This is a genomic window from Litchfieldella rifensis, from assembly GCF_042646605.1.
Classification (GTDB): Bacteria; Pseudomonadota; Gammaproteobacteria; order Pseudomonadales; family Halomonadaceae; genus Litchfieldella; species Litchfieldella rifensis.
Genome location: NZ_JBHRUG010000012.1, coordinates 56,493 through 113,183, shown reverse-complemented (window position 1 = coordinate 113,183; position 56,691 = coordinate 56,493). Strand labels below are relative to the sequence as shown.

General features: G+C 61.4%; 52 protein-coding genes and 1 pseudogene (2 of these 53 running past the window's edge). 16 read left to right on the top strand and 37 right to left on the bottom strand.

Going from position 1 to position 56,691, the window contains the following annotated elements; translation table 11 throughout:
• On the top strand, positions 1-323 hold the 3' portion of the coding sequence (locus ACFOEV_RS05405) for a phosphoadenosine phosphosulfate reductase domain-containing protein (RefSeq protein ID WP_386772116.1). 301 nt of this gene lie to the left of the window's left edge; 323 of the gene's 624 nt are visible here — the last part of the coding sequence; its start codon lies beyond the left edge, outside the window; it ends in the stop codon at positions 321-323.
• A gap of 100 nt (positions 324-423) precedes the next feature.
• Here ACFOEV_RS05405 and cysB read toward each other — a convergent pair whose 3' ends face one another.
• Positions 424-1,395 (bottom strand): HTH-type transcriptional regulator CysB, encoded by a 972-nt coding sequence (gene cysB, locus ACFOEV_RS05400; RefSeq protein WP_386772115.1) that lies wholly within the window; start codon positions 1,393-1,395, stop codon positions 424-426.
• 370 nt (positions 1,396-1,765) lie between these two features.
• On the opposite strand from cysB, the gene trxA reads away from it, so the two are divergent.
• On the top strand, positions 1,766-2,089 hold the full coding sequence (gene trxA, locus ACFOEV_RS05395) for a thioredoxin (protein ID WP_386772114.1): 324 nt from the start codon (positions 1,766-1,768) through the stop codon (positions 2,087-2,089).
• 27 nt (positions 2,090-2,116) lie between these two features.
• On the opposite strand, the gene ACFOEV_RS05390 is transcribed toward trxA, so the two are convergent.
• The gene (locus tag ACFOEV_RS05390; protein ID WP_386772113.1) at positions 2,117-3,241 is read right to left on the bottom strand and encodes an AI-2E family transporter; all 1,125 of its coding nucleotides are present in this window, start codon (positions 3,239-3,241) and stop codon (positions 2,117-2,119) included.
• Between the two features lie 288 nt (positions 3,242-3,529).
• Here ACFOEV_RS05390 and ACFOEV_RS05385 point away from each other — a divergent pair, with 288 nt between their 5' ends.
• Positions 3,530-4,315 carry an SIMPL domain-containing protein gene (locus ACFOEV_RS05385; RefSeq protein ID WP_386772112.1) on the top strand — a complete coding sequence of 262 codons (786 nt, stop codon included), beginning with the start codon at positions 3,530-3,532 and terminating at the stop codon, positions 4,313-4,315.
• 105 nt (positions 4,316-4,420) lie between these two features.
• Here ACFOEV_RS05385 and serS read toward each other — a convergent pair whose 3' ends face one another.
• Entirely contained in the window at positions 4,421-5,698 is a 1,278-nt protein-coding gene (gene serS / locus ACFOEV_RS05380; protein WP_386772111.1) for a serine--tRNA ligase, read from the bottom strand.
• A 214-nt stretch (positions 5,699-5,912) separates the two neighbouring features.
• Here serS and ACFOEV_RS05375 point away from each other — a divergent pair, with 214 nt between their 5' ends.
• Both ACFOEV_RS05375 and ACFOEV_RS05370 read left to right on the top strand, forming a co-directional pair.
• Positions 5,913-9,104: an FAD-binding and (Fe-S)-binding domain-containing protein gene (locus tag ACFOEV_RS05375; protein WP_386772110.1), complete on the top strand. Its 3,192-nt coding sequence runs from the start codon at positions 5,913-5,915 to the stop codon at positions 9,102-9,104.
• Positions 9,105-9,239: 135 nt separating this feature from the next.
• A complete protein-coding gene (locus ACFOEV_RS05370; RefSeq protein ID WP_386772109.1) occupies positions 9,240-9,440 on the top strand; it encodes a DUF2905 domain-containing protein in 201 nt (66 codons plus the stop codon).
• 58 nt (positions 9,441-9,498) lie between these two features.
• Here the strand turns inward: ACFOEV_RS05370 and trpC are convergent, their stop codons facing one another.
• The 3 genes from trpC to ACFOEV_RS05355 are packed head-to-tail and all read right to left on the bottom strand — an operon-like array spanning position 9,499 to position 11,967.
• Positions 9,499-10,308, bottom strand: coding sequence for an indole-3-glycerol phosphate synthase TrpC (gene trpC, locus ACFOEV_RS05365; RefSeq protein ID WP_386772108.1), 810 nt, complete (start codon positions 10,306-10,308; stop codon positions 9,499-9,501).
• A gap of 33 nt (positions 10,309-10,341) precedes the next feature.
• Positions 10,342-11,361: an anthranilate phosphoribosyltransferase gene (gene trpD, locus ACFOEV_RS05360; RefSeq protein WP_386772107.1), complete on the bottom strand. Its 1,020-nt coding sequence runs from the start codon at positions 11,359-11,361 to the stop codon at positions 10,342-10,344.
• Between the two features lie 12 nt (positions 11,362-11,373).
• A complete protein-coding gene (locus ACFOEV_RS05355; RefSeq protein WP_386772106.1) occupies positions 11,374-11,967 on the bottom strand; it encodes an anthranilate synthase component II in 594 nt (197 codons plus the stop codon).
• A gap of 433 nt (positions 11,968-12,400) precedes the next feature.
• On the opposite strand from ACFOEV_RS05355, the gene ACFOEV_RS05350 reads away from it, so the two are divergent.
• Positions 12,401-12,652 (top strand): hypothetical protein, encoded by a 252-nt coding sequence (locus ACFOEV_RS05350; protein ID WP_386772105.1) that lies wholly within the window; start codon positions 12,401-12,403, stop codon positions 12,650-12,652.
• A 318-nt stretch (positions 12,653-12,970) separates the two neighbouring features.
• On the opposite strand, the gene trpE is transcribed toward ACFOEV_RS05350, so the two are convergent.
• A complete protein-coding gene (trpE, locus tag ACFOEV_RS05345; RefSeq protein ID WP_386772124.1) occupies positions 12,971-14,458 on the bottom strand; it encodes an anthranilate synthase component I in 1,488 nt (495 codons plus the stop codon).
• Between the two features lie 259 nt (positions 14,459-14,717).
• A complete protein-coding gene (locus tag ACFOEV_RS05340) occupies positions 14,718-15,383 on the bottom strand; it encodes a phosphoglycolate phosphatase (protein ID WP_386772104.1) in 666 nt (221 codons plus the stop codon).
• 305 nt (positions 15,384-15,688) lie between these two features.
• Here ACFOEV_RS05340 and ACFOEV_RS05335 point away from each other — a divergent pair, with 305 nt between their 5' ends.
• Positions 15,689-16,987, top strand: a complete 1,299-nt coding sequence (locus tag ACFOEV_RS05335; RefSeq protein WP_386772103.1) for an NAD(P)/FAD-dependent oxidoreductase — start codon at positions 15,689-15,691, stop codon at positions 16,985-16,987.
• Between the two features lie 49 nt (positions 16,988-17,036).
• Here ACFOEV_RS05335 and ACFOEV_RS05330 read toward each other — a convergent pair whose 3' ends face one another.
• From ACFOEV_RS05330 to rpe, 4 genes are all read right to left on the bottom strand, one after another.
• Entirely contained in the window at positions 17,037-18,308 is a 1,272-nt protein-coding gene (locus tag ACFOEV_RS05330; RefSeq protein ID WP_386772102.1) for a PQQ-dependent sugar dehydrogenase, read from the bottom strand.
• 124 nt (positions 18,309-18,432) lie between these two features.
• On the bottom strand, positions 18,433-19,299 hold the full coding sequence (locus ACFOEV_RS05325; protein ID WP_386772101.1) for a mechanosensitive ion channel family protein: 867 nt from the start codon (positions 19,297-19,299) through the stop codon (positions 18,433-18,435).
• 111 nt (positions 19,300-19,410) lie between these two features.
• Positions 19,411-19,710: a GIY-YIG nuclease family protein gene (locus tag ACFOEV_RS05320; RefSeq protein WP_386772100.1), complete on the bottom strand. Its 300-nt coding sequence runs from the start codon at positions 19,708-19,710 to the stop codon at positions 19,411-19,413.
• Positions 19,711-19,714: 4 nt separating this feature from the next.
• Positions 19,715-20,413, bottom strand: a complete 699-nt coding sequence (rpe, locus tag ACFOEV_RS05315) for a ribulose-phosphate 3-epimerase (RefSeq protein ID WP_386772099.1) — start codon at positions 20,411-20,413, stop codon at positions 19,715-19,717.
• 209 nt (positions 20,414-20,622) lie between these two features.
• On the opposite strand from rpe, the gene ggt reads away from it, so the two are divergent.
• Both ggt and ACFOEV_RS05305 read left to right on the top strand, forming a co-directional pair.
• Positions 20,623-22,293 (top strand): gamma-glutamyltransferase, encoded by a 1,671-nt coding sequence (gene ggt, locus ACFOEV_RS05310; RefSeq protein WP_386772123.1) that lies wholly within the window; start codon positions 20,623-20,625, stop codon positions 22,291-22,293.
• 57 nt (positions 22,294-22,350) lie between these two features.
• Entirely contained in the window at positions 22,351-23,553 is a 1,203-nt protein-coding gene (locus ACFOEV_RS05305) for an MFS transporter (RefSeq protein WP_386772098.1), read from the top strand.
• A 188-nt stretch (positions 23,554-23,741) separates the two neighbouring features.
• Here the strand turns inward: ACFOEV_RS05305 and ACFOEV_RS05300 are convergent, their stop codons facing one another.
• The 8 genes from ACFOEV_RS05300 to ACFOEV_RS05265 all read right to left on the bottom strand — a co-directional run bounded on the left by ACFOEV_RS05300 (position 23,742) and on the right by ACFOEV_RS05265 (position 33,202).
• Positions 23,742-25,163: an aminotransferase gene (locus ACFOEV_RS05300; RefSeq protein ID WP_386772097.1), complete on the bottom strand. Its 1,422-nt coding sequence runs from the start codon at positions 25,161-25,163 to the stop codon at positions 23,742-23,744.
• Between the two features lie 75 nt (positions 25,164-25,238).
• Positions 25,239-26,678 (bottom strand): APC family permease, encoded by a 1,440-nt coding sequence (locus ACFOEV_RS05295; protein ID WP_386772096.1) that lies wholly within the window; start codon positions 26,676-26,678, stop codon positions 25,239-25,241.
• Positions 26,679-26,723: 45 nt separating this feature from the next.
• A complete protein-coding gene (locus ACFOEV_RS05290) occupies positions 26,724-28,211 on the bottom strand; it encodes an aldehyde dehydrogenase (protein WP_386772095.1) in 1,488 nt (495 codons plus the stop codon).
• Positions 28,212-28,436: 225 nt separating this feature from the next.
• The gene (locus ACFOEV_RS05285) at positions 28,437-29,402 is read right to left on the bottom strand and encodes a LysR family transcriptional regulator (RefSeq protein ID WP_386772094.1); all 966 of its coding nucleotides are present in this window, start codon (positions 29,400-29,402) and stop codon (positions 28,437-28,439) included.
• 80 nt (positions 29,403-29,482) lie between these two features.
• Entirely contained in the window at positions 29,483-30,679 is a 1,197-nt protein-coding gene (gene argE, locus ACFOEV_RS05280; protein ID WP_386772093.1) for an acetylornithine deacetylase, read from the bottom strand.
• Positions 30,680-30,756: 77 nt separating this feature from the next.
• Complete coding sequence (locus ACFOEV_RS05275; RefSeq protein ID WP_386772092.1) at positions 30,757-31,431, bottom strand: DUF1028 domain-containing protein; 675 nt, start codon at positions 31,429-31,431, stop codon at positions 30,757-30,759.
• Positions 31,428-31,829 (bottom strand): RidA family protein, encoded by a 402-nt coding sequence (locus tag ACFOEV_RS05270; RefSeq protein WP_449280235.1) that lies wholly within the window; start codon positions 31,827-31,829, stop codon positions 31,428-31,430. The genes ACFOEV_RS05275 and ACFOEV_RS05270 overlap by 4 nt, the downstream gene beginning before the upstream one ends.
• A gap of 23 nt (positions 31,830-31,852) precedes the next feature.
• A complete protein-coding gene (locus ACFOEV_RS05265; RefSeq protein ID WP_386772090.1) occupies positions 31,853-33,202 on the bottom strand; it encodes a flavin-containing monooxygenase in 1,350 nt (449 codons plus the stop codon).
• A 344-nt stretch (positions 33,203-33,546) separates the two neighbouring features.
• Between ACFOEV_RS05265 and ACFOEV_RS05260 the strand changes: the two genes are divergently transcribed.
• Positions 33,547-34,134, top strand: a complete 588-nt coding sequence (locus ACFOEV_RS05260; RefSeq protein ID WP_386772089.1) for a YajG family lipoprotein — start codon at positions 33,547-33,549, stop codon at positions 34,132-34,134.
• A 41-nt stretch (positions 34,135-34,175) separates the two neighbouring features.
• Here the strand turns inward: ACFOEV_RS05260 and ACFOEV_RS05255 are convergent, their stop codons facing one another.
• The 3 genes from ACFOEV_RS05255 to ACFOEV_RS05245 form a co-directional block, all read right to left on the bottom strand.
• A complete protein-coding gene (locus ACFOEV_RS05255; RefSeq protein WP_386772088.1) occupies positions 34,176-34,835 on the bottom strand; it encodes a thiopurine S-methyltransferase in 660 nt (219 codons plus the stop codon).
• A gap of 8 nt (positions 34,836-34,843) precedes the next feature.
• Positions 34,844-35,467, bottom strand: coding sequence for a TIGR04211 family SH3 domain-containing protein (locus tag ACFOEV_RS05250; RefSeq protein ID WP_386772087.1), 624 nt, complete (start codon positions 35,465-35,467; stop codon positions 34,844-34,846).
• Between the two features lie 209 nt (positions 35,468-35,676).
• Positions 35,677-36,006, bottom strand: coding sequence for a DUF1820 family protein (locus ACFOEV_RS05245; protein ID WP_386772086.1), 330 nt, complete (start codon positions 36,004-36,006; stop codon positions 35,677-35,679).
• A gap of 305 nt (positions 36,007-36,311) precedes the next feature.
• Here ACFOEV_RS05245 and miaB point away from each other — a divergent pair, with 305 nt between their 5' ends.
• The 5 genes from miaB (at position 36,312) to lnt (ending at position 41,819) form a co-directional block, all read left to right on the top strand.
• Entirely contained in the window at positions 36,312-37,655 is a 1,344-nt protein-coding gene (gene miaB, locus ACFOEV_RS05240) for a tRNA (N6-isopentenyl adenosine(37)-C2)-methylthiotransferase MiaB (protein WP_386772085.1), read from the top strand.
• A gap of 133 nt (positions 37,656-37,788) precedes the next feature.
• Positions 37,789-38,892, top strand: coding sequence for a PhoH family protein (locus ACFOEV_RS05235; RefSeq protein WP_386772084.1), 1,104 nt, complete (start codon positions 37,789-37,791; stop codon positions 38,890-38,892).
• On the top strand, positions 38,885-39,418 hold the full coding sequence (gene ybeY, locus ACFOEV_RS05230) for an rRNA maturation RNase YbeY (RefSeq protein ID WP_386772083.1): 534 nt from the start codon (positions 38,885-38,887) through the stop codon (positions 39,416-39,418). Before ACFOEV_RS05235 ends, ybeY begins: the two co-directional genes overlap by 8 nt.
• Positions 39,415-40,296 carry an HlyC/CorC family transporter gene (locus tag ACFOEV_RS05225; RefSeq protein ID WP_386772082.1) on the top strand — a complete coding sequence of 294 codons (882 nt, stop codon included), beginning with the start codon at positions 39,415-39,417 and terminating at the stop codon, positions 40,294-40,296. The genes ybeY and ACFOEV_RS05225 overlap by 4 nt, the downstream gene beginning before the upstream one ends.
• Positions 40,297-40,334: 38 nt before the next feature.
• Positions 40,335-41,819: an apolipoprotein N-acyltransferase gene (gene lnt, locus ACFOEV_RS05220; RefSeq protein ID WP_386772081.1), complete on the top strand. Its 1,485-nt coding sequence runs from the start codon at positions 40,335-40,337 to the stop codon at positions 41,817-41,819.
• A gap of 105 nt (positions 41,820-41,924) precedes the next feature.
• Here the strand turns inward: lnt and phaC are convergent, their stop codons facing one another.
• The 5 genes and pseudogenes from phaC to prmB all read right to left on the bottom strand — a co-directional run bounded on the left by phaC (position 41,925) and on the right by prmB (position 47,213).
• The gene (phaC, locus tag ACFOEV_RS05215; protein ID WP_386772080.1) at positions 41,925-43,823 is read right to left on the bottom strand and encodes a class I poly(R)-hydroxyalkanoic acid synthase; all 1,899 of its coding nucleotides are present in this window, start codon (positions 43,821-43,823) and stop codon (positions 41,925-41,927) included.
• 309 nt (positions 43,824-44,132) lie between these two features.
• Positions 44,133-44,528: pseudogene (locus tag ACFOEV_RS05210) on the bottom strand (phasin family protein); the annotation flags it as partial.
• A 170-nt stretch (positions 44,529-44,698) separates the two neighbouring features.
• On the bottom strand, positions 44,699-45,079 hold the full coding sequence (locus ACFOEV_RS05205; protein WP_386772079.1) for a hypothetical protein: 381 nt from the start codon (positions 45,077-45,079) through the stop codon (positions 44,699-44,701).
• A 62-nt stretch (positions 45,080-45,141) separates the two neighbouring features.
• Positions 45,142-46,227 carry a chorismate synthase gene (aroC, locus tag ACFOEV_RS05200; RefSeq protein ID WP_386772078.1) on the bottom strand — a complete coding sequence of 362 codons (1,086 nt, stop codon included), beginning with the start codon at positions 46,225-46,227 and terminating at the stop codon, positions 45,142-45,144.
• Positions 46,228-46,259: 32 nt separating this feature from the next.
• Positions 46,260-47,213, bottom strand: coding sequence for a 50S ribosomal protein L3 N(5)-glutamine methyltransferase (prmB, locus tag ACFOEV_RS05195; RefSeq protein WP_386772077.1), 954 nt, complete (start codon positions 47,211-47,213; stop codon positions 46,260-46,262).
• Positions 47,214-47,537: 324 nt separating this feature from the next.
• Here prmB and ACFOEV_RS05190 point away from each other — a divergent pair, with 324 nt between their 5' ends.
• Positions 47,538-48,137, top strand: a complete 600-nt coding sequence (locus tag ACFOEV_RS05190) for a Smr/MutS family protein (protein WP_386772076.1) — start codon at positions 47,538-47,540, stop codon at positions 48,135-48,137.
• Here ACFOEV_RS05190 and ACFOEV_RS05185 read toward each other — a convergent pair.
• From ACFOEV_RS05185 to ACFOEV_RS05145, 9 genes are all read right to left on the bottom strand, one after another.
• The gene (locus ACFOEV_RS05185; protein ID WP_386772075.1) at positions 48,117-49,202 is read right to left on the bottom strand and encodes a patatin-like phospholipase family protein; all 1,086 of its coding nucleotides are present in this window, start codon (positions 49,200-49,202) and stop codon (positions 48,117-48,119) included. The two genes, ACFOEV_RS05190 and ACFOEV_RS05185, sit on opposite strands and share 21 nt — an antisense overlap.
• Entirely contained in the window at positions 49,195-50,058 is an 864-nt protein-coding gene (locus ACFOEV_RS05180; RefSeq protein ID WP_386772074.1) for an alpha/beta hydrolase, read from the bottom strand. The genes ACFOEV_RS05185 and ACFOEV_RS05180 overlap by 8 nt, the downstream gene beginning before the upstream one ends.
• Positions 50,055-50,864, bottom strand: coding sequence for an alpha/beta fold hydrolase (locus ACFOEV_RS05175; RefSeq protein ID WP_386772073.1), 810 nt, complete (start codon positions 50,862-50,864; stop codon positions 50,055-50,057). The genes ACFOEV_RS05180 and ACFOEV_RS05175 overlap by 4 nt, the downstream gene beginning before the upstream one ends.
• Positions 50,865-51,234: 370 nt before the next feature.
• Positions 51,235-51,975, bottom strand: a complete 741-nt coding sequence (locus ACFOEV_RS05170) for a FadR/GntR family transcriptional regulator (RefSeq protein WP_386772072.1) — start codon at positions 51,973-51,975, stop codon at positions 51,235-51,237.
• A 97-nt stretch (positions 51,976-52,072) separates the two neighbouring features.
• A complete protein-coding gene (locus tag ACFOEV_RS05165; RefSeq protein ID WP_386772071.1) occupies positions 52,073-52,873 on the bottom strand; it encodes an NAD-dependent epimerase/dehydratase family protein in 801 nt (266 codons plus the stop codon).
• Between the two features lie 62 nt (positions 52,874-52,935).
• Positions 52,936-53,799, bottom strand: a complete 864-nt coding sequence (locus tag ACFOEV_RS05160; protein ID WP_386772070.1) for an amidohydrolase family protein — start codon at positions 53,797-53,799, stop codon at positions 52,936-52,938.
• 3 nt (positions 53,800-53,802) lie between these two features.
• Positions 53,803-54,939, bottom strand: a complete 1,137-nt coding sequence (locus ACFOEV_RS05155; RefSeq protein WP_386772069.1) for a mandelate racemase/muconate lactonizing enzyme family protein — start codon at positions 54,937-54,939, stop codon at positions 53,803-53,805.
• A gap of 47 nt (positions 54,940-54,986) precedes the next feature.
• Entirely contained in the window at positions 54,987-56,267 is a 1,281-nt protein-coding gene (locus tag ACFOEV_RS05150) for a TRAP transporter large permease (protein ID WP_386772068.1), read from the bottom strand.
• A gap of 2 nt (positions 56,268-56,269) precedes the next feature.
• A protein-coding gene (locus ACFOEV_RS05145; protein ID WP_386772067.1) for a TRAP transporter small permease crosses the window boundary here: on the bottom strand, positions 56,270-56,691 show its 3' portion. 172 nt of this gene lie beyond the right edge of the window; the window shows 422 of its 594 coding nt (coding positions 173-594); its start codon lies beyond the right edge, outside the window; the stop codon is at positions 56,270-56,272.

Sequence of the window (56,691 nt, the reverse complement as noted above, 5' to 3'; positions counted from 1 at the left end):
GGCCAGTCCCTGACATCGACGATCCTCACCACGCAGCCTTTACCGAGGAGGTCAAGCTCGAGCCCTTCCAACGGGCCTTGCGCGAGATGGCTCCAGAGGCCTGGTTCACCGCCCTGCGCGCAGAGGACACCGCTGAACGCGCGCAGATGCAACCGGTGTCCGTCAATGCCAATGGCCTGATCAAGATCGCCCCGGTATTGCGCTGGACTGCCAAGGATATGTACCAATATCTGCAAGCACACGATCTGCCCAACAATTTCGACTACTTCGATCCCACCAAGGTGGAAGACAAGCGCGAATGCGGGTTACACCTGCAGCACTGAGCCGGTGACTGAAGTCCCGCCGACGATCATGCCGGCGGGACTTTATTCTGCTGCAATGCGTCAGGAGCCTGCCGGGTTGCCCTCGCGACAACCGCGGCTTCTAGCGAATCGGCAGCTCGATCCCCTCAAACAGCTCCTGTTCATGTCTCGGGCCGGCGGCAAGCGCCGCTTCGACGGTATCCCGATCCAGGTGCGCGGCGAAGCCCTTGACGAAGTCGTACATGTAGCTGCGCATGAACGTGCCGCGCCGAATGCCGATCTTGGTGGTGGAACTCTCGAACAGATGCCCGGCATCCAATGCCACCAGATCGGTATCGGTTTCCGGGTCCACCGCCATGTGCGCGACGATCCCCACGCCAAGTCCCAGCCGCACGTAGGTCTTGATCACGTCGGCATCGGCAGCGGTCAGCACCACGTTGGGAGTTAAATCACGGGCCCGAAAGGCATCGTCGAGCTGGGAACGACCAGTGAACCCGAACACATAGGTCACCAGTGGATATTCGGCCAACGTCTCGAGTGTCAGTGTCTCGATCTTGGCCAGGGGGTGGTCTTCGGGTACCAGGATACAACGGTTCCAGCGATAGCAAGGCAGCAGCACCAGATCGTTGAACAGCTCCAGAGACTCGGTACAGATAGCAAAATCGGCTTGCCCCTCGCTGACCATCTGGGCAATCTGCTTGGGCGTGCCCTGCTGCATATGCAAGGCCACATCGGGGTACTTGCGCGTGAACTCGCGAATCACCGGGGGCAGCGCATAGCGTGCCTGGGTGTGGGTCGTGGCGATGGACAGGCTACCGCGGCGCTCGTCGCTATGCTCCTGGGCCACTTGCTTGATGTTTTCCGTCATGCGCAGCACCTGCCCCGCCAAGTCGATGATCGCTTGCCCGGCGGGGGTGACCCGAGTTAGGTGTTTGCCACTGCGTGCAAAGATTTCCACCCCAAGCTCGTCCTCGAGAAGGCGGATCTGCTTGGAGATTCCAGGTTGAGAGGTGTACAGGCTCTGGGCTGTCGCCGATACATTGAGATTATGTCGTGTGACCTCCCAGATATAACGGAGCTGTTGAAGCTTCATACCCGATCCGACTCCCTATAGACTTTACTGGTGGGCTATGCGGTTTCGCACTACACGCGAGGCTACCTGAATGCGCTGCCATGGCAGCAGATGTTGCGGTCTTTACCTGGCCGACACCGGATGCCTAATACCAGCAAGCAATAAATGATAATTACATGATTACTTTATAGCATATAGAGAAACCACCTGGTAAGCGATGCGAGGTACCCATCAGATCACCATTGTCTTCGCCCCATCATGCGCCCATGATAGGAGACGGCTATCGCCGTCTTGTCCTCTCGGCATTTGCCAGCACGGCGGCCTGCCGCTAACATCGCTTGCTAAGCTAGTTATCGCGACGCTCACAAGCGCATAGCAATTGGAGAACCCCATGGCCAACAATGTCGATGTCACTACCGCTAACTTCGAGCAGGAAGTCCTCAAGGCTGACAAGCCCGTTCTGCTGAAGTTCTGGGCACCTTGGTGCGGCCCCTGCAAGATGATGGCACCGGTGGTAGATGAAGTCGCCGAGGAGCGCTCGGATAGCCTCAAAATCGTCAGCGTCAATGTTGATGACGCGCCGGAAATCGCCGCCGAGCATGGCGTACGCGGTGTTCCGACCGTCATGCTGTTCAAGTCGGGCGCCAAGGTCGCCTCCTTGGTGGGCGCACAGTCCAAGTCTCAGCTCGCACAATTCATCGAACAGAACGCCTAATCGGTACGGCAACATCAAATTTCATTGTCATTTGTCGCCCCGGCTCAAGTCGGGGCGATGTCGTTTCAAGGCAGCACGATCGGGAGAGGAAGGATCATCGTAACCATGTTGCTCTCCAGGCCCCAACAGATGGGCAATCCATCGGGTATCGGGGTGACTCTCGAGAGCGATTTTCAGCGTCATGGTCAATAGCACTGACAGCAGCATTCCTACCGTACCCAGGATCCAGCCCCACACCACCAGCGACAAAAAAGCCACGAAAGTCGATAGTCCCAGGGCGCGCCCCATCGCCCTGGGTTCGACCAGGTTGCCCATCACGAAATTGATGGCCAGATACGCCGAAGCCAGCACGACGATCTTCAGCAAACCGGCATCAGGAGAGACCAGCAGCAACAGTATCGGCGGGATCGCCGCCAGTACCGATCCGATGTTGGGAATGAAATTAAGCCCGAAAGCGAGGGTGGCCCACAGCAAAGGAAAATCCACCTTCACTAGTGCACAGGCTACCCATACCAAAGCGCCGGTGACCAGGCTGATCACGGTCTTGACCGCGAGATAACGCTTGAGAGTCACGCTGAATTCGCTGAAGCGCCTCAGGCTGGGATCGGGATCACGCAGGGCTCCGGAGATCTTGTCGCGGAAATTCAGCGTCTCGAACAGCATGAAGATCACCAGCAAGGCAACGATCACACTCTGCAGCAGCAGGTTACCCAATTGTCCAAGAAATTGCGGCACGAACTGGGTGGCATTGGCAGGATCCCACCATTCGGTGAACTGCTGGGGACGAATCGAGACGCCGATCTCCGCCAGCCTGTTGAGCAGATTCAGGTAATACTCGTGGATCTCCTGTTCCAGGTCCGGTAACGCCTCGACAAAGGTACTGAAGCTGCTGACCAGCAGCAGACCCAGCAACATCAGAAAGGCACCGATCACCAGCAGGGTGATCCACACCGCCAGGCGTGGACCGACCCCGAGGCGCTGCAGGAAATGGACCGGCGCGGTACATACCACCGCAATGAACAATGACAGCAGCAATGGCACCAGCAGGCTGGCTCCTGCTTTCATGCCGGCAACGATCACCACCAGAGCCGCCAGTCCCAACGTCAGATTGAGGGGAAGAATTCGCCGGACTTCGTTGTTATCGTCGTTCATGTCGCCATCCTGGCCAGAGAGATGCTTTCTTATCATGGCTCCCGCACGGCCGACAAACAAATGTCTACGCTGCCGAGCCGGCATCGAATCAGGATCTGCCATTCACACCCCGACTCACCACTGGCTCGAGCGGTACTCCCCCGCCAACAGATAGCATCATCAAACGTGCAACAACCAGGGAAAACCCCACTGCGCAAGATAACATGGGAACCGTTGCAGGACGTCGGGCTCGAAGGCACGACGATGGCGCGCTGATGCGCCCTCTCCTATAGTCAGCAAGGAGGCATCATGGCCCTTTCACGCAACTTGTCTCAACTGCTTCTTGGCACGCTACTACTCGGTACTTTTATGGCTTCTGGCGCGCAAGCGCATGAGAACCAGGCGCGAGACTCGCGGCTGCAGGTGCAGGCCCAAACCACTCTCGAAGTGGCACCGGACAAGGCCACCCTCAGCGCTCGGCTATGGGAGCGCACCCCGACCATTGCGGCCCGCGATGACAGGCAGACCGATCCCGAGGCCTTGCGCGAGGCCCGCGACCGCCTCGAGGAACGCACCGGCGAGCTGATTCGCACACTCGAGAAAAACGGACTGGAAAGTGACGCCATCCAGGCCGGCTCACTGAATGTCCGCCCCGACCATGTACCTGGCCAGCGTCACGGCAACGGCGAACAGGAAGTGCTGGTACGCACCCAGTTGGAGCGTCCCATCAGCCTCACCATCGATAACCTCGAGCGATTACCGGCCATTCTCGATGCCCTGACCCAGGCCGGTGTCAACTCCCTGGACGGCGTACAGTACGACCTCAGCGACCGGGACGCCGCCATCGACCGGGCCCTGACCCAGGCGCTCGACAAGGCGCGCCACAAGGCCGAGCTGATGGCCGACACCCTGGGTGTCTCACTGGGCAAGGTCCTGAACGTGCAGGAAACCCAGGCACCTATCTTCACCCCGCGCATGATGGTCATGCGCGCCGATGCCATGGAAAGCCAAGCCGCGGCCCCGGAATACCGCCCTGGCAAGATCAGCATCGACGCCGGCGTCGAGGTCAGTTGGGAAATCGAATCACAGCCGTAAGCCGTAAGCCGTAAGCCGTAAGCCGTAGGCTAGAGCATGCCGGACCTGTATTCAGTACAAGCCTGGCATGTTTTTTCTTATCGCTTACAGCTTATAGCTCAAGGCTTAGGTGTTGATGGTCTCGATCCCGCCCATGTAGGAGCGCAGCGCCTCCGGCACGCCGATCGAACCATCGGCATTCTGGTAGTTCTCGAGCACCGCCAGTAAACAGCGGCCCACCGCCAGGCCGGAGCCATTGAGGGTATGCAGCAGTTGCGGCTTCTTGTGCTCGGGATGACGGAAGCGCGCCTGCATGCGCCGCGCCTGGAAGTCCTCGCAGTTGGAAATCGACGATATCTCGCGGTAGGTAGCCTGGCTGGGCAGCCAGACTTCCAGGTCATAGGTCTTGGCCGCGCCGAAGCCCATATCGCCAGTACACAGGGTCACTACGCGGTACGGCAGCTCCAGTGCCTGCAGGATCGCCTCGGCATGGCCGCGCATCTCTTCCAGGGTCTTGTAGCTCGTCTCGGGCGCGACCAACTGCACCATCTCGACCTTGTCGAACTGATGCTGGCGGATCATGCCCCGGGTGTCGCGGCCGTGGGATCCGGCCTCGCTGCGAAAGCAGGGGGTATGGGCGGTGAGCTTTACCGGCAGCACCTTGTGTTCGAGGATGGCATCGCGAGCGAAGTTGGTCAGCGGCACCTCGGCGGTGGGAATCAGGTAATAATCCTGCTCACCTTCGAGGCGGAACAGGTCTTCGCCGAACTTGGGCAACTGGCCGGTACCGGTCAGTGAGTCGGCGTTGACCATGTAAGGGACGTAGCACTCTTCGTAACCGTGCTCGAGGGTCTGCTTGTCGAGCATGAACTGAGCCAGTGCTCGATGCAGGCGAGCAATGCCCCCCCGCATCACCGCGAAGCGCGACCCGGTCAGCTTGGCGGCCATTTCGAGATCGAGTTGCCCCAGCTTGGCCCCGAGGTCGACATGATCCTTGACCTCGAAATCGAATTCACGTGGCGTTCCCCAACGATGCAACTCGACATTGTCGTCCTCGCTCTCGCCTTCCGGCACACTGTCATGTGGCAGATTGGGCAGGCTCGCCGCCAAGGCATCCCATTCGACCTGGACATCGACGAGCTTCTGCTTGGCGGCATCCAGGCGATCGCCCAAGTCACTGACCTCGGCCAGCAGCGGAGCGATATCTTCGCCATTCGCCTTGGCCTTGCCGATCGCCTTGGAACGCGTGTTACGTTCGTTCTGCAGCCGTTCGGTTTCGGTCTGCAGCTCACGACGCCGGGATTCCAGCGCCTCGAGTTGCGCGGTGTCGAGCGTGAAGCCTCGCTTGGCCAGTCGTTGGGCGACCTGATCGAGGTCGCTACGCAGCAGTTTCGGATCGAGCATGGAATCCTGTCCGTCGCAGTCAAAAAATAGGGATTCGAGTCAGCAGGCGCTTATTGTAGGGAAAAGCCGCCCCTTTCACCACGCCGCGGCCGACGAAGCGCCTTGGGATGCGCGACCTGCCCGGCTCGGGTACAGTAGTGACCATAACCTTCTCCCGCCCCCAGGCCCGAACGTTCCGGCCGACGGCGGCGACCAACGGCTTGATATCGACTCCATGATCGCACGACTGGATACCTTCGAGCGTCTCGACGCTCATTACCTGCGTTTCCTCGACGCCTTGCAGCAGGCCGGCTTCACCGGCGACATCGCGCCGGACTATGCCAATCGCACGGTGCAGGCCACCGATAATTCCATCTACCAGCGCCTGCCCCAGGCGGTGCTCTATCCGCGCAACGCCGAGGATCTCCAGCGCATCGCCCGGCTGGCAGCGCAGGAAGCGTTTTGTCAAGTGATACTCGCCCCGCGCGGCGGTGGCACCGGCACCAACGGCCAGTCGTTGACCGATGGTCTGGTGGTGGACGTCTCCAAGCACATGAATCGCATTCTCGACATCGATGTCGAGAACCGCCGGGTACGCGCCCAGGCCGGGGTGGTCAAGGACCAGTTGAACGCGGCGCTCAAGCCCCACGGCCTGTTCTTCGCGCCGGAGCTGTCGACCTCCAATCGCGCCACCATCGGCGGCATGATCGCCACCGATGCCAGCGGCCAGGGCAGTTGCGAGTACGGCAAGACCCGCGATCATGTGCTCGAGCTCGACACGGTGCTGCTCGGTGGCCAGCGACTGGAAAGCCGCCCCGTCAGCGACGACGAGCTGGACTCCTTGTGCGCTCGCGAGGGCATCGTCGGCGAGATACATCGCACCGCCCGGGAGGTGATCGATACCCAGCGCGAGCAGATCGAAGCTACATTTCCCAAGCTCAACCGCTGCCTGACCGGTTACGACCTGGCGCACCTGCGTGCCGAGGACGGCCGGCTGGATATCAACAGCTTGTTGTGTGGCGCAGAGGGCTCATTGGGCTTTCTCAACGAGGCGGTGCTCAACGTGCTGCCGATTCCCAGGCACTCGACGCTGGTCAACGTGCGCTACGCAAGCTTCATGGAGGCCCTGCGCGACGCCAAGGCGTTGATGGCGAGCGACTCACACCCCACCTCAATCGAGACGGTGGACGACAAGGTGCTGACCCTGGCGATGGAAGATTTCGTGTGGGACAGCGTCGCCGAGTTCTTCCCCGCCGAAACCGGCGCTGCGCCAGCAGAGAGCGGAGAAACCGCCACCGCGACACGGGCTGCCCTCAAGATCCGCGGCATCAACCTGGTCGAATTCAACGCCGACGATCCCACCGAGCTCGAGGCCCGGATCACCGCCTTCACCCGCCACCTGGAAGCCGATACCAGCGTCAAGCGCCTGGGCTATACCCTGGCCGAGGGCCGCGAACAGATTGGCCGCGTCTACGCCATGCGCAAGCGCGCCGTCGGCCTGCTCGGCAATGCCAAGGGCGAGAAACGGCCGATCCCGTTCGTCGAGGACACCGCGGTGCCGCCCGAGCACCTCGCCGACTATATCGCCGAGTTCCGTGCCGCGCTCGACGCGCGCGGCCTCGCCTACGGCATGTTCGGTCACGTCGATGCCGGGGTGCTGCACGTGCGCCCGGCGATCGACATGAAGGACCCGGCCCAGGAAGCACTGATCCGCGAGATCTCCGACGAGGTCGCCGCCCTGACCCGCAAGTACCACGGCCTGCTGTGGGGCGAGCACGGCAAGGGGGTGCGCTCGGAATACGCCCCCCAGTTCTTCGGCGAACTCTACTCCAGCCTGCAGCGCGTGAAGGCCGCCTTCGACCCGCACAACCAGTTGAACCCGGGCAAGATCGCCACCCCGCTTTCTATCCCGCCCGAAGCTGCGGGAAAAGCGTCTGATACTCCGCCCGAACCCGCCGAGGAGCAGGCGGTCAAGTGGGTCGACCCAGGGCTGTTGACCATCGATGGCGTGCCGACCCGCGGCCAGGCCGACCGCCAGATCGACGAGCGCGTCTGGCAGGCCCATGCCAGCGCGGTGTACTGCAACGGCAACGGCGCCTGCTACAACTACGACCCCGATGACGCCATGTGCCCGTCGTGGAAGGCTACCCGTGAGCGCATCCACTCCCCCAAGGGGCGCGCCAGCCTGATGCGCGAATGGCTACGCCTGCAGGGCCAGACCGGCATCGACGTGGTCGAGGAGTCGCGCAAGAAGAAGGCCGAGGGCAGCTGGGGCTTTGTCAGGGATCTGCCGCTGCGGTTGTGGCACTCGTTCCAACAGCGCCGTGGTCAGGATGACTTCTCGCATGAGGTCTACAACGCCATGGCTGGGTGCCTGGCCTGCAAGTCCTGCGCCGGACAGTGCCCAATCAAGGTCAACGTACCGGAATTCCGTTCACAGTTCCTCGAGGTCTACCACGGTCGCTACCAGCGCCCGCCGCGCGACTACCTGATCGGGGGGCTGGAATTCTTCGTTTCCTATTTGGCCCTGGTGGCACCGCTCTACAACGCCGCACTCGACAACCGACTCGTGGCGCGCCTGCTCGCCAGGCCCATCGGCATGGTCGACAGCCCGCGGCTGTCGCGCGCCAGCCTCAAGAAACAACTGCGCGCCTGGGGCGTCGCCGAGGCCACCCCGACATCGCTCGGCCGGTTAACCGAGCGCCAGAAGGCGCGCAGCGTAGTGTTGGTCCAGGACGCCTTCACCAGCCACTTCGAAGCCAAGGTGGTGATGGATATCGTCGACCTGCTCTCGCGGCTCGACATCCGCGTGTTCGTGGCGCCCTTCGCGGCCAACGGCAAGCCCCTCAACGTGCAGGGCTTCCTCGGCGCCTTCGAGCGTACCGCCGCCAAGCAGGCCAAACGCCTCAAGGCGCTGGCCGAGTTCGGCGTGCCGCTGGTGGGCATCGACCCGGCCATGACCCTGACCTACCGCCAGGAGTACGTGGCGGCGCTGGGCGCGGACATGGTGCCCGAGGTACTGATGCTGCAAGAGTGGCTGGTGTCGCTTGGCCAGCGCATCCTTCCCGGTGAGCTCGAGCTCGACGATCCCGGCTTCCGGCTGCTGTCGCACTGTACCGAGAAGACCACCGCCCCGGGCAGCCCCAAGACCTGGCAGCAGGTGTTCGCCGCCTTCGGGCTGGAGCTCGAGCTGCTCGACAGCGGCTGCTGCGGGATGTCCGGCACCTATGGCCACGAGGCACGCAACCGGGAAACCTCCAAGACCATCTACGGCCAGTCGTGGCAGACGCAGGTCGAGGACCCGGCCAATGCCGGGCGGCTGCTGGCCACCGGCTATTCGTGCCGCAGCCAGGCCAAACGCTTCTCCGACCAACGCCTGGCACATCCGCTACAAGGGCTTCTGGAGGTCGTCAGACGCGCGAATTGACGCAACGCTCGACGTCTCTCTTTCTCTTGCCCAGACAAGGAAAAGAACCACACTACAGGAAGGCCGGTTCCGCGAGATATCGTCCGGAGAACCGGCCTCCGACCGCCCCCTTGAGCCATAGCCCTGGGAGGTGAAATGTCACGCATCCTGATCCTGATCGGCCTGACGGTCGTCGCCATCGGCATTCTCTGGCCTTGGCTGAGTAAGCTGCCTTTCGGGCACTTGCCTGGCGACATCATCATTCGCCGCGAGAATTTTTCCTTCTACTTCCCGATCACCACCATGATCCTGATCAGCGTGGTGATTTCGGCCGTACTTTGGCTGTTCAACCGCTAACAGAATGGGCGACCGAGTGGCCGCCCATTCTGGATGAGGATGCCATCGAAGCCTTTGGTTAGAAGAACAACCGTCTGAGCGCCTCGCCGGGGTCGCTTTCGCGCATGAAGGCCTCTCCGACCAGAAAGCCATTGACGTTTCGCTCGCGCATGCGCGCCACATCGTCGCGGGTGTGGATGCCCGACTCGGTGATCACCGTCACTTCCGCGGGAGTCCGTTCGAGCAGTTCGAAGGTGGTTTCCAGACGGGTATCGAAGGTATGCAGGTCACGATTGTTGATGCCCACCAGCGATAGATCGAGCTCGAGCGCCCGCTCCAGTTCCTTGGCATCGTGCACTTCCACCAGCACATCCATGCCCAGCGCCCCGGCTTGCTGATGGAGATCATGCATCCGAACATCGTCGAGGGCAGCGACAATCAGCAGGATACAGTCGGCACCGATGGCACGTGCCTCGCTGACCTGATAGCCATGCGTGATGAAGTCCTTGCGAATCACCGGCAATGTGCAGGCCTCGCGAGCGGCGATCAGGTCGTCCTCATGCCCCTGAAAGAAGTCAGCATCGGTGAGCACCGACAGGCAGGCTGCCCCGCCGTCCTGGTAGGCAGCCGCGATCTCGGCGGGACGGAAATCCTCACGCATCACCCCTTTCGATGGCGAGGCCTTCTTGACCTCGGCAATCACCGCCGGATCACCGGCATGGATGCGCGTCTCGAGTGCGGCGACGAAGCCGCGTGGTACACCCTGTTGCCCAGCCAGCTCGAGCAACTCGGCTTCCGTAACCGCGTGGCGGCGCTCGCGCACTTCTTCGTCCTTGCGGGCCAGGATCCTGGCCAGGATGGTCGGCAATGCGGCTTGTGTGGTACTCATATTCATGTTTCCTGATTCAGCCTAGGGGAACCCCTATTCCGCGAACACACGGGTAAAGTCCGCCAGCTCCTTCATCTTTTCCAGCGGCAACCGCGAAGCCTGGGCATCCTGGGCCATGACCACACCCTCGGCAAGGTTGTCGGCCACGCCGGAGACATACAGTGCCGCACCGGCGTTCAGCGCCACGATATCGGCTGCCGCCCCCTCCCCGACCAGGGCTTCCTTGACCAGACGCAGGCTGTCCTCGGCCGTCACCACCTTGAGTGGATCCAGCACCTGACGCTCGAGATCGAAGTCTTCGGGAGCGATAGTGTATTCGCGGATCTCACCATCCTTGAGTTCGGCGATCCGCGTCGGTGCCGCCAGCGAGATCTCGTCGAGGCCATCGTCGGCGTGCACCACTAAAACATGACGACTGCCCAGGCGCTTGAGTACCTCGGCCATCAACGGCACCAGCGCCGCATCATAGACACCTAGCACCTGATTTGGGACACCCGCGGGGTTGGTCAACGGGCCCAGGATATTGAACAGGGTGCGCACGCCCATCTCGCGGCGCGGCCCGATGGCATGACGCATCGCCTTATGGTGCATGGGAGCGAACATGAAGCCCACTCCCACCTGGTCGATACAGCGAGCCACTTGGTCGGCATCGAGGTCGATCTTGATGCCTGCCACGGCGAATAGGTCGGCGCTGCCCGACGATGACGACACGCTGCGGTTGCCATGCTTGGCGACATGTGCCCCACCGGCGGCAGCGACGAAACTCGATGCCGTGGAGACATTGAACAGGTTGGCGCCGTCCCCTCCTGTTCCGACGATGTCGACGACATTGTCACCATGCACGACCACCGGGATCATCAGTTCACGCATTACCTGAGCGGCAGCGCTGATTTCCTCGGCACTCTCGCCTTTCATCGACAACCCGATCAGAAATCCACCGATCTGTGCATCGGTAGCTTCACCGGTCATGATGGTACGCATGACGGCATGGGTCTGCTCATAAGTCAGGCTGCGGCCGCGCATCACGGCGTCGATGGCCTCGCGCATCTGCATTTCGAATCTCCTCTAGCGGCTGGCGCGGCGTTGCAGGAAGTTGGCCAGCAGCTCATGGCCCTGGCAGGTAAGAATCGACTCGGGGTGGAACTGTACCCCCTCGATATCCAGTTCCTTGTGACGAAGCCCCATGATCAGCCCTGGAGTGACGTCATCATCGTCCACCCAGGCGGTGACTGCCAGGCAATCCGGCACGCTCTCGGCCGCCACCACCAGGGAATGATAGCGTGTCACCTCCAGCGGCTCGTCAAGCCCAGCGAACACGCCCTCCCCACGATGGCGTATCCGGGATGTCTTGCCATGCATGACCTGTGGTGCGCGAACCACCTCGCCGCCGTAGACCTGACCGATGGCTTGATGTCCCAGACAGACCCCCAGAATCGGCAGCTGGCCCGCAAAGTGACGGATCACCTGGAGGGAGATCCCCGCCTCGTTGGGCGTACAAGGGCCCGGTGAGATGACGATGTGGCTGGGATCCATAGCCTCGATCTCGGCAATGGAAATGGCATCGTTGCGGTAGGTCTCGACCTCGGCCCCCAATTCGGCGAGGTACTGCACCAGGTTGTAGGTAAAACTGTCGTAATTGTCGATCATCAGCACGGACATGGCATTAAGATCCTGTTTCTACTGCATGTATCTAGTTGGTCTTGGAATGTTACCCAGATCGCCCCGGGTACGTTTCGCCAGCCGTGCAGGGAACCATAGACACAAAAATGCCGCCCCGACGGCGGCATTGTGTCATCCAAGACATGCGCGTGCCGCCCCACCTTAGGAGCGCCACCATTGCTGGTTCGGATACGTGTGATCTGGTGTAGTCATACTCGATATGGTGCTGCCGGGCTGCGATCCTGTCAAGCAGGTTAGGAACACCTTACCGCTAGGGACTTATCACTATCACAGGCCTCGATACCGGCAATCCTCATCAGGCCCACCCTCCCTCCTGGGCCACTATCGATTAACACCACATCGTCCCTTTTTGTAACATTGGGTTACACAAGGCTATGCTAGTGATAAGGTGCAGCAACAATAGGATGGGATAATGAAAAAAATCGTCCTGGTAATGCTATGCATGGTTGCTGCAGGCATCGTCGCACTGGTCGTGTATAACCCGGAACAAGAGACCGAAGTGGTCGACCCCAAGAACCTGACCCCGGAGCAGGAAGAGTACTGTGACAGGGTAGACCAGTGGAACAGGGAAGAAATGCTGGACGTCAAGCCAAAGTGGCGCTGGGGCACTCCCGATACCAAAGGGACCTATGCCCAGTGGTGCGAGAGACGATCGGATGGCTGATCCGCGACCGCGACCGCGACCGCCTTCACGACCTATGACCAACATCGCCACGCCCACTCGAACATCACCCTCGAGCCCCGGGAAAATGGCCGGCCCACCCTCCCTGGCAGTGCCGCCCGGCCATCCCTGGCGATACTGACTTCCTGCACGCGCGTCCTGCGCGAAAAATTATATTAGCAATATCACATCAATGTCTCTATAAGAGATTTGCCATCCCGCTGTAGGAAATCGCTTACAGACTACAACCTCCTTATCGACCGTGGCGACGAAACTGAGCCGTAAACGGATCTTCTACCTCCAGTCGAGCGTCAATGACGCCTACTCGAGATTGTCGAGACCATGCTCGGCCATGGCCACGGCGCGGAACAGGGCACGCCCCTTGTTGAGCGTTTCCTGCCATTCCATCTCGGGGACCGAGTCGGCGACGATGCCGGCCCCGGCCTGCACGTGCAGCTCACCATCCTTGATCACCGCGGTACGGATGGCGATCGCCGTGTCCATGTTGCCATGCCAGGACAGATACCCCACGGCGCCGGAATAGACACCCCGCTTGACCGGCTCCAGCTCGTCGATGATCTCCATGGCCCGGATCTTCGGCGCTCCGGACAGGGTGCCCGCCGGGAAGGTCGCCCGCAGTACGTCCATGGCCGATAGTCCCGGCTTGAGGCGACCGGTGACATTGGAGACGATGTGCATGACATGCGAATAGCGCTCCACCACCATCTGGTCGGTGACCTTGACCGAGCCGGTCTCGCTGATTCGACCGACGTCATTGCGCCCCAGGTCGATCAGCATCAGGTGTTCGGCAAGCTCCTTGGGATCGCTGAGCAGGTCGACCTCCAGGGCACGATCCTCATCCTCGTTGCGACCCCGCACACGGGTGCCGGCGATCGGGCGTACCGTGACCTCGCCATCTTCCAGGCGGGTAAGAATCTCCGGCGACGAGCCCACCACATGATGGTCGCCAAGATTGAGGAAGAACATGTAGGGCGAGGGGTTGAGGCTGCGCAAGGCCCGGTAAAGATCCAGCGGCGGTGCCTGATAGGGAATCGACATGCGCTGCGAGGGCACGCATTGCATGACGTCACCGGCCAACACATACTCCTTGATGGTCTCCACTGCCGCCTTGAAGCCTTCCTCGGTAAAACCCGAAGTGAAGTGCCCCTCCTCCACGGCGCTGCGCCCGGTCCCCGGGCTGACGGTATTGACGGTGGCACTGCGCAGTTGAATCTCCAGGCGTTCGAGGCGTGCCCGAGCCCGTTCGTAGGCTTCGGTCTCCATCGGGTCGGCGTGAGTCCAGAGGGTCAGGCGGCCGGAGAGATTGTCGAACACCACCAATTCGTTGCAGACCATCAGCAGGATGTCCGGCACGCCAAGCGGATCGGGCTTGTCCACTCCACGCAGACGCGGCTCGACATAACGAATGGTGTCATAGCCGAAATAGCCGACCAGTCCACCGTCGAAACGCGGCTGCTCATCGAGACGCGGGACCTTGAAGCGCTGCTGGAACGCTTCGATCCAGGCCAGCGGATCATCGACGACGATCGCTTCCTGCTGCCGATCATCGGCGAGATGGCGAACCTCGAAGCCGCGCACCTCGATACGCTCTTGGCATGGCAGGCCAATGATCGAATAGCGCCCCCATTTCTCACCTCCCTGCACGGACTCGAGCAGAAAGGTCCAGGGCGCATTGGCCAGCTTGAGGTAAGTCGACAATGGCGTGTCGAGGTCGGCAAGTACTTCTCGGGTGACCGGAATACGGTTGTAACCGGCCTGCGCCAGCTCGGCGAAGCGTTCGGGAGTCATCATGGGCCCGGCAATTCCTCACAAGACGTAACAGGGGGCGCGACAGGCTCGTGAAGAGCGCAGCGCGTCAACGACAACAGCGAGCAGCTGTCACCATCGCCAGCGTTTGACGTCACGCATTAGCGCGCCGGCACCGTATGCGACCAAGGGCTGTTGCAAGGAAAGGCGGGATTCCAGCGTCATGGAACGGTCCGTAAAACTTAAGTTATAGCGGAATCTTATCGATTCAACGCTTCTCATAGCGGCAATTCGAACAACCCTAAACGAGTTCCGCCAGCGATTCAACCATCGCATCGGGACAACTCGACGCCACCGGCTCACCATGATTGTAGCCGTACGGCACCGCCAACGTCCGGAAGCCCGCTCGACGTCCCGCCTCGATATCGTGGCGCGAATCACCAACCATGAGGGACTCTCGTGGCGCGACCCCAAAATGCGCGGCCGCATACAGCAATGGCGCCGGATCCGGCTTTCCCTGCGGTAGCGAGTCGCCTCCCAGACACAGGCCGAAATGATCGAAGAGGCCGAAACCGTCGAGAATCGGCGCGATAAAGGCGTGAGGTTTATTGGTCACCAGCGCCAGCGCCATTCCCCGTTCACGCAAAGCGTCCAATGCCTCACGTACCCCGGGATGCAGTCGTGTCCGTACGTTGGGCGCCTGGGCATAGTAATGCAGGAACGCCTCATGCGCGGCGTCATGCAGAGCGACCGAGGGCGCCTCTCCCAATGCGTCCCGTAGCGCCCGTTCCAGGAGCTTGCGGGAGCCATTGCCCACCCAGTCATGTACTCGACTCTCACCGCGGGGCGAGAGTCCCTGGTCGTCGAGTGCACGGTCGACGGCGACAGCCAGGTCAGGGACCGAGTCGATCAAGGTACCATCCAGATCGAAGGTCACCAAGTGAATGCCGGACAGCACGGAATGCATGAAAACCCCCTATAATCAAAAAATTGAATGAGTGCAGTCATTATGATTGCATTTTATGCATGTAATATTACGAAAAAACATGCCATAAAACCGGATCAGGGCATAGGCAGCGGCGCACAAGAGGCAGTATGCTAGTGACAGACGTCGCCGCTACCAGGTCGTGAGCCCTCATGACGACGCAGGTCACACGCGAGCATCTCTCTCTCGCTTCATGTTGGCCCGCGACGAGCACCGAGACGCCCTTCCTGACCCAGGCGACTTACTTTACGTACTTTTCCTTTCACACTTTCAGTCAGGAGTCTCGCATGACCCTACCACGCATTGTGGTGGTCGGCGGAGGCGCGGGCGGACTAGAGCTGGTCACCCAGCTCGGACGCAAACTCGGCAAGCGCAAGCGTGCCGAGATCGTGCTCGTCGATCGCAACCCCACCCACATCTGGAAACCGCTGCTCCACGAGGTCGCCACCGGTGTCCTCGATTCGGGGCTCGACGAAGTCTCCTATCAAGGCCACTCCAAGACGCATGGCTATCACTTTCGACGCGGTACCCTGAGCGACCTGGATCGCGAAGCGCGTCGCCTGACGCTCGCGCCGATCATCGACAGCGACGAGACGCTGATATTGCCCTCGCGGACCCTGGAATACGACTATCTGGTGCTGTCGCTGGGCAGCGTGTCCAATGATTTCGGCACACCCGGCGTCGCCAGCCACTGCCATTTCCTGGATAGCCCACAGCAGGCCGAAGCCTTCCGCCATGCCATGCTCAACACCTTCCTGCGCTACAGCGATCCGGAGCGGCGGCTGCATCCCAACCTGGTGGTCGGCATCGTGGGGGCCGGCGCCACCGGCGTGGAACTGGCCGCCGAGCTCTACGATGCCTCCAATATGTTGCACAGCTACGGCTTCACCTCACTCAACAGCGGCCAGCTCGATGTGCATCTGATCGAAGCAGCACCACAGATCCTGCCTGCCTTGCCGAAACGCATCAGCAAGGCCGTACATCGTGAACTCGAAAAACTCGGCGTCCATATCCACGTCGATACCCGGGTCACCCGGGCCGACGAGCACGGTTTCCTCACCGCCGACGGCACCCGCATCGAGACCGACCTCAATGTCTGGGCCGCGGGCATTCGTGCGCCGGCCTTTCTCTCCGACCTGGGCCTGTCCACCGAGCGCAATCATCAAATCAAGGTCAAGCGCACACTGCAGAGCATCGACGACGAACGCATCTTCGCTTTCGGTGACTGCGCGGCCTGTCCGCAGTCCGACGGCAAGCTGGTACCGCCGCGCGCGCAGGCGGCGCATCAGCAGGCATCACGCCTGTACCGCAACCTCTGCGCGACCCTCGAAAGCAAGCCGCTCAAGGATTTCGCCTTCCGTGATCGCGGCTCATTGATCTCACTGGCACATTTCGAAGCCGTCGGCAGCCTGATGCGCGGCGCCTCGGCGCGCAGCCTGTTCATCGAAGGCCGCATCGCCAAGGTGTTCTACGCCTCACTGTATCGCATGCATCAGTACGCTATTCATGGCGCCGTGAAAACCGGCATGACGGTGGTCGTCGATGGCATCAACCGCTACCTGCGGCCGAAGATGAAGCTGCACTGACCAAACCGCGCGCCTGGCCGACCGGCCAGGCGCATCTCCCTGGCGGCTCTCATTCATCAGCGACGGGTTCGGAATAGGAAATGCGATAGATGGCCCCGGTGAGGTCATCGGAAACCAGAATCGATCCGTCGCGTAGCTGCGCCACATCGACCGGGCGGCCGAGATACTCGCCATTCTCATCGAGCCAGCCTTCGGCGAACGGCACGGTGGGTCCGGTGACGTTGCCCTCCTCGTCGACGGGCGTGAACATCACCCGCGCACCGATGGGCTCGGTACGGTTCCAGGAACCATGCTGAGCGGAAAAGATCCCTCCGCGATACTGTTGTGGAAACATCCGCCCCGTATAGAAGACCATGCCGAGGTCGGCGGCATGCGCGACGGTTTCGACCACAGGAAAGACGACGTCATCGGGCACTTCTTCATCCTTGTATTCGTTGGTGCGGACATCGCCGCCCCCATACCACGGAAAGCCGAAATTCTGCCCTGCCTCGGTCTGGCGGTTGATTTCTCCGGGAGGAATGTCGTCTCCCATGCCATCGACCTGATTGTCGGTGAACCACAAGTCTCCCGTGGGCGGATGGAAGTCGTGGCCCACCGAGTTGCGAACGCCATAGGTGTAGACTTCCCTGTTGCTGCCATCCTGATTGACCCGGATGATGCCCCCGATGCCGTACTCGGCGAAGGTGTCGAGGTGCTCTTTGGGCGGCACGTTATACGGCTGCCCCAGCGAGATGTAGAGCTTGCCGTCGGGCCCGACATCGCAGACGCGCGCTGTGTGGTTGTAACTGACGAACTCCTCGGGAATGAGCTCGCCACCGGCAATGACGGGTACGGCAACCACGTCCGGGCTTTCATAGAAGAACTCCGCGGCCGGGTATGCGAGAACGCGATTCTGTTCGGCGATATAGAGAACCCCTTCAGGCGAGAAGCAAGGCCCATTGGGAATCGACTTGGCAAGCGACGGAGCGAAGTTCTTGACTTCATCAGCCACCCGATCCTTGTCGCGGTCGGTGACGGCCCACACCTCTTTCTTGCGGGTACCGACGAAGGTAACGACGCCTTGGGGACCCACCGCCATGTGTCGTGCGTCCGGCACCAGTGCATAAAGGTCGATCTTGAAGCCATCGGGGAGCCTGATCCTCCCCAGCGTCTTGCGGATGGCATCCGCGCTGTCACTGTCCTGATCGATGACGGTGAACTCGACTTCCCCCGTTACCTGGAAGTTGCCCAGCTTCTCCAGGGTATCCTCGGTCTGTGAATATGCGGACGTGCAGATCACCGAGCCGGCAGCGAGCCCTACAGCGAACAGTTTGTTTTTCATTGTTGTCTCCTATTGCGCCAGTGTTTCATCCAACCGGCAGCTACAGGATAAAGATAGGCTGGCCCATCCATGACGACAAAGGCCGCCGAGTCTTCTCGGCGGCCTTTGTCGCTGCAGCGCTCGATCAGCGCCTGGCTGTTGTCTCGAGGTCGCTGGGCTGCTCCGGCTGACCGCCCTCGCCGTGATGATAGACATGCACATCGCGCTGGGGATAGGGAATGCTGATGCCTTCCCGGTCGAAGCGACGCTTGATCTCCTCGGTCATGTCCCAGTACACGTCCCAATAGTCGGCCGCCTTGACCCAGGGCCGTACGATCCAGTCGACGCTGGAATCGCCATGGGCATTCATGCGGATATTGAGCGCCGGCTCCTCGAGCACTCGCGCATCCGCCTTGACCACATCGGTCAACACCCGGCGCACGGTATCGATATCGTCGTCATAGCCGACACCGACCACCAGATCGACCCGGCGGGTATCATGGGCGGAATAGTTGGTAATGGTGCCGTTCATTATCTGGCCGTTGGGCACGATGATCTTGCGGTTGTCGGCGGTCTTCAGCACCGTGGTGAAGATCTGCACATCGTCGACGACCCCGGCCACGCCACCGCCTTCGACGAAGTCGCCGATCTTGTAGGGACGAAAGATGATCACCATCACACCAGCGGCGAAGTTGGCCAGCGAGCCCTGCAATGCCAGCCCCACCGCGAGGCCGGCGGCAGCGATCACCGCAATCAACGAAGCGGTCTGGATACCGATGCGACTGATTGCCGCCAACACCACGAAGGTCAGTAACAGGGCATAAAGGATATTGCCCAGAAACTTGATCAGCAGAGGTTCCAACTCGGCGCGTTCCATTCCCTTGATCACCAGGCCATGAAGGAATTTCGCCACCCAGCGACCGATCACGAAGATCGCAACGGCGGCGATCAGGTTCATGGCGAAGGCCGCTCCGGTGGCCTGAATGGATGCCAACAACGCGTCACTGTCCATAATGATCCCTCGATTATTAAGCTTCCGTTCCCTTGCAACGCCCGGCGCGTCACGCCATAGCTTAGTCACAAGTCCACGCAGCGGGAAACGGCAATTGTCCCGTGCTTGATTCTAACGACTGGCGAGCCATTCGCGTTTTCGTGCTGCCGTGAGCTTCTTGAGCTGGGCCTCGAGCCGCAATGCCTCGCCTCGCGACCCCACCGCCTGCCGATATACCAGTGTCAGAGGCCCCTTGCCGCGCAAGGCTCGCGCGCCTCGCCGGCCCCCACAGTGTTCGCTGAAGCGCCGATCCACGTCGGTGGTGATGCCGGTATACAGTGCACCGGCAGCGGTCTCGATCACGTAGAGGTGCCACACCGGATCACTGCCGTCGCGCGCTTCGGTGTGATCCCCGCGGCCATGATTCGCCACTGCCTCAGACTTTGGCCAGTTCGTCGCGGAAGGCCTGGATCACACTGTCATAGCGATGCGAGTCGGTGTCGTTGCGCGCCTTGAATATCGCCGACCCGGCAACGAAGGTATCGGCCCCGGCACGGGCGATTTCCAGAATATTATCGACCTTCACACCACCATCGACCTCCAGCCGGATATCCAGCCCCGAGGCGTCGATACGCCGCCGCGCCTCTCGCAGCTTGTCGAGGGTGCCGGGCAGGAAGGACTGGCCACCAAAGCCAGGGTTGACGCTCATCAGCAGGATCATGTCGACCTTGTCCATCACATGATCGAGGAAAAACAAGGGCGTGGCCGGGTTGAACACCAGCCCCGATTTGCAACCGCCGTCGCGGATGAGCTGCAGAGAGCGATCGATATGCTCGGAGGCCTCGGGGTGGAAGGTGATATAGCTGGCCCCCGCATCGATGAAATCGCCGATGAGTCGGTCCACCGGCTTGACCATCAGATGCGCATCGATGGGAGCGGTGACGCCATGTTTGCGCAGCGCCTCGCAGACCATGGGGCCGATGGTCAGGTTGGGCACGTAATGATTGTCCATGACGTCGAAATGGACAATATCGGCACCGGCGGCGAGCACGTCATCGACTTCCTCACCCAGGCGGGCGAAGTCAGCGGACAGAATCGAAGGCGCGAGCTTGAAGTCGGGAGTGTTATCGGACATGAGCGAGTCTATCGTCGGGTGGTTAATGAGAGAATGGAGGCTATTCTATCAGGAACCGGCCGCCGGCTCGTGCTTGCAGAACGCCCGCTCCATGATTGGCAAGCACGGTCGCGAGCCTCGTCCCACAGCCAAGGATACGGTTCATGACAATTTCCTCACCGAGACGCATCAAACCCCTTCTCATCGCCTCGACCCTGCTGTTCGCCACCATGACGGGCAGCGCCTTCGCCCAACCGGCGATTCTCGAAGGCGAGCGCTTCCACCCCCAGGAAGGTGCCCGCGGCATGGTCGCCACCAGCCATTTCCTGGCCTCCCAGGTCGCTCATGATGTGCTGGCCGCCGGTGGCAATGCGGTGGACGCCGCCGTGACCGCCGGCTTCGCGCTGGCGGTGACCCAGCCACGCTCCGGCAATATCGGCGGCGGTGGCTTCATGCTGATCTCCGACGAAAGCAGCGGCGAGGTCGTCGCCATCGACTATCGCGAGACCGCCCCTTCCCGCGCCTACGAGACCATGTTCCAGAACGAGGAGGGCGAGGCCGTCGCCGAACTCTCGCGCTATACCCACAACGCCTCCGGCGTCCCCGGCACCGTGGCCGGCCTGGCCTTGGCGCTGGAAGAGTACGGCACCCTGAGCCTGGCCGAAGCCCTGGAGCCCGCCATTCGCCTGGCGGAGGATGGCTTCACGGTGCCGCCACGCTTCGTCCAAGGCATTCGCGACACACGCGAGCGCCTGGAACAGTGGGAGTCGACCCGCAAGGTGTTCTTCAAGGAAGACGGCAGTCTCTATGAGGTGGGCGAGATCTTCCGGCAGCCCGACCTGGCCGCCACGCTCAGACGCATCGCCGAACACGGCGCCCGGGAATTCTACGAGGGCGAGACCGCCGAGCTGATCGCCGCCGAGATGGAGCGCCACGACGGTCTGATGACCCTCGAGGACCTTGCCGACTACGAGCCGGTGATCCGCGAACCCAGCCACGGCACCTACCGCGGCTACGACGTCTATGCCATGAGTCCGCCCTCCTCGGGTGGCGCGCATATCGTGCAGATGCTCAATATCCTCGAGGAGTACGACATCGGTGCCATGGGTTTCAACTCGGCCCAGACCCTGCACCTCATGGCCGAGGCCATGAAGCGCGCCTATGCCGACCGCTCCCAGTATCTCGGCGACACCGACTTCGTCGACGTACCGCTGTCCGGTATCACCTCCAAGGAGTACGCCGACGAACTGCGCGCCGGCATCGACCCGCAAGCAGCCACGCCCAGCGAGGACATCGCTCCGGGCAACCCGCTGCCGTACGAGTCCAACGAGACGACCCACTTCTCGATCGCCGATGGTAACGGCCTGGCAGTCTCCAATACCTACACCATCAACTTCAGCTACGGCTCGGGTATCGTCGTCGATGGGGCCGGTTTCCTGCTCAACAACGAAATGGATGACTTCTCCGCCAAGCCCGGCGTGCCCAACGCCTACGGCCTGATCGGGGGTGAGGCCAACAAGATCGAGCCCGGCAAGCGCATGCTATCGTCGATGACCCCGACCATCGTCAAGCGCGACGGCAAGAACTTCCTGATCACCGGCAGTCCCGGCGGCTCGCGGATCATCACCACCACCCTGCAGGTGCTGATGAACGTCATCGATCACAGCATGAATATCCAGTCGGCGGTCAGCGTACCGCGAGTCCACCATCAGTGGCTGCCCGAGGAACTGCGTATCGAGGAGGGCATCAGCCCCGATACCATCACCCTGCTCGAAGCCATGGGGCATACGGTCAGCCAGCAGGAAGCCATGGGGGCCGCCCAGTCGATCATGATCCGCGACGGCATGTACTATGGCGGTGCCGATCCGCGCCGCTCGACATCCTCCGCCATGGGACTCTGACCCTACCACTCTTCGGCCCGGCGCTGCCGGGCCTTTCCGTGACACCACCGAGCCTCCATGCCGACCCTGATCATTGCCATCGCTGAACTGTTCGGCACCGCCCTGTGGTTCACGCCCAATGCCGTGATTCACGACCTGCAGACGCTATGGTCGTTGCAGACCGCCGACCTGGGTTGGCTGACTGGCGCCGTGCAAGGCGGCTTCCTGATCGGGACCTTGACAATCGGCCTGGCAGGGCTGGCCGACCGGCTCGATGCCAGTCGCCTGTTCGCTGCCTGCTGCCTGGTAGGGGCCCTATCCAACGCCCTGCTCCCCTGGGCCGGTGGGCTGTGGGGCGCCGTAGGCCTGCGCGTGATCACCGGTATGTGCCTGGCCGGCATCTATCCTGTGGGCATGAAGCTGATGGTCGGCTGGACACCGGGGCGCACCGGCCTGGGACTGGCCTGGCTGGTGGGGATGCTGGTGTTGGGTACGGCACTGCCCCATGGCCTGCGCGCCCTGAGCGAATGGCAAGGCATGGGAGTGTCCTGGCGGGGTGGTATCTGGGGAGCCTCCCTGCTCGCCGTGGCCGGTGGACTGCTGGTGCGGAGGCTGGGCGAAGCCCCGGGCGTGCAGACAGCGAAATCGCAGGCATCAGCGTCGGCAACCTCGCGACTGATCGGCATCCAGGCCTTCCACATCAGGGACTTTCGTCGCGCCGCCAGCGCCTACTTCGGCCATATGTGGGAGCTGTACACGCTGTGGGCGCTACTCCCGTTGATGTTGCTGGCCAGCATGCCACGGCTTTCGACACTCGCCCTCGCATTGGGCGCCTTCGCCCTGATCGCCATCGGCGGCCCAACCTGCTGGCTGGGCGGCTGGCTGAGCCAACGCCTGGGTAGCCGTCGCGTCGCCCAACTGGGGCTGGCCGGCTCGGCGACCTGCTGCGCCCTCTATCCACTGCTGACCTGGCTCCCCCCCTCGTGGCTGATCGCCTTTCTGGCGCTGTGGAGCGCCCTCGCCGTGGTCGACTCGCCGCAATTCTCGGCGCTCTCCGCCGCCGCTTGTCCGGCGACCATCGTCGGCAGCGCCTTGACGCTGCAGAACGCCATCGGTTTCGCCGTCTCGATGCTGTCGCTGCTGGCACTGATCCCGTTGTGGCACTGGCTCGGTCCGTGGCTGGCCTGGGTCATACTGCCGGGGCCGCTGTTCGGCCTCTGGTGCCTTGCCACTCATCGAGCCCTGCCTAAAAAAGCCTCTTCTGCCGACTCAGGCCGTTAAGGGCTCCTGGATGACGACACCCTGGCCGAGATCCTGCGTCCCGAGAACATGATCGCCCCCAGACTGGTGCCATTGAACGGCTGATCGCCTCCATTATGTGGACCAAAGCAGCGATGACGGTAATGTCATCGCTGCCTGCTTCCCCAACCCCGATGTGCCACCTGGTCCACCGGGACTGGAATCGGACTTCAGTGGGACAGGAAGCCCTCTTCGCGCAGCGTCTCGGTGACTTCGAGAATGCTTTCTCGAAGCGTCTCGGCGATGAAGTCGACATGCTCGCGGGTCAGGATCAGGGTCGGCGAAAGGATGTTCATGTGTGCCAGAGGGCGCACGATCAGGCCGCGCTTCTGGCAAGCGTCGGCGATGCGGTTACCCACCTTGGCCCTGGGGTCCAGTAGTGCCTTGGTCCGCTTGTCGGCGACGTTCTCGAGACACATCATGAACTTGCGGCCACGCACATCGCCCACCAGTTCCAGCTCGCCGAGCTCGCGGATGCGCTGCTCGAAATAAGTACCGACGTCCTTGACGTGGTCGCAAACCCCTTCGCGCTCCAGGATCTCGATATTCTTGAGAGCGGCGGCACAGCTCACCGGGTGGCCGGAGTAGGTGAAGCCGTGGGTGAAGATGGCGCCGTCTGCCTGGGGTTTGCTGATCACCTCATAGATACGATCGGAGAAGATCGTGGCCCCCAAGGGCAGGTAGCCGGAAGTCAGGCCTTTGGCGCAGGTGATGATATCCGGCACGATGCCGAACTCGTCTTGCGAGGCGAACATATGGCCGAGGCGACCGAAGGCCGTGACCACCTCGTCGGAGACATAGAGCACATCGTATTTGCGACACACCTCCAAGGTCGCCTGGTGGTAGCCCTTGGGCGGTACGATCACACCACCGGCGCCCAGAATCGGCTCGGCGAAGAAGGCGGCCACCTTGTCCGGGCCGATCTCGAGGATCTTCTGCTCCAGCTCGTCCACCTTCTGTCGACAAAATTCCTCCTCGGAGAGCTTCGGATCGCGACGGTAGGGGTTGGGGCAGGAGATATGGTGCACCAGCTGCTGGTCGATATCGAAACCGACATGGTCGAACTTGACCCCTGTTATCGACATCGCCATATAGGTACTGCCGTGGTAACCGTCTATACGCGAGATGATCTGTTTCTTGGTGGGCTTGCCCAGTTGGTTGAAGTAGAAATGGATCAGGCGTACCGCGGTATCGTTGGCCACCGAACCACCACAGCCGTAGAACACGTGGTTGAGATCGCCGGGCGCCAAATCCGCTAGCTTGGCGGCGAGCTTGGCCGCAGGCGGCGTGGTGTGGTGACCGAAGGTGGAGAAGTAGGGAATGGCGCAGATCTGATCGGCCACCGCCTCGGCAATCTCCTTGCGGCCATAGCCGATATTGACGCACCACAGGCCACCGATGCCGTCCAGGTAACGCTTGCCGTCGGCATCCACGATAGAGACCCCATCCGCCGCGGTAAAGACCATGGAACCGGTCTCCTTGAAGGTGGAGAAGTCGGTCCAGGGGTGCATGAAGTGATCGCGATCGGCTTCCCAGACTTTCTGCTTCTCGGCGGCGTCGGCGGCGGTCACATTGGGGTTGAGGCTATTCATGAGTCACTCCTGTTCGTTCGGGCTCTTGCCGTTGTTCGTAGCGTCGGGCCAGTGACCCGACGCCGAATCTCGGGATCAGTCGTTGGTCTTGCTGGGAGCATCGGATACCAGCTCATCCAGCGGCTCGGGGCGGAACAACGGTTTCTTCATCACGGCCTTGATCCATATCACGGCGATCAGGCTGACGATGCCCAGCACCACCCCGGCGCTGGTGAAGATCCAGGCGGTGAGTTCCGGTGCCGGCGAGGCGTAGACGATGGCGTAAACCATGCCGGCGATGCCGAAGATCTGGGGAAGCGGATAGAAGAGAGTGCGGTAAGGACGCGAAGCGTCGGGATAACGGCGACGTAACGCGATCACATTGACATGGGCAATGATGTAGGCGAGCAGCCAGGCGATTGCGGCGGCCACCAGCAGCAGACCGACGGTGCCCGGGTCGTTGCCCCAGATCAGCAGCGGCAGTCCGGTGACACCGGCAATGAACAGCACCGCCACCCAAGGCACCCGGTTCTTCGGAGTCAGGCGGCCGAGAATCGGGAACACCTGTCCCTGCTCCGCCATGCCCTGCAGCATGCGCGGTACCGAGGCGAGCGAGGTGTTGAGGGTACTGCAGGTGGCGGTGACCGCCGCCACCGCCACCAGGAAGGTGCCGGCGCCACCGAAAGCGGCAGTGGCATACTCGAGATGCGGCAGCTCGGCATTCATCAGCGTCTCGCGGGGGATATAGAAGAGAGCCCCCAGGCAATAGAGCAGGAAGACCGCGAAGATCACCGTCAGGCCAATGAACATGGAGCGGGGAATATTGCGTGCGGGGTTGCGGCTCTCCGTCACCAGAGGACAGACGAATTCCACTCCCACATAACCCCAGATGGCCAGGGCAATCAGGGTGAAGGCGCCGTCCCCAAGATTGAAGTCGGCTACCAGTTGGCCGGCACCCACCGCATGGGGAGCGAAGCTGCCAGTCATAGCGCTGACACCCAGCAAGGTCAGGGCCACCACCATCACGAAAGCCAGCACATTCTGCAGCTTGGCGAAGACATCGATACCCAATAGATTGAGACCGGTGAAGACACCGAGAATGATGAAGGCCAGGTAATGGGTACCGCCCAGGCTCGGATAGAGCAACCCCAGCAGGTAGTTGACCAGCAACAGCTCAGCGGAGAGCGCGAACATGGCCACCACCACATAGCCGGAAAACACCGCAAGGATGGCCGGGAAGTGGCCGAGCGCCACTTCGGTATAGGCACTGAGGCTGCCCGCTCTGGGAATCATCAGTGCCAGCTCAGAGAAGGAAGCCGCATAGCAGAGCGCCAGCAGCCAGGCGATAGTCAGCGGCACGATGAAGGCAGCACCGGCAATGCCTACCCCCTGGAGCATGATCACCATCACGCCCTGGGAAACCACCAGGCCCACCGCTACCGCCATCAGTGACTTCAGGCCCAGGACACCTTGAGATTTGCCGTTAGTGGTCGCCGTGGCGGGAGCACTGGCGACCGACGTCTGAGTCTCTTGCATTGTCTTAACCCTCGTTGTTGTTGTGGTGTGGTTGGTCGGGCTTCCTCAAAGGCGGATCCAGGTGGTTTTAAGTTGCGTGAACTTATCCAGGGCATGCAGCGACAGGTCACGACCGAAGCCGGACTGCTTGTAGCCACCAAAGGGAGTAGTGAAATCGATGGCATCCACGGTGTTCACCGAGACGGTGCCCGCCCGCAGGCATCGCGAGACCCGGTGAGCCCGTGAGAGATCGCGAGTCCATACCGACGCGGCCAGGCCGTAGATCGAGTCGTTGGCGATGGCCACCGCCTCCTCCTCATCGGTGAACTCGATCAGTGCCGCCACCGGCCCAAAGATTTCTTCCCGGGCAATGGTCATGTGGGGCGTTACCCCCTCGAACAGCACCGGGGCGACGAAGGCGTCATCGGCGTCCGCCACCGGGGCGTCGCCCATCGCCAGAGAAGCTCCCTCCTCCAGTCCCCGGGTGATGAAGCCACGCACCCGCTTGGCATGGTCGCTATCGATCAGGGCACCGATGCGGGTCTCCGGGGCCAGGGGGTCACCCACCTTGAGGCGGGAGGCATGTTCAACAAAGCGCGCCACGAACGCTTCCTTGATGTCACGCTGCACCAGAAGCCGTGAGTTGGCGGAACACACCTCCCCCTGGTTGAAGTAGATGCCTTGCACCGCCGCCGCTGCCGCGGCATCCAGATCGCAGTCGGCGAAGATCAAGTTGGGGCTCTTGCCACCACACTCCAGCCACACCTGTTTCATGTTGGAGCTCGAGGCATACTCCAGGAAGCGCTTTCCGGTAGCAGTCGAGCCGGTGAAGGTGAGGCAATCCACATCGACGTGCAGCCCCAGCGCCCGGCCAGTGATGTGACCATGCCCAGGCAGTACATTGAGAACGCCATCGGGCAGCCCCGCTTGCTTGGCCAGTTCGGCTAGACGCAGGGCGGTCAGCGGCGATTGCTCAGCCGGCTTGAGTATCACGCTGTTACCGGCAGCAAGCGCTGGTGCCAGTTTCCAGGCAGTGATATCCAGCGGGAAGTTCCAGGGAATCACCGCGGCGACCACCCCGACCGGCTCGCGAGTAATGGTGGCCAGGTTGTCGCCGTCGGTGGGGGCCACCTCGCCATAGAGCTTGTCGGTGGCTTCGGCGTACCAGGCGAAGCAGCCGGCGGCGCCGGGAATATCAATGCCGTGGGCATCGCTGATCGGCTTGCCGGTGTCCAGGGTCTCGAGTAGCGCCAGCTCGTCCTGATGCTCCATCATCAGCGCTGCCAGGCGCTGCAATATCGCTTTGCGCCCGGCCGGCGCGACCCGGGACCAGGCTCCCGCTTCGAAGCTGGCGCGGGCTGCCGCCACCGCCTTGTCCACATCGGCAGCGGTGCAGGCCGCCACTGTGCCCAAGGCCTCGCCGGTAGCCGGGTTCCAGGTGGTGAGGGTTCCGCCATCGGCAGCGGCGACGCTGCGGCCATCGATGAAGGCACCCTCGGGCAAGGCCAGCCGATTACGCAGATCACGCCAGTCGGAAAGATCATGTGCAGCCATCGGGAGTCACTCCGGTTGTCAGGGATGGGTTGTTATTCAGGGGCCTTGGAGGCGCGAATCTCGTGTGGTGAATTCACGATAGTCCCGCGGCTTGCTTAGCTAAAATATTATTATGCGAACTCCTTCCTCACTTTTTTCTATCCAAGAAGACAAGCGAAAACAGCGAAACCTCGCCTGGTAGGGCGAGGTTTCCGCGTCGATTTTTTTGCTTTGAAAGGGCTGGGCTCAGGATTCGTCGAGCAGCCGCCGTGGTGGCTCGGCCAGAAAGGGGGCCAATTGCGCCAACGTCGGCGCGAGGGTTTCGGCGTCGCAGGCCAGTCGATGCATGGCCTCGGCGGCGGGACTCAGTCGCAGCCCACGCAAGCAGGCGATACCCATGGAGAGCGCCGGCGCTTCATCTTCCAAGTGCAGCGCCTTGAGCCGACCGCTATCGGAGGCATCCAGCGCCGGGAGTGGTGTGTTGAACAGCGAAAAGCCGAAGCCATTGGCCACCAGGCCCCGGATCATGTCCATCGACTTGGCACGGTGAGCCACGGCGGGAGTCAATCCCTGGTGGGAAAAGATCGACAGGAAGTACTCGCGGCTCAGGGGCCAATCGAGCATCACCATCGGGAACTCCGCCAGTTCCGCAAGGCGGATACTGTCGCGCTGCCCCAAGGGGTGAGACGCTGCGACCACCGCATAGGGGGGGAAGCGATAGAGAGGCGTGAAATCGACACTCTCCGGAATCTGCAGATCATAGGTGAAAGCCAGCTCGTAGTCGCCCTTGCCCAGGCCCTGAACGATATCCGCCTGGTTCATCTCGTCGCACTGCAGGCTCACCGCCGGGTAATGATCGGCGTAGCGACGCAGCAGTTGCGGCAGGAATACCGGGGCGAAGGTGGGAAAGGCCACCAGTCGCAGTTCTCCTGCGATCTCTTCGCCAAGGGAGACCGCGAAGCGTTCCAGGCCTTCGGCGTCGCGCAGCAGTTGCTTGGCACGCACCAACAGTTGTTTACCGGCAGGGGTCAACGAGAGCCCCTGGGCATGATGGCGCACGAACAATTGCAAGCCGCTCGTCTCCTCGATCTGCTGAATGGCCGCAGAGATCGAAGGCTGGGAAACATGCAGCTGCTTGGCGGCCTGAGTAACGCTGGAAAGGTCGCCGGCTACCACGAAGTAGCGTAATTGCTTGAGAGTAAAGTGTCGCATCGGAGGCTATCCGGGCTCGAGTGTCGCGGTAGCCCGAGCATACCAAGGCTGGCGGGAAACCGTTAACGGCGTGAGGGCGGTCAGATCCACTCCAGACGCCGAGCTGCTTCGGGATTCGCAAGCGTTGCGATCAAGCGTTGCAGAAACATCTCGCAGCATACCAGTTGCTCACGGGTCACATATTCATCGGGCTGGTGGCCCTGGGCCATGCTGCCAGGTCCGCATACCAGGGTGGGAATGCCAAGCCGCTGCTGGAAGAGACCCGCTTCGGTACCAAAGCCGATGCGTTCGCGGCGCCGGTCATCCAATAGTGCCAGGATAAATTCCACCAGTTCGCTCTCCTCCGCCATGGATAGCCCGGGATAGTCACCCAGATATTTCAGGGTCGCACCGGCGTCGGGAGAATACTGTTTCAAGCACCGGTCGAGACGATCTACCTCAACTCTCAGCATCGCCAGCAGTGTCTCGGGGTCGTCCTGTGGCACATTGCGTATCTCGAAGTCGAATCGGCACGCATCGGGCACGATATTGAGCGCCGTCCCTCCCTCGATCGTGCCGATCTGCAGGGTGGTGAAGGGGATCGCGAAGCGCTTGTCGTATGGGCCACAAGAGGCCTTTTGTGCAGCAGTCTCCTCGAACCAGCACAAAAGTGGCGCCGCGGCCTGGATGGCATTGACCCCTTCTGGGGCCATGCCGGAATGACAGGCCTTGCCATGCACCTGGATGCGTCCGGCGATCTTGCCTTTGTGGGCGGTCGCCAAGCGCATCGAGGTGGGCTCCCCCACCACACAGACCGCCGGCCGTACTCGATACTGCTTCATGGCCTCGATCAGGCTTCGCACGCCCAGACACCCCACCTCCTCATCGTGCGAAAAAGCCAAGTGGATGGGCACGCAAAGTTCCGCCTGGACCATGGAAGGCACCGCGGCCAGCACGACAGCGAGAAATCCCTTCATGTCAGCAGCGCCACGACCATACAGGCGCTCTCCCTTGACCCTCAGGCGATAGGGGTCGCTGTTCCACATCTGGCCGGTCACCGGCACGGTGTCGGTATGGCCGGAAAGCATCACACCGGGCCGATCGTCCGGGCCGATGGTGGCATAGAGGTTGGCCTTCTCGCCGCTGACATCATGAACCAGGGTCGCCCTGACACCGTACTCGGCCAGGTAGTCCCGCACGAAGTGGATCAGCGGCAGGTTGGAGCGGTGGCTGGTGGTATCGAAGGCCACCAGCCGGGTCAACAACTCGACGGACACCGAAGATGCGGCTTGGCACATACTCCCCCCGATCAGGATGGTCAAAGGAACGGGCGGCCATGGAGAACCTCGCCATGGCCGCCCGTGATGCCAGCCGCTCAGCGGCTGTCGCCGGGCACCCCGTAGGAGGGCGACTCGTTGGGCTGGAGGGCCCGACACACATAAGCCTCACGCTGAGGACGATAGGCTTCCCACAGCATGCGCAGTTCTTGGATGGGAGCAATATGCCAGTCGACTCGCAGATCGACCACCGGCCAACTGACCTTGTCCGTCACCTTGAGTCCTGCCGAATGGACCGACCCCATCTCGCCGCCCTTGACCAAGGCCGCCTCCAACGCCGCCAGCAATCGCTCGGCCAGCTCGCCCGAATGGGCTTCAAAGGCATCGATCATGGCATGAATCACTGCGTTATCGGCCAGCATATTACCGGCAGCGACACAGTCACTCCCTTGCACGGCGGCATGAATGCCGAGGGTCTCGGCACCGCTATGTAAGGCACTGCGCCCCTCGGCATCCAGCACCTGCAACTGGCGCCATTCGGGGAAGGCTTCCTCCTCGATGAGCCTCGACAGCACTGACTCGGCATCGAGCCCCTGGCAGAGCAGCTCGACACCGCGTTGTCCAAGAACGGGGTTCGTGACGTTCTGGGTCAGCACCACGCCACGCCCGGGAGCGATAAAGGGGCAGCGACTGGCCACACAGATGCTGGAAGAACTGATGGCGGTGCCGAACTGACCGGTCTCACGGCACAAGCCGGCAATCGAGAAGGTCATGCCCTACCCTCCTCGTCCGGCACCACCGCGATCACATCGATCTCCATCAACCATTCCGGCTGGGCGAGACCCGCCACCACCAGGCCGGTGGAGATGGGGAAAACCCCCTTGAGCCACTTCCCCACCTCCCGGTAGACGGGCTCGCGGAAGCGCGGATCGGTGATGTAAGTGGTGGTCTTGACGATATGGCTGAGGTCGGAACCGGCCTCTTCAAGCAGTTGCTTGAGGTTCTTCATCGCCTGCTCGGTCTGGGCGCGCGGGTCGCCCAGGCCGGCGAGGTTACCTTCGAAGTCGGTACCGACCTGACCGCGCACATAGACGGTGTTGCCGGCCCGCACCGCCTGGCAGAGATCGTTATCCAGAGCCTGGTTCGAATACGTCTCCTTGGTATTGAACATGCGGATTCGAGTATGAGTAGGCATCAACTTACCCCCATTGTGCTGACGTTTTGAACTTGCGAATAAGGGGATGTGCCATCAGGCCTATCCTTTCGATCGTCTTCTGCCTGGCGTTGCGAGGCATCATGATAGGCAAGATACTTGCGCTGCGTGGCGATGTGGTCCGCAATATGCTTGGCATCGTGCCAGACACCCCAGATGAAGCTGGAGCCACGACGCGATAGCCACGGCAGACCCACGAAATAGACGCCTGGCTCGCTCGAAACACCGCGCTGATGCTGCGGTTTGCCGTTTTTGTCGAAGGCGTTGACATTCAGCCAGCGGTAATCGACCGCAAAGCCAGTTGCCCAGACGATCGAGGTAACGCCGGCCTTGGCCAGATCGAGCTCAAGAAGGGGATGGGTCACACATTCCGGATCCGGGAGGATATGGCGGGCTTCAGGCTCTTCCGGAAGGTCGAGACCATTGCGGGCAACATAGGCATCAGCTGCGTCCAGCAGCAACAGATAGTTCTCATCGCCGCGTGCAAGGTTGTCGGCAAGATCCGATTCGAAGGTCACCACACCGTCATCGAACGATTGCGTGCGACCAACGAGCGTCATCCCCTGATTGGCAAGCCCCCGAAAGTCAACCGTATGGCCACCATGAGCACCGCTCACTGCAATGGTGACATGCTCCGTGCCCGGCTGCCTGGCCTCGACATCCCACTCGCCGAGAACGCCCAACCACCAGCAGAAGTCACGGTTGCGATAGGCGCGCGGAGGACGATCGTGCGGTCCAACCGAGAGATAAACCTGCTTGCCGGCACGCTGCAGCTCATCCGCGATCTGCACCCCGGAGGAACCGGCACCCACCACCAGCACCGCGCCTTTCGGCAGCTGCTGGGGATTGCGATACTCTGCGGAGTGGATCTGTGTGAGGGTCTCGTCGTCGGGAGCGATAGGCGGAATCACCGGCGTCTGGAAGGGGCCGGTGGCGGCCACCACCCGGTTGGCCTCGATCACCCCCTTGGAGGTCTCGATGGTGAAGCCTGGCCGGTCACTGTTGCGCTCCACCGACTTGACCTCGACCCCTGTGCGGATGGGGGCATTGATCTTCTTGGCGTAGGCTTCGAAATAGGCCGCTACGCGCTCCTTGGGGGCGAAGGCATCGGGGTCTAGGTCGTCGAACTCGAGCCCCGGGAAGCGATCGTGCCAGGCCGGGCCATTGGCCACCAGGGAGTCCCAACGTTGCGTGCGCCAAGCCTCGGCGATGCGATTGCGCTCCAGTACCAGGTGGGGCACGCCCTGGTTGCTCAGGTGTTCGCTCATGGCCACGCCGGCCTGACCGGCACCAACGACAAGCGTATCTATTTCCATTTTTTCAACTGTCATGTATGGGTCCTTCTGGTGAGCACGTCCTGGCCGCCGAACAACGACCACTTCCCGCCGACAGTCTCGTTGCGCGCTGTCATGACCCAACCTTAGGAGGCACATGAGATTAGATAAAATATAGTTATCTGTATTTTTGGATCAGAAAAACGAATCCAAAATCGAGCAAACGTATTCCGAATCACGAGAACGGATCGAAGGTGGCAATCACCAGATGCCGGGGGACAGTCTGGAAAATTGTCATTTCATGGTGACTGAACAGACATCGACAACCAGAGCCATCGCCTGAGAGCCACTCTCGGCTTATACTCGGCACCAAAGCCTCGTCATCAAACAGGGAGTTCAGGATGCAAAGACGTTGGTTGTCGGGATTGTGGCTATGGGTGGGCATGCTGCTACTCGCCGGCTGCTCGAGCCCGCATTATTTGCAGGTCGATCCGAAGGTCACGGCCAATATCCCCCAGGCCGGCGGTGGACAGCAGGTCACCGTCAACGCAGTGGACGGTCGCGAGTCCGAGGTGCTGGGCACCCGCAGCGGCGCTGCGATGTCGACGGCCACCATTACCGTCTATGCTCACGATGTGGTACCCAAGCTGCAAACCCAGGCCGAACAGGCCGTACGCCAGATGGGCCTGACGCCGACGACCGAGAGTGCCGAGGGACGCCCTAGCCTGACCCTCACCCTGACGCGTCTGGGTTACGAGCGCGGCGATGCCCAGCCCCTGCTCGGCAATGCGCGTCTTGAAGCGGTCTTGCAGGCCCAGGCCGTCAATGGCGGCAACACTTACACCGGCACCTATACCTCGCGGCGCGAGCAAAGCTATGCGATCCGCCCCGACCGCGAAGACAATACCCGCATGGTCAACGAGTTGCTCAGTGACGCCTTGAACCGCACCTTCCGCGACCCCGAGCTGGGCCGCTTGCTGGCCCGCTGAAAGCCTGTCGGCGAGCGCCCGTTACCAGGCGCTCGTCGATATCACACTTCTGGGCCTCGCCTCACCAATGACCAGGCGCTTTCCCGCCAGCCATTGTCCTCGGGCTCGCCATCCTCGAGATGAGTGAGTTCGAAGTTGGGGGTGAACAACCGTCGCACCTCATCGGCGTCGACACTATAGGGCGGCCCTCGGTCGTCACCCGGCGCCCGGACCAGGCTGATCAGAAGGCCGCGGGCCCCGGGAGGTATCAACTGCGCCAGGTGGAAGGCATAACGCTGCCGCGTTGCTTCGGGCAAGGCGATCAGGGCGGCACGGTCGTAGAAGGCACCGATTTCTGCCGCCTGCTCGATATGGAAGTGGAAGAAGTCACCCCCCCAGAGTTCAATGCTACCCTGGCGGTAAACATGGAAATCCCCTTGCCGGTAGCGGGATACCTCGCCCTGCCCCTCGGCGGTGAATTGCTCGATCGCCTCGAGTGATAGCTCGATGCCCAGCACCGGGTGGCCACGTTCGGCAAGATAGCGCATGTCCAGGCTCTTGCCGCACAATGGGACCAGTACCTTGGTTCCCTCGGGCACGCCGAGACACGGCCAGTATCGATGCAGCACCGGATGGGTAGCGTCGCGGTGAAAGCCGATCCGCCCCTCACGCCAGCGCGTCAGCCATTCGTTCACCACCCCGCTCTCTTCGCTCTCGCTCATGGCTACCCTCAGAACCAGCGATCGCGTTTCTTGCGCCGCTGTGGCAGATGAGGGACAAGCAGTCCCAGGACCAGCCCGGCACCGGCCACGCCACCCCCGTACATGAAGTAGCGCAACAGCAGGTCCTCTTCCTGGGTATCGAGACGCGCCTGAAGTCCCCGCATCGACTGCTGCGCGTCGCTGATCTCGCTGTCGAGTTGCTGATTGCGAGCCTCGAGTTCGGTGATGCGCTGTTCACGAATCTCCAGCGTTTCCGTCATCGCCGCGACACGACGCTCCCACTCTTCATTGATGCCCTCGAGTTCAGTGGTCAAGACATCGACCTGCTGTTCGAGTTCGGGAAGCCGCTGCCTGGCACTCGGCTGATCCTGCAATTCATTGGACAGGATCCACACGACATCGCCGTCGCCACCCTCCACCCGGCTATAGTCGCCGCTGGTCTCGAGCAGCGTGACTGGCTCACCGGCGGTCAGGGTGCCGACGATACGATACCCATCGGTGGGACCACTGCGCACAAAGGTGGTCAGTTCGTCGGATACCCAACGGGTGTTGTCGTCCACGTCTTGCGCCAACACAGGCGAGACCCATGTCGCCAACACCGCCCCTGCAAATAAGACATTGATTTTACGCATAATTCTGCCGTCTTGATAACTATCGAAAGGGCTCCATGAAACGCTGCCACACACCCGCTTGCGACCCCGGCACCTCCTGTGCCGGTGGCGTCGCGATGAGACTCGTCCCCATCCACACTTTCTGTGGATAAGTCTTGGGAAAACCGGCTGGCAAGGCTTTCGCGGATGGCGAAGCGCCTGGCACAGCTACAGATCGATTACTTTTTGATCTATCCATCATCTCGCGGCGGCCACCCCATGGGGCGTGGAAACTCCGCCACTTTGCCCTCGGCCTTGACCGCCCTGGGCGTGCCTTCGCGCTCCACTTCGTCGATGCGCACGATGGCATTCAAGGGGATGTAGCTGCGATTGACACCATCGAACGTCCGCCGCAGCTTCTCGGTGGACGGATCCACCACCAGTTTGGAGGCATCTTCGAAGACGAAGGCTTCGACCTCGATGAAACCCCACAGGTCGCTCTGGAAGATCTCGCGTGCGTAGAGCTCCCAGATCTCGCCCTGATTGTGAAACACCACTCGGTAGATGGGTTTGGACGCCATATTGACCCTGTGCTGAACGCCACTAAAACACTTGGGGAACCGAATCTGCTGTCCCCCCTCGAATTTGCAAGAATACCATAGACCCGATCCCGAAAAGCCACGCGACCGGGACGCTTTCACTCGCCATCGGTATGCCCAGCGCTTCCGGGTGCGCCTGTGCGCGATATTGAAACGCGCCCTAGCCCCATCGATAGCGGATCCGTATAATTGAGTGAAGACAATCGACTCCGGCCGTCCGGCCACGCACTCAACTTTCCTGGAACTGGTGACAAGTCGGGCGCACCACGCGCAACGACGGTATTCTTATGGCGAAGAAACTCTTCATCAAGACCCATGGCTGCCAGATGAACGAGTACGACTCCGCTCGCATGGCGGATCTGCTCGGCGAGACTCATCAGCTCGAACTGACCGACGACGAGCATGAAGCCGATGTCATTCTGCTCAACACCTGCTCGATCCGTGAGAAGGCCCAGGAGAAGGTCTTTCATCAGCTCGGCCGCTGGAAGAAGCTCAAGGAGCAGAATCCCGAGCTGGTCATCGGTGTCGGTGGCTGCGTAGCCAGCCAGGAAGGCGAGGCCCTGCGCAAGCGCGCGCCCTATGTCGACATGGTATTCGGACCGCAGACCCTGCATCGCGTCCCATCCATGCTCGACGCCCGCCAGTCGGACCAGATCTCGGTGGTCGACGTGACCTTCCCCGAGATCGAGAAGTTCGATCACTTGCCCAAGCCATCCTCGGATGGGGCCACGGCCTTCGTCTCGATCATGGAAGGTTGCTCCAAGTACTGCACCTTCTGTGTGGTGCCCTATACCCGTGGCGAGGAGGTATCGCGCCCCTTCGAGGCGGTGATGGACGAGGTCATCCACCTCGCCGACCAAGGCGTGCGCGAAATCAACCTGCTGGGCCAGAACGTCAATGCCTATCGCGGCGAGAATCGGCTCGGCGACGAAATCGACCTGGCCGAGCTGATCGCCTGCGTGGCGGCAGTGGAAGGTATCGACCGCATCCGCTTCACCACCTCGCACCCGGTGGAGTTCTCCGACAGCCTGATCGAGGCCTACGGGGAGATTCCTGAACTGGTCAGTCACCTGCATCTGCCGGTGCAGTCCGGCTCCGACCGGATCCTGGCGGCCATGAAGCGCGGCCACGGCGTCGAGGAATACGTCGACAAGCTGGAGCGCATCCGCACCCTGCGCCCCGACATCAGCTTCTCATCGGACTTCATCGTCGGCTTCCCCGGTGAGACGGAAGCCGATTTCGAAGCCACCATGGATCTCATTCACCGTATCGGCTTCGATGTCTCGTTCAGCTTCGTCTATTCGGCACGCCCCGGCACGCCCGCGGCCAGCCTTGAGGACGAGACGCCGGAGTCGGTCAAGAAACAGCGCCTGGCGATTCTCCAGGAACGCATCAACCAGCAAGCCATGCGGATCAGCCGACGCATGGTCGGCAACGTCGAACGCATTCTGGTCACCGGCTTCTCGCCCAAGGATCCGGGCCAACTCTCCGGGCGCACCGAGAACAACCGCGTGGTCAACTTCCGCGCCGCCAATCCAGCCGAGCTGATCGGCTACTTCGTCGATGTGGAAATTACCGAGGCACTTCCCAATTCCCTGCGTGGCGAGCTGGCCTCCCCCGAGTGCCATTGAGCGCCGGTTTTCCCCGGCTCGTCAGCCGGAAGCCCATGCAGGAATACACGCTTGCGGATTTCAGGCATTGCCCCGAGCCGGCTCGGGGCAGTAAGCTCACTTCATCTTACTGCAACGCACGGATCCTCTGCTCTTGAGCCAGAACAGTACTCAGGCCAATCGCATCATCACCCTGACCCTAGAACCCAATGACCCCATGCGCCTGGCCAACCTCTGCGGCCAGCGCGATGAACACCTCAAACTCGTCGAGTCGCGCCTCGGCGTGACGCTACGCAATCGTGGCAACACCTTCCAGCTCGCTGGCCCCGGCGCGCGGGTCAAGGCGGCGGCCAATGTCATCGAGCACCTCTATCGCGAAGCCGAAGCCGGCGACCTGTCACCCGATACCGTGCACCTGTTCCTGCAGGAATCCGGCCTCGAGGCGTTGGAGGAAGAAGAAGGACCGGACGACGACAGCGAAGTGCTGTTGCGCACGCCCAAGACCTTGATCAAGCCGCGCGGCTTCAACCAGCAGAGCTATGTCCAGAGCATCCGCGCCCACGATATCAATTTCGGCATCGGCCCGGCGGGTACCGGCAAGACCTATCTGGCCGTCGCCGCCGCCGTCGAGGCACTCAATCAGCAGGAAGTGCGGCGCATCCTGCTGGTGCGCCCGGCAGTGGAGGCCGGCGAGAAGCTCGGCTTTCTCCCCGGCGACCTGGCCCAGAAGATCGACCCCTATCTGCGCCCGCTCTACGATGCGCTCTACGAGATGATCGGCTTCGAGCAAGTCGGCAAGCTGATCGAGCGCCAGATCATCGAGATCGCGCCGCTGGCTTACATGCGCGGGCGCACGCTGAACAACTCCTTCATCATCCTCGACGAGAGCCAGAACACCACCCGTGAGCAGATGAAGATGTTCCTGACGCGCATCGGTTTCGGTTCCACCGCGGTAATCACCGGCGACCTGACCCAGGTCGACTTGCCACGGGGGGCCAGCTCCGGCTTGATTCAAGTACTGGAAGTCCTCAAGGACACCCCGGGGATCGGCGTGACGCATTTCGCCGCCAAGGATGTGGTGCGTCACCCCCTGGTGCAGCGCATCATCGAGGCCTACGACCACTTCGAAGCCGAAGAGGAAGCCCAGCAACGCGCTCGCAAGCAGGAACGCGAACAGCGGCGCCTCGAACAGCAGACCGCGGGACGCAGCAAGGACCAGGATGCCTCCACCGGCAATCAGGAGTCCTCCCATGGGTGACGGACCTTCGCCTCTCCCCATTGTCATCGACCGCCAGATAGCCTTGTCGAATGCTGACGAGACCCGAGCCCTGCCTGCCCGGGACACTTTGGCGCGATGGGTGGCCGAGGTACTGCGTCGCCACCCTGAGGAAAAGCGTCATGAGTTGACCGTACGCTTCGTCGACAGCGAGGAGAGTCGGACCCTGAACCGCGATTATCGTGGCAAGGACCGGCCCACCAATGTGCTGTCCTTTTCCTTCGACGCCCCCGCCGGCATCGAGCTGCCGTTGCTCGGCGACCTGGTGATCTGCCACGAGGTAGTGGTGCGGGAGGCGCACGAGCAAGACAAGTCGCTCGTCGCTCACTACGCTCATATGGTAGTGCATGGCACCTTGCATTTGCTGGGATATGACCATATCGAAGAGTCTGAAGCCGAACGCATGGAGCGACTCGAACGCGAGATTCTCGCCAGCTTCGGCATCAACGACCCATACCTGTTGACCCCACGTCCCCTTGACTCCGAGGACAAGAGACCCGACGCATGAGCGAAGACCGATCGAGCAGCCAGGGCAACAAGACCTGGCTCGAGAAGTTGTTCAGCGCCTTTTCCAGCGATACCGACGAGCCCAGCTCCCGTGACGAGTTGCTCGAATTCCTGCGCGAGGCCGGTTCGCGACTGCGTCTCGACCAGGACGCTCTGACCATTATCGAGGGCGCCCTGCAGATCAGCGATCAGCAGGTGCGCGAGGTGCTGATTCCCCGCTCTCAAGTGACCGCCATTACCATCGATCAGCCTCCGGAAGAGTACCTGCCGGTGATCCTCGAGACCGGCCATTCCCGCTACCCGGTGGTCGGCGAGAATCTCGACGAGGTGCTGGGTATCCTGCTGGTCAAGGACCTGTTGCCGCTGCTGTGCCAGAGCCAGAGCAATCGCGAATCCTTCGAGTTGAAAAGCGCACTGCGACCGGCAATGTTCGTGCCCGAGTCCAAGCGCCTCAATAGCCTGCTCAAGGAATTCCGCGACACCCACAATCACATGGCGGTGGTGGTGGATGAATACGGCGGCACCGCGGGCATCGTCACTATCGAGGACATCCTCGAACAGATCGTCGGCGATATCGAAGACGAGCACGATATCGACGAAGAAGAGGATATCCGCGCACTGGGCAACGGCAGTTACGCCATTCGCGCCCTGACCCCCATCGAAGACTTCAACGAACGCTTCGACACCGAGTTCTCGGACGATGAATTCGACACCGTCGGTGGCTTGGTGATGCAGCGCTTCGGTCATTTGCCTCGACGCGGCGAGTCTGCCGACCTCGGCAGGTGGCGCTTCACCGTGCTCAATGCCGACAATCGCCGTATCCGTCTGCTGCAGGCCGAGCAACGCCAGGATGTCACGACCCACCAGGAAGAAGGCTGAGAGACGCCGGACATCACAGCCCATTTCAAGGAACGATAATGAGTGAACTGCGTCTCACCCCCGCGCTCGGCTATCTGGTCGCCCTGCTCGCCGGCGGTCTGACCACCCTGTCCGCCTCCCCCTTCCAGCTCTGGTGGCTAGGGCCGGTGGCGGTGGGCCTGATGTACCTGGGCATTCACACCCTGACGCCCGGCCAGGCCGCCTTGAAGGGATGGTGGTACGGTGTCGGGCTGTTCGGCTCGGGCACGTCCTGGGTCTATGTCTCGATTCACGACTACGGCTACACCGGCGTGCCACTGGCGTTGTTCCTGACCGGGTTGTTCGTGGCGACCCTGGCGCTGTTCTTCGCCGCGACCCTGTGGCTCTACCGCCGCCTGACCGGCCCTCGTCTGGCGGCCCTGAGCTTCGCCGGCGCCTGGGTGCTGGGTGAAGTGCTGCGAACCTATGCCTTCACCGGCTTCCCCTGGCTGCTGCTGGGCAGTGCCCATGTGGACTCGCCGCTGGCCCCCTGGGCACCGATCGGCGGCGTCTTCGCGCTGTCCCTGATTACGGCCCTCACCGGCACCCTGGGCGTGGAATTCCTGCGTCGTCGCTGGTCCGCCGGCGCGCTCGCCGCCACCCTGTGGCTGATCCCCCTCGCACTGCCCGCTCAATGGACGACCCCATCGAACGATGGTTCGACTCGCGTGGCACTGCTGCAGGGCAACCTGCCACAGCTCATCAAGTGGACGCCCGAAGGGCAGCGCACCGCCGCCAACACCTATACCGAACTGACGCGCGCCCTGGACGATGGCGTCGATCTGATCGTATGGCCCGAAACCGCCCTGCCGATGCTCGATAACGCTGCCATGCCCGTGCTCGAGCGCATACAGGCGACCCTGGCCCCCGGCACCGCCCTGTTGACCGGCATCGTTCAACTCGACGAGCGTGATCGCTTCTTCAACAGCGTGATCGGCGTGGGAGATGTCGAAGGCGAGTATCGCAAGGAGCACTTGGTGCCCTTCGGTGAATACCTGCCTCTGGAAAGCTTGCTGCGTGGCCTGATCACCTTCTTCGACCTGCCCATGTCGAGCTTCTCCGCCGGCGAGGAAGACCCGGCACCGATCCATGCCGCAGGCCTCAGTATCGGCAGCGCCATTTGCTACGAGATCGTCTATCCCGATCTGGTGGCCAACCGGGCGCGCGATGCCGACATCCTGCTGACGGTGTCCAATGACACCTGGTTCGGCGCCTCCATTGGCCCCTTGCAACACCTGCAGATGGCCCGTTTGCGAGCGCTGGAGAATGGCCGCTACGTGATGCGGGCCACCAGCAACGGCATCACGGTGATCATCGACCCACAGGGTAACGTCACCACGCGGGCCCCGCAGTTCGAGACGACCGGCATCACCGGCGAGGTCCAGGCCATGCAGGGCACCACGCCTTTTACCCGGACCGGCAGCTGGCCCGCCTGGGTGCTGGCCGCCCTGCTGGTGGTGCCGGGGATAAGATGGAAGAAGAAAGAGATAAGAAAGAAGAGATAAGAAGGAAGAATAATGGCGTTAGATATCGAGTTGCAATGCAAAGAGCCCGCCATGGCGGGCTCTTCCGGTTCTTCTTCCCTCTTCCTACTTCTCTCTTGCTTCTACCTACTCCCCGCTTGCTTCTTTCTGCTCGCCTTCTTCATCATCTTCGTCGGGTTGAGCCGGTTCCTCCGGCACAGGCGGCACTTCGCCAAGCACTTCGGGAATGGTCTGACACACGTAGCGTCCCGGCGCCGGCTCCAACAAGGGCAGCTCGCCATCACCAGGTTGGCGGGCAGCTACCAGCTTGGCAGGATCGGCATACCTGTTGTCGGTCATCCACGACTGCCAGTGTGGCCACCAGGACCCTTCGTTGAAGGTCGCGCCCTCCAACCATTCATCCGGCTCGGGCGGTAGCGCATCGTTGGTCCAGTAACCGTACTTGTTCCGGTATGGCGGATTGACGATGCCTGCGATATGCCCGGAGCCGCCCAACACGAAGGTCACCGGCCCCTTGGGCAGTTGGGTACCGCCATAAGTGCTGTTCCACTTGGCGATGTGATCGTCACGGGTCGAGACGAAGTAGCTCGGCGTGGAGATCTTGCGCAGATCGATCTTGACCCCGTCGAGCTCGATGCCGCCGGGCTCGATCAGGCGGTTTTCCAGATACATATGACGCATGTACCAGCCATGGGTGCCGGCCGGCAGGTTGGTACCGTCGGTGTTCCAGTACAGCAGGTCGAAGGGCGCGGGAGTCTCGCCCTTCAGATAGTTGCTGATATAGAACGACCAGAACAGGTCGTTCTCACGCAGCAGGTTGAAGGAGAAGGCCATGACTCGGCCGTCGAGATAGCCATCGGCCTTCAGTTGCCTCTCCAGCCCCTGCAGCACCGTCTCGGTGAGGAAAACGCCGATCTCGCCAGGATCGCTGAAATCCTGCAACGTCGCCATGTAGGTTACCGAACGCACCTTGCGGCCGCGACGCGTGCTGGTCAGGTAAGCGACCGTCGTCGCTGCCAGGGTACCACCGATACAGTAGCTCATCAGATTGACCGACTTTTCGCCACACGCCTGCTCGATGGCGTCCATGGACGCGATGGGCCCCAGCTGCATGTAGTCGGCCCAGGTCAGGTCACGCTGTTCGGGCCCGGGGTTGCGCCAGGAGATCAGGAATACCGTGTGGCCCTGATCGACCAACCACTTGACCAACGAGTTGTCCTCGCGCAGGTCGAGGATGTAGTACTTGTTGATCCAGGGTGGTATGACCAGCAACGGCGTCTTGAAAACCTTTTCGGTGGTCGGACGATACTGGATCAATTGAATCAGTTCGTTCTCATAGACCACCTCCCCCGGGGTAACGGCGATATTCTCGCCGATGCGGAAGGCAGTGCGATCGGTCATGGCGACATTGAGGCCATCCGCCGAGTTGGCCAAGTCCTCGCGCAGCCGGTTCAGGCCATCGATCAGGTTCTGTCCCTTGGTTTCCAGGGTCAGGCGCATCACTTCCGGATTGGTGGACACGAAATTGGATGGCGCCATGGCGCTCACGCATTGACGTGCATAGAAGGCCAGGTTGCGCTTCTGGTCCTCGGGAAGATTGTCCAGGTTCGAGATCAGCTCATCCACCAGGCGAGCAAACAGCAGATACTGCTGCAGAATGGCGGAATAGAAGGGGTCGTCGTACCAGGCTTCGTCCTTGAAACGACGATCCTGACGCTCCGGCTCGACCAGCGGAGGAACCTTCTCACCCGCCAGGGCCCGCATGCCGTGCTGCCATAGCAGCGCCTGGTCCTGCGCAAGCCGCATCTGGGCACCATAGAGTGCCTGGGGATTGTGTGCCAAGGCTTCCAGTCCGGCCTGGAAGGTGTCACGCATATCGGCGTAGACCGTCTTGCCCGCTTCGCTGGGCAACATGCGTGCCAGCATCTCCTGCATCAGGACTTGATATTCCCGACCGATGGCGTCGAGTTGTTGTGCCCACTCTTCCATATCGGCCTGTGATGGCTGCTGAAAACCTGGCTGCATTGGCCCCTCCTCTGTAGTACGGCAACGTCACCGCGATAACATAAGCGCCTGGTGGCAGTATAAGGCAAGCGCTGTTTGTTGAGACAAACGCTATCCCCAAGCATCGTCACGGAGGCTTGGGGATCGCGTCTGGCAAGCATGACGGGGCCGGTGGTCCGGCCGGCCCCCGCTGTCTCAAGGGTTCTTGCGTGTTGACGACTGGCTGGACGTCTTGGCTGGCTCTGCCTTGGCGGCCGGTTCCGCTTTGGCTGCCGACTCCGCTTTTGCCGCTGCTGGTGCGGCCTTGGCGGCCGATTCCGCTTTGGCTGGTGCGGCCTTGGCCGCCGGTTCCGCCTTGGGCGCGCTGGTAATATCGGCTGCTTGTTCTGCAGCCTGCTGCCCCGCATCGGCGAAGAGCTTTTCCATCTCGCTCTTGAACTGCAGGCTCAGCTCGGTCATGGCCCGCGCGTCCTCGAGCATCTGCTTGGACAGCTCGTTCATGGTCTCGGCCTGACGGGTACCGAAATCCCTCAGGCCCTCGGCGTCCTGGATTTCACTGACATCGCGCATGCGTTCGGTGCCCAACTGGCTGTAGCGCTTCATCGACTCGAGCTGGTAGTGAGTCATCTTTTCCATGTTGTCCAGCATCAAGCTATTGAGCTTGCGCATCGGTTCGAAGAAGCTGCGCGTCTGTTCGGTGAAGGTATTGAACATCTTGTCTTGCATGACAGATTCCTCCAGGTGAGTCGGGATCAAGGCAGCACAGACACTACTTTGCTGCACTGCACAAAGAGTAGTCTGCCAGCGTCTTGGTTGCAATACGATGACGAGACAAAAGCTTGATCGGCATCATCTGGCGGAGCATCGACAGCAATATGCCCGACTGCCGGGTCTGGTCATGACTTGCGCTTGGTGCGCGAGCTGGCACTGGCCGGCCCGGTGTTCTGCTTCTGCGAGGTCGAACCACTCTTGGCCTCTTCCTGCTCGCTCGACGTCGAAGCGGGATTGACATTGGAAGCCTGGCGCAGCATGTCCAGCATCATCTGCTGATAGTTGCCGAAGCTGGCCAGGCTATCCTTGAAGAATGGCTGCTGCGTGAAGGGCTGCTGCTGGAGGAAGGGCTGCAGCAGGCTCATGGGGTCATACCCTTCGACACCGGCTTCCATCTGCTGCTGGATCCGCGACATCAGTTCCTGCTGAAAGGCTTCCACATCGGGCAAGCCCAAGGCCTGACGAAACTCGGCGGGTGTGAGGTCGAATTCGACGTTTATCTTCATAGGAAAGGCTCGACTGGGGGACTTGCCCCCAGTGTAGCAGTACACTTGCGTGAAAAGCGCCTTCAGCTCAGCCGCGGGGTCGTGACCTGGACACCGGCGTTCTGGCCCCGATGCCGTAACAGATGATCCATCAGGGTCAAGGCCATCATGGCCTCGGCGATCGGCGTGGCGCGGATACCGACACAGGGATCGTGGCGTCCTTTGGTCACCACCTCGACCGGATTGCCCTCGATATCGATGGATCGGCCCGGCAAGGTGATGCTCGACGTCGGCTTGAGCGCCAGATGGGCAACGATCGGCTGTCCCGAAGCAATGCCTCCCAGCACGCCACCGGCGTGGTTGGAGAGGAAGCCGTCGGGGGTCAGCTCGTCGCGATGCTCGCTGCCGCGCTGGGCCACTGCGGCGAAACCATCGCCGATCTCCACTCCCTTGACCGCGTTGATACTCATCAAGCCATGCGCCAGTTCGGCATCCAGGCGGTCGAAGACCGGCTCGCCGAGGCCGACAGGCACCCCTTCGGCGACGACCGTGATCCTGGCCCCGACCGAATCCTGATCGCGGCGCAACTGGTCCATGAAGGCTTCGAGTGCCGGTAGCTTGTCCGGGTCCGGGCAGAAGAAGGCATTGTCGTCGACCGCTTCCCAGCTCTTGAATTCAATGGCGATCGGCCCGAGTTGGCTCATGTAGCCGCGCACCCGGATGCCCTGACCAGCCAGGTACTTCTTGGCAATGGCCCCGGCGGCCACGCGCATGGCGGTCTCGCGGGCGCTGGAACGACCGCCGCCGCGATAATCGCGTACTCCATACTTGTGGTGATAGGTATAGTCGGCATGCGCGGGCCGGAATCGATCCTTGATCTGCGAATAGTCCTTGGAGCGCTGGTCGGTATTCTCGATCAGCAGACCGATGGGGGTCCCCGTGGTCATTCCTTCGAACACACCCGAGAGAATCCGCACCCGGTCCGGCTCGCGACGCTGGGTCGTATGCCGCGACGTGCCCGGGCGACGCCGGTCGAGATCGTACTGCAGGTCGGCCTCGCTCAGGGCGAGCCCCGGCGGACACCCGTCGACGACTGCTCCCAGTGCCGGGCCATGGCTCTCGCCGAAGGTGGTGACAGTAAACAGCTTGCCGAAGGTATTGCCGGACATGGGGGGTTCCTCAAGGCTCTCGAGACAGGGACTCAGGCGAAAGACGCTGCATGGGCGTCGAGTTCTTGGGCAGTCAACGCGAAGACCCCATGGCCACCGCGTTCGAACTCCAGCCACAGGAAAGGCACTTCGGGAAAGGCTGCCTCCAGATGACGGTCCGAGTTGCCGACCTCGACGATCAACACCCCGTGATCGCTAAGATGGCCACGGGCCTCGCGCAGGATCCGGCGCACGACATCCAGTCCATCCTCGCCCGCCCCCAGCGCCAGGGAGGGCTCATGCTGGAACTCGACCGGCATGGTGGCCAGGTCTCGCGCATCCACATAGGGCGGATTGGAGACGATCAGGTCGTAGCGTTGCCCTGCCACGCCATTGAACACGTCAGAGTGCACGGCGCGAACCCTGGCGCCGACATCGTGGCGGCTGATATTGGCCTTGGCAACGTCCAGGGCAGCGGTGCTGATATCGGCCAGATCCACCTCGGCAGTCGGCAGGTGAAGGGCGGTGGCAATGCCGATGCAGCCCGACCCGCAGCACATGTCGAGAACCCGCGCCGGTGGCTCATCGGCGAACCAGGCGGCGAAACCGTGCTCGATCAGTTCGGCGATCGGCGAGCGTGGGATCAATACCCGCTCGTCGACGTTGAACGGAAAGCCGGCGAAGAACGCCTCGCCGAGCAGATAGGGCAAGGGTTGCCGTGTTTCGATGCGGGCCCTGACCAACGCCACGATCCGTTCGCGTTCCATGGGCAACAATCGCGCCTCGAGCACCGCCGGGTCGATATCCCAAGGCAGATGCAGGGCACCCAGGGTGAGGGCGACCGCCTCGTCCCAGGGAGAGTCGGTACCATGGCCATAATGCAGGCCATGGGCATGGAATTCACTGGTCGCCCAGCGCAGGCAGTCGCGAAGACTGATCAAGGCCGCGGCGATTTCGCTATCAGCCAGGGTCAAGGTCGTAACGACATCGGGTCGGGAAACGGACACGCGGCATCCTTGGTTGGTGACGACAAGACAGTAATTGTAACCGCCTGCGTCCCCCCTTCACCAGTCATCATCGGCCACTAAGGAAGCGCTGACTAAATCGACGAGCGGCATCAAGCGCAAGGCGCCCGGAGCACAGGAACCGGAGCCTATGGGGTATAGGTGAGGATTCCGCGCACCGCGCAACGCAGCGATTGAGCTGCGCAGGCATTTATTCAGTGCTTCCTTCAGGTTCCCCCCGGCTGCGTAGGCGTTATACTAGGGCGCGTTCAACGCCATACACTCGCGATGCCGCCGGTATCCGTGATCGTGATAGAGAGATCGCCCATGAGCCGCCGAGGAGGCCAGACAAGTGACGACGACATCGGCGCATTTCGCCGGGCCCTCGAAGATGCCGGCGTCAAGCGTCTGACTGTCAATCGCGCCAACCCCGGCAAGCCGCGCAACAAGCAGCAGGCGGCCATGACCGAAAGACGCGCCGCTGCCACGGCCGCGGCCTCGACCCAACTCGTGAGCCACGCCTCGGACGGTCGTGTCGAGGCCGTTCGCCCTTCCGAATTCCTCGATTTCGCCGTGACCGACCTGCCCTATCGCACCCATACGCAGTTGAAACGCGGGCGCATTCCCTGGGAAGCGGGACTCGATCTCCACGGTTACAACCTTGACGAGGCCCGGACCGAGCTGGAGCGTTTTCTCCACGACGCCGCAGCCAATCGTGCCCGCTGCGTGCTGATCGTGCATGGCAAGTCTCGCAGTAGCACCAACAGCGGCCTGACCGACTACCCGGTGATCAAGAGTCACGTCAACGCCTGGCTACGTGAATGGCCGAGCGTACTCGCCTTCTGCTCGGCGCGCGAGCCGGACGGCGGTACCGGTGCCGTCTATGTCCTGCTTCGGCGACGCCCCTCAGGCACTCCCTTTCCCTGAGACACTGTCTCCCGAGGCCGGGATTCCCGGCTGGACGGTCACTGCCTCGACCGTCGGGTGCACGACCCCCGGCCGCCCTTCGTAGCGATCCAGCGCCTGGATCGCCAAGTGTCGCCCCAGCTTGATCAACGACTCGGCGCGATGGAACTCGTAGGCACCACACACCGTCTTGGGAATCTCGATCAACACATCCGGCGGATAGCCCGCCACCTTGTACTTGGCCAACGCCGCCTGGGTGATATCGAACGACGCCAGCATCATGTCGAGCTTGCTCCAGGCGCGTTGCTTGGCGACCTGCTCGCTGTCATCGGCCGCCGCATCCTCGTCACCGAAGTTCGAGAACATGCGCTGCGCCTGCTCACGCACGCCATTGATCCAAGAGCCGAAGCCCTTGCCCTGGGCTTCCAGGGCCTGTTCGCGCGCCTGCTCCGCCGCGGCATCCCCCGGCGGCAACAGGTCTTCCAGGCTGACCGGGTGGGGGCTGTGGGCCGTGACATTGACCGCCAGCACCATGTCGGCATGCGCCGCGACGGTAGGAATGATCGGCAGAGGGTTCATCAGGCCACCATCGACCAGTATCTGCTCGCCGATATGCACCGGGGTGATGATCCCCGGCACCGCAATGGAGGCCCGGATGGCCTGCAGCAGCGAGCCACTCTGAAACCATACCTCGCGCTGTCGCACCAGATCGGTGGCCACGGTGGTCACCGGGATCGCCAGTTCCTCCATCTGCATATCGCCGATCAGACTCTCGAGCTTGCTCATCACCTTGCTGGCACGCATGGCCCCCATTGGGCTCCAGGTCACATCGACGAGCTTGAGCACATCGAAGTAATCGAGCTTGCACACCCAGTTGCGGTATCCTTCCAGCATTCCCGCAGCGTACACGCCGCCCACCAGGGCCCCCATGGAACAGCCTGAAATCACCACGACCTCATAGCCACGCGCCTCGAGTTCGTCGATCACCCCGATATGCGCATACCCGCGCGCGCCGCCGCTGCCCAGCACCAGCGCCACTCGCCTGTTGGCATCATGCTTGTTCGCCACGAGACCACCTTCATCCATCGTCTTGCCAGCGCGCCATTACCGCCGCCACGCCTTCGACCGCCGCCGCCTCCAGATGCAAATGGTGTCCCCCCGGCAATACTTCCCGCGTCAGACCGACCATTGTCCGACGCGCCAACGCCGCCATCGGGCGTTCGCCGAGAATCCCCGTTTCGCCCTCGACCAACAGGGTGGGAGCCTTGATGGCCTGCAGAATTCCCACCATCTGCTCGGGGCAGAAGCGCACCATCGAAGGGCGCAGCAGACGACCATCGGTGCGTAATCGCACGTGGCCATTTTCCAGGGATTCGACATTACGCTGCACCAGCGGCAGCGCCGTATCGAAGTCCAGCGGCGTCACCCCTCCTGCCACTCGAGCGGCAACCGCAGCCTCAATATCAGGATAGCGCGGCGCCGGCGAGACACGACGCCGATGTCCGAGCAATCCCTTGCGCAATTGCTCGGCGGTGTCCTCTGCCGGCGTCGTCAAGGTTCCCAGGCCATCGATCAGCAACAGTCGCTCGACCCGCTCGGGCAACGCTGCCGCGACCAGGCAGGCCACGCCAGCCCCCATGGAATGAGCCAACAACGTGGCCTGCTCCAGCTTCAGGCTTTCCAGAGCGTCGAGCACATCGTGGGAATAATCCCAGATGGCATAATCGGTGCCGGGAGGGTGGCGGCGTGACAGCCCATGACCCGCGAAATCGAACGCCACGATCCGGATTCCCAGATGTTCGACCAACAGAGGCGCCAGCCGTGAAAAACTGGCAGCGTTGTCCAACCAGCCATGCAACGCCAACCAGGTTGGAGCCGTCTCGTCGCCCCAGGCCAGCGCCGCCAGGCGATCGCCCAACATCAGGGCACGGGGATCGCTCATGATGTCTCGTCCAGCAGGGAGGCAAGGGTGGCCAGCAAGGCCCGGCGCGCGCTGTCGGGATGCTCCATGGGAAACATATGACCACCGGGCACCACCCCGACTCTCACACCATACCGCTGCAACCGGCGGCGACGACGTGGCGTGATCAGGTCGGACTCGTCCCCGGCCAGCAAGGCCAGTGGTACCTCGAGGCGCGCCGGCAAGCCATGCAGATGATCGGGAAGGTGCCGAAAGATCGCCACCTCGACTGTCGGGTCGAAGACCAGCTCCGCGCGGCCATCATCCAATTCGCGGGTACTGCCCTCGACATAGTCGCGCAAGGCGTCATCGGTGAAGCGCCGGAATAGGCTTCGGCGACGCAGGTAGTTCCCCATGGCATCACGGTCGGGCCACACCGACCTTCGCCGCTTGCTCTTGCCTGCCGGGGTGACTCGATCGACCAGCCCCAGCCCCTTGGCCGCCTTCATGGCCCAGGCATCCAGTCCCAGCATCAACGGCGGATCCAGGACCACCACACAGCGAAAATATTGTGGGGCCACGTCGGCAGCCATGGCCATCAGCACGCCGCCCATGGAATGTCCGACACCGATCACGGGTGTCTGGAACGCCGCCAGCCGCGACAACAGCTCGTCGCGCAAGCGCAACCAGTTGGGCCCCACCGGATAGTCGGGATGATGCCCCAGGCGATCCAGCGGGTGAATGTCGAAACGGCTGGACAGCGGCGCCAGGAAGCTGCGATAGCTGGCACCGGTGAAGCCATTGGCATGGGCGAAGACCAGTCGGTCGCGTTTCTCGGCGGTAGGCATGGTAAATCCATCTTGAAACCATTGGCGGCCATGGCGCTTGCTTGGCGATAGCCATAGCAGGCTAACGAGCTTACCATCTAACCATAATCGTTTCGCCAGCCAATTGAAACGCTTGTTTCACAGTCTGCCGCTGGCCCCGCAGGGAGTCATCCGTGTCCAAGTCCCGCCCCCCTCGCGATACCCGGCTACGCAACCGCCTGTTCTTCGCTACCGTTATCGCGGCGGTGATCGTCGGTTTGTGGTTGGCGAGATGAAAAAAGGGGCAGCAGCCCCGCCGGCAGGTTCGGGTAGCGCACCGCGATATCGCGCTGGCGCGGAGCGACTCCTGGGCAGGAAGCGATGGATTGGGACCACGGTACGAGGATGCTGGCTATTCTCGGTCTCGATACTTGGCGTACATGTTTCTTGCCCGATTGAGGTGCTGGAACATGGTTTCGCGGGCCGCCTCGGCATCCCGGGCCAGAATGGCTTCGAGGATATAGGCGTGCTCTTCCTGGACACGCTCGATATAACGCTCCGATGCCGCCGGATTGATATCGATGCTGAGCAACTTGGCACGAGGAATGACGCTCTGGTTCAACTGCTCGTAGAAGCTCTTGAAGAAGGGATTCTTGGTCGCCCTGGCAATGGCATAGTGGAACTCATAATCCTCGACACGGGCCTGGGACTTCTCGGCATGCGCCTGGATGAATGCTTGGTGTCGGGCTTCCAGCTCCTGACGGTCCTCGTCATCGTGACGAAGGGCCGCCAACTCGGCCGCGGCAGGTTCGAGGGTCAAACGCAGTTCGAGGACATGCAGGATATCCTCCACCGTGGTCGGGTTGATGCGTTCCGCCGGCCTCGCCTCGATCGTCGTCGAGCGCAGCACCGTGGTACCGACTCCCCGGCGGGTCTCGACCAGCCCCAGTGACTTGAGATGCGTAATGGCTTCACGGATCACCGTGCGGCTGACGCCGAAGGAGTCGCACAGGCTGTTTTCGGTCGGCAACTTATTGCCGACGGGAACTTTCCCTTGGGTGATCAAGGCTTCGAGCTGGTCCGCCACATGCAGGGAAAGACTCCCCTGCCGCGGTACCTTCTGCACATCGAGCCGTGTGCTTTCCACTGACATATCCGCATCCTTAGCCATAAAAAACATACCCCGCCAAAAAGCATGACTTTAGTTTAGCGTCCTGCCCCACCCGATGGCCAAACCAGATGCAATCACATTACTTGTCATCGGGATGCCCAAGCGCCGTGAATTTACCACCTTGATAAATCACGGCAGGATCATCCGCACGAATGTTCTTGTCTTTTTCTTCCGTCTCGTGGCGCCATTCTTCCGAGCTATCTTGAGGAACCCAGCCGAGAAAACCGGCCTTGCTATTATCCCACCATTGCTCCGAGTTATTTGAAGCACCGTAAATCACCGTATGGGCCAAGCGCGGGGTAACGAAAGCGCGCTCCAATAGCGAGACGAAGTCACGGAGACTCAACCAGGTAGCCATCATTCGTGTATCGGCAGGCTTATCGAAGCAGGAACCGATACGAACACTGAGCGTCTCCATTCCGAACTTGTCATGATAAAGGCTTGCCAGGTTCTCACCGAAGCACTTGGAGACGCCATAAAGAGAGTCGGGGCGATGCGTCACCTCGGTGTCCAACCTGGTGTCACGGGTATAGAAACCGATGGTATGGTTGGAGCTTGCGAAGACAATGCGAGGTTTTCCGTGTTTCCTCGCCGCTTCATATACATTGTAGGTCCCCATGATATTGGCAGGAAGGATATTATCCCAGGAGCGCTCCACAGAGACACCTCCCAAGTGAATAATTCCATCACACCCATCGACCAATGCATCCACTGCCTGCATATCCGATAGATCAGCCTTGACAATCTCTTCATGACTGTCGGCCGGCTCCAGATCCACAATATCCGAAAGACGAACGTGATATGCGAGACGAGAAAGATGAGGCCTAAGGCTACTTCCAAGCCCACCAGCAGCGCCAGTTACTAGAATGCGGTTGAGCACGCTTCACCTCCTCTCACGTAATATTAAAATAATCAAGGGTAAACCTCAGGAAATCCTGACCACTAGAAGCCATACAATTTCGCTGGATTATCGACTAATATTCTCTGTCGATCGTCAAAATTTGCCCAATCCAACAAGACATCCAGTTGCTCGGCATCGTCAGGATAATTCTCGCGCGGCACGCCGACATGCGGCCAGTTGCTGCCCCAGATGATGCACTCGGGGGCGTGTGTGATGACCCGTTTGGCGATAGCGCCCACGTCGTCGTAGCGAGGGCCACCCGTCAGGCTGGCCTCGTAACCCGCGCAGATCTTGAACCAGGCGTTGCCTCGGTCGAGCAGGCGCAGGATGTCATCGACCCGTGAGTCGTCTGCCGGCACTGGGTCCATGAACTTGCCGATATGGTCGATGATGTATTCGCCCTCGATTCGTTGCAGGCCGTCGAGGTAATCGTCCAGATACCGCCCATTGAACTGGACCATCAGATGCCAGCCCAGCGGACGGATCAGCCGCTCGACGTCTAGCATGCTGTCGTGTGTCACGGCACCACCGGGCAAGTTCATGATCCGTGCGCCACGCACACCCTTGTCGTGCCACTCCCTCAGAGATTCGACGGGGGTATCGGGCGTCACGGCAGCCACACCGCGTGCCGTTTGCGTGCCCATCGCGGTCAAGGCCGCGAGCAGCGCCCGGTTGTCGAGTTGGTAGGCATTCGGTTGGGTGACCACCACACGCTCCAGACCCAGACGTCTCTGAACCCTTCGATAGTCCTCTACCGTGGCCAATTCGGGGATCTTCGGCCCGCCGGGTTGCGCTTCATACTCGGGGAGGTACAGGTGAATATGGCAGTCGGTGGCACCGGGGGGCGCTTCCAGCCGCGGCTTCGGGCCATCCAGGGGTCTTGTATTGGCAGGAATCGTTGCCATGGATCACTCCTCCTTGAGAGAAAAGCGCTTCAGAGCATTTCGATTGATGTCGATGCCTAATCCAGGCTTGTCAGGAATGGTCACGACCCCTCCCTGATGCTCGATGGGTGTGTTAACCACCGCCTGCCGGAAAGGATTCTCGGTACGGTCGAACTCGAGAATGGGCTCGATCGGATCACGACGCGGCGGATTGGGAGGCAGTGCCGCCATGAACTGCAAGCTGGCCGCAAGGCATACGGCCGTTCCCCACACATGTGGAACCAGGCGCACCCCATGCATGGCCGCCATGTCCGTCACCCGTCTTATTTCGGTAAAACCGCCGACACCGCAGATGTCGGGCTGCACGATATCCACGGCACGCGTCGCCAAGGGTTCGAGCATGGCATAGCGCCCGTGCCAGGTTTCTCCTCCCGCCACGGGGATGGGCTGGCCAGCGCGGACGGCACGATAGGTAGCAATCTGTTCGGGGAGCACCGGCTCCTCGAACCAATCCACGCCATACGGCGCGGCTCGATTGCCTAGCTCGATCGCTTCCAGATAGTCGTAACCGTGGTTGGCATCGATCATCAGGCGCATGTCGGGCCCAATGGCCTCTCGCACCGCGGCGATGACACGTAGATCCTCTTCCACATCGAAACCGATCTTGATCTTGACGGCATGAAAACCCTCCTGACGATATCCGCCGACCTCCTTGGCGATATCGTCTACCCGGTCGACGCCCTCTCGACGGAAAGACCCGGTGGCATAGGCACGTACGCTATCGCGAAAACGACCTCCCAACAGCGTGGAGACGGGAACGCCAAAACGCTTACCCTTGATGTCCCACAAGGCGATATCGATACCGCTCAACGCCGTGACGGTCAGGCCACGCTGCCCCTGGTCACGCAAGCGGTTGTACAGATCCAGCCAGATCCGTTCCGTTTGCAGGGGGTCCTGGCCCACCAGGGCCGATGCATAAGCCTCGACAACGGCGGCATTCGGCTTGGCGGGTCCAAGGCACTCCCCCCAGCCGATGGTGCCGTCGTCGCAGACGATCTCGACCAGACAGTGCTGGCGTCTCGCAAAGTGCATCGAGGCACTTTCGAAAGTGGTGTCCAGTACATGATCGAGAATATGGGTATGTACGGCTTCTACCTTCATTACGTTTTGATCCTGTTAAGCAGTTACGTCTTGTCCAGCGGTGCCCGTCATTGGAAAAAGCCGGGTAACATCATCGACACGGCAGGCACGTAAGTCACCAGCATCAGCGCCACGAGAAGCGCGAGATAGAAGGGCCAGATGGTGCGCACGGCCTCCTCGATCTTGATCTTGCCGATGACGCAACCGACGAACAGGCAGGCGCCCACCGGCGGGGTGCACAAGCCTAGTCCCAGGTTCATCATCATGATGATGCCGAACTGGATGGGGTCCATACCGAACTGCATGGCGACCGGCAGGAAAATCGGCGTACAGATCAGGATAAGGGCCGCCATGTCCATGATCATGCCCAGCCCCAGCAGCAGCACATTCAGGAGCAGAAAGATGACGATGGGGTTATCCGACAAGGCCATGAGCGAGTCGGTCAACATCTGCGGTACGTTGTACAACGCCAGAAGATAGGAAAACGCCGAGGCGCAGCCCACCAAGATCATGACCAATGCCGTCGTTCTTACCGACTGTAAAACGGCGGCTTTGAACGACGCCCATCTGAGCTCTCGGTAGACCAGCGCCGTAACGACGATGGCATAGATGGCTCCGAATGCCCCGGACTCGGTGACGGTAAGAATCCCGGAAAGCACCCCACCCACGATGATGACGGCCGTCAACAACCCGGGAAGTGCCGCAGCGAGGCTGATGATCAGAACGTCCCAGCCTGGAAAGGCCTCCCCCTTGTAGCCCCGGCGCACGGCCACCAGATAGGCAGCCACTGCTAGGGTCAGGCACATGAGGATGCCTGGCACGATACCGGCAATGAACAGCTGGGTCACCGATATCCCGCCACCGGCGGCCACCGCGTAGAGGATCATGTTATGACTTGGAGGTATCACCACCCCCGCGACGGAAGAAGTAACGGTGACATTGACCGCATAGTCGGCGTCATAGCCCTTCTCTTTCATGATAGGCACCAGAATGGAACCGAGTGCCGACGTATCCGCCACGGCGGAGCCGGAAATGCCGCCGAACAGCATGGAAGAGCTTACGTTGACGATGCCAAGCCCGCCCCGCAACTTACCGACGGCTGCAGATGCCAGGCGAACGAGACGAGTGGAAATACCACCGTGAAGCATCAACTCCCCGGCAAAAATAAAGAACGGTATGGCAAGCAGGGAAAATACCGAAATACCCGACAAGATGCGCTGAAAGGCGACGAATAGAGGCAAGCCTTCATACAGGAAGGTACCTACCGCAGCCAGGCCAACTGCGAATGCTACCGGAGCGCCTGCCAGTAGGCCTAAAAAAAATAATCCAAAAAGAATTGCCAGGCCCATTTTCAGACGTCCTCTTCATGATTTGTACCGAAGATGCGTGACACAATATTGGCGAGAGCGAATAGCGCAATCAAACCACCGCAAATGACGAGAGGTGCTGCACGCCAGCTCTCTGAGAGCCCAATCATGGGAATAGCCCTTTCCAGGTTGGTGGTGACCAACCCCCATCCTTGATAAGCCATGAAACCGCCAAATGTCACGACAAAGAGATCGGCCACATAACGGAATATCGTCTTGAAGGGTTCAGGCATCCCTTCACGAACGAAATCGATGCTGAGATGCGTATTGGCCCTCACCCCGGCAGCCGCGCCCAGACAAGTGATATACACGACGATGAGCAGAGAGGACTGCTCAACCCAGGTGGGTGTGTTATTGAGCACATAGCGCCCGAACACTAGCCAGCCGAAACTCGCAATAAGAAAGA

Excerpts from the sequence above, each read along its gene's own strand:
- argE (WP_386772093.1), bottom strand. The coding sequence starts at position 30,679 with ATGTGCCAAGCCGCATCTTCGGTGTCCGTCGAGTTGTTGACCCGGCTG.
- serS (WP_386772111.1), bottom strand. The coding sequence starts at position 5,698 with ATGCTCGATCCGAAACTGCTGCGTAGCGACCTCGATCAGGTCGCCCAA.
- ACFOEV_RS05305 (WP_386772098.1), top strand. The coding sequence starts at position 22,351 with ATGCCGACCCTGATCATTGCCATCGCTGAACTGTTCGGCACCGCCCTG.
- ACFOEV_RS05205 (WP_386772079.1), bottom strand. The coding sequence starts at position 45,079 with ATGAAGATAAACGTCGAATTCGACCTCACACCCGCCGAGTTTCGTCAG.
- ACFOEV_RS05335 (WP_386772103.1), top strand. The coding sequence starts at position 15,689 with ATGACCCTACCACGCATTGTGGTGGTCGGCGGAGGCGCGGGCGGACTA.
- ACFOEV_RS05225 (WP_386772082.1), top strand. The coding sequence starts at position 39,415 with ATGAGCGAAGACCGATCGAGCAGCCAGGGCAACAAGACCTGGCTCGAG.
- ACFOEV_RS05355 (WP_386772106.1), bottom strand. The coding sequence starts at position 11,967 with ATGTCCGTGCTGATGATCGACAATTACGACAGTTTTACCTACAACCTG.
- ACFOEV_RS05185 (WP_386772075.1), bottom strand. The coding sequence starts at position 49,202 with ATGGATGAAGGTGGTCTCGTGGCGAACAAGCATGATGCCAACAGGCGA.
- trpC (WP_386772108.1), bottom strand. The coding sequence starts at position 10,308 with ATGAGTACCACACAAGCCGCATTGCCGACCATCCTGGCCAGGATCCTG.
- ACFOEV_RS05340 (WP_386772104.1), bottom strand. The coding sequence starts at position 15,383 with ATGCATTCCGTGCTGTCCGGCATTCACTTGGTGACCTTCGATCTGGAT.
- ACFOEV_RS05190 (WP_386772076.1), top strand. The coding sequence starts at position 47,538 with ATGAGCCGCCGAGGAGGCCAGACAAGTGACGACGACATCGGCGCATTT.
- ACFOEV_RS05265 (WP_386772090.1), bottom strand. The coding sequence starts at position 33,202 with ATGACAGTTGAAAAAATGGAAATAGATACGCTTGTCGTTGGTGCCGGT.
- cysB (WP_386772115.1), bottom strand. The coding sequence starts at position 1,395 with ATGAAGCTTCAACAGCTCCGTTATATCTGGGAGGTCACACGACATAAT.
- ACFOEV_RS05255 (WP_386772088.1), bottom strand. The coding sequence starts at position 34,835 with ATGAGCGAGAGCGAAGAGAGCGGGGTGGTGAACGAATGGCTGACGCGC.
- ACFOEV_RS05155 (WP_386772069.1), bottom strand. The coding sequence starts at position 54,939 with ATGAAGGTAGAAGCCGTACATACCCATATTCTCGATCATGTACTGGAC.
- miaB (WP_386772085.1), top strand. The coding sequence starts at position 36,312 with ATGGCGAAGAAACTCTTCATCAAGACCCATGGCTGCCAGATGAACGAG.
- trpD (WP_386772107.1), bottom strand. The coding sequence starts at position 11,361 with ATGCAGATGCGCGAGGCCATCGACGCCGTGATGCGCGGCCGCAGCCTG.
- ACFOEV_RS05275 (WP_386772092.1), bottom strand. The coding sequence starts at position 31,431 with ATGACCTTCTCGATTGCCGGCTTGTGCCGTGAGACCGGTCAGTTCGGC.
- ACFOEV_RS05390 (WP_386772113.1), bottom strand. The coding sequence starts at position 3,241 with ATGAACGACGATAACAACGAAGTCCGGCGAATTCTTCCCCTCAATCTG.
- ACFOEV_RS05375 (WP_386772110.1), top strand. The coding sequence starts at position 5,913 with ATGATCGCACGACTGGATACCTTCGAGCGTCTCGACGCTCATTACCTG.
- ACFOEV_RS05250 (WP_386772087.1), bottom strand. The coding sequence starts at position 35,467 with ATGCGTAAAATCAATGTCTTATTTGCAGGGGCGGTGTTGGCGACATGG.
- aroC (WP_386772078.1), bottom strand. The coding sequence starts at position 46,227 with ATGTCCGGCAATACCTTCGGCAAGCTGTTTACTGTCACCACCTTCGGC.
- ACFOEV_RS05245 (WP_386772086.1), bottom strand. The coding sequence starts at position 36,006 with ATGGCGTCCAAACCCATCTACCGAGTGGTGTTTCACAATCAGGGCGAG.
- phaC (WP_386772080.1), bottom strand. The coding sequence starts at position 43,823 with ATGCAGCCAGGTTTTCAGCAGCCATCACAGGCCGATATGGAAGAGTGG.
- ggt (WP_386772123.1), top strand. The coding sequence starts at position 20,623 with ATGACGGGCAGCGCCTTCGCCCAACCGGCGATTCTCGAAGGCGAGCGC.
- trpE (WP_386772124.1), bottom strand. The coding sequence starts at position 14,458 with ATGACTCCCGAACGCTTCGCCGAGCTGGCGCAGGCCGGTTACAACCGT.
- ACFOEV_RS05370 (WP_386772109.1), top strand. The coding sequence starts at position 9,240 with ATGTCACGCATCCTGATCCTGATCGGCCTGACGGTCGTCGCCATCGGC.
- ACFOEV_RS05160 (WP_386772070.1), bottom strand. The coding sequence starts at position 53,799 with ATGGCAACGATTCCTGCCAATACAAGACCCCTGGATGGCCCGAAGCCG.
- ACFOEV_RS05385 (WP_386772112.1), top strand. The coding sequence starts at position 3,530 with ATGGCCCTTTCACGCAACTTGTCTCAACTGCTTCTTGGCACGCTACTA.
- ACFOEV_RS05270 (WP_449280235.1), bottom strand. The coding sequence starts at position 31,829 with ATGTTCAATACCAAGGAGACGTATTCGAACCAGGCTCTGGATAACGAT.
- ACFOEV_RS05170 (WP_386772072.1), bottom strand. The coding sequence starts at position 51,975 with ATGTCAGTGGAAAGCACACGGCTCGATGTGCAGAAGGTACCGCGGCAG.
- ACFOEV_RS05290 (WP_386772095.1), bottom strand. The coding sequence starts at position 28,211 with ATGGCTGCACATGATCTTTCCGACTGGCGTGATCTGCGTAATCGGCTG.
- ACFOEV_RS05300 (WP_386772097.1), bottom strand. The coding sequence starts at position 25,163 with ATGAATAGCCTCAACCCCAATGTGACCGCCGCCGACGCCGCCGAGAAG.
- ACFOEV_RS05330 (WP_386772102.1), bottom strand. The coding sequence starts at position 18,308 with ATGAAAAACAAACTGTTCGCTGTAGGGCTCGCTGCCGGCTCGGTGATC.
- ACFOEV_RS05260 (WP_386772089.1), top strand. The coding sequence starts at position 33,547 with ATGCAAAGACGTTGGTTGTCGGGATTGTGGCTATGGGTGGGCATGCTG.
- ACFOEV_RS05180 (WP_386772074.1), bottom strand. The coding sequence starts at position 50,058 with ATGAGCGATCCCCGTGCCCTGATGTTGGGCGATCGCCTGGCGGCGCTG.
- ACFOEV_RS05285 (WP_386772094.1), bottom strand. The coding sequence starts at position 29,402 with ATGCGACACTTTACTCTCAAGCAATTACGCTACTTCGTGGTAGCCGGC.
- ACFOEV_RS05325 (WP_386772101.1), bottom strand. The coding sequence starts at position 19,299 with ATGGACAGTGACGCGTTGTTGGCATCCATTCAGGCCACCGGAGCGGCC.
- trxA (WP_386772114.1), top strand. The coding sequence starts at position 1,766 with ATGGCCAACAATGTCGATGTCACTACCGCTAACTTCGAGCAGGAAGTC.
- lnt (WP_386772081.1), top strand. The coding sequence starts at position 40,335 with ATGAGTGAACTGCGTCTCACCCCCGCGCTCGGCTATCTGGTCGCCCTG.
- ACFOEV_RS05350 (WP_386772105.1), top strand. The coding sequence starts at position 12,401 with ATGAAAAAAATCGTCCTGGTAATGCTATGCATGGTTGCTGCAGGCATC.
- rpe (WP_386772099.1), bottom strand. The coding sequence starts at position 20,413 with ATGTCCGATAACACTCCCGACTTCAAGCTCGCGCCTTCGATTCTGTCC.
- ACFOEV_RS05295 (WP_386772096.1), bottom strand. The coding sequence starts at position 26,678 with ATGCAAGAGACTCAGACGTCGGTCGCCAGTGCTCCCGCCACGGCGACC.
- ybeY (WP_386772083.1), top strand. The coding sequence starts at position 38,885 with ATGGGTGACGGACCTTCGCCTCTCCCCATTGTCATCGACCGCCAGATA.
- ACFOEV_RS05150 (WP_386772068.1), bottom strand. The coding sequence starts at position 56,267 with ATGGGCCTGGCAATTCTTTTTGGATTATTTTTTTTAGGCCTACTGGCA.
- ACFOEV_RS05175 (WP_386772073.1), bottom strand. The coding sequence starts at position 50,864 with ATGCCTACCGCCGAGAAACGCGACCGACTGGTCTTCGCCCATGCCAAT.